Below are 44,213 nucleotides of genomic sequence, written 5' to 3'. Positions count from 1 at the left end.
AGTGATATTTATAAAGCGTTGATTATAAGATTAGGCACGTATTGAAAATCCGCGCTATCGAATATTGGGAGGAAATATTGCGGATTGCAAATTTGAGCTATCGGGTGAGCTTGCTTCTACTGCGGTAAATATTCTTCTACCAGAAGTTTTAAACCCGTAGTTGCTTTTTCTTTGATTACTAATAGATTGATTCCCTCCTCAACTGATGGGTTTGGATCGATGTAAACGGTATCTGATTCGAAAGGAACTGCCAATAAAAGTGCGGCCGCTGGATGAACAATCATTGAGCTTCCAATAATGATGAACAAATCTGCATTTTGAGTAATTTCAATTGCCTTTTTAATTTTCGTAACTTCTTCTCCAAACCATACGACATGCGGACGTAATTGGCTTCCATCTTCCGCTACATCGCCAACTTTTAATGAATCTTTATAGTCGTAAATTAAATTTTCATTAATGGAGCTTCTCGATTTTGTGAGTTCACCATGTAAATGTAAAATGTTGGAAGAACCAGCTCTTTCATGCAAATCATCAATATTTTGAGTGATTATGGTCACTTCATATTTCTCTTCTAATTTGGCAATTAAATTATGAGCTTCGTTGGGGATTGCAATCTCTAATTCTTTTCTTCGTGCATTATAGAAATCTAAAACTAGTTGTGGGTTTTTGGCAAAGCCTTCTGGAGATGCAATTTCTTCTATGTTGTGATTTTCCCACATTCCCGATTGTCCTCTAAACGTGCCTAGTCCGCTTTCTTGACTTATTCCGGCACCGGTGAAGAATACTAAATGGTGTTTTTTTGAGTTCATTTATAATTGGTTTTTTTATCAAACTACCCACTCATGGCCTATTGAAAAACTTTATACAATAGTATGAAAACTAGATAAATAGTTGACACTGTTTTTTGTTACTAATAGGATTTTTTTAACAATTTTGCATCGAACGCAGTTTCTAAAAATGACTTGAATTGCGTTTTAAAGATAATGTTATTTTTTAAATTTTTTACTCAAATAGTATGTTATAAGGAAAATAATAGTTGATGCCTTAATACATTTCAAATCCCACACCCCAAAAAGAAGCCTAAAGATTTTACCTTAGCCCTGATGCTGGAATTGTTTGAGCTCTCCCGATTTTTCATCGGGAAGCGAGTTCCTGCAGCAGGAATATGCCCCGATAGCTATCGGGGTGAAACAGCCCAAGCGGTTTACTCCAAATAAATAAACTACAAACGAAACCGATTGAGTTGATAAGATTGCAAATTTTCTTAAAAGGATTGATAAAGTTGTAATATATTTGCAATTATCAATGATTAACACACAATTAAAACTATAGTAAAATGAGCATTATCATAAAAATTCATGCCCGACAAATTTTAGATTCAAGAGGAAATCCAACGATTGAGGTGGATGTAATTACGGAAAACGGCGTTTTAGGTCGTGCTGCAGTGCCAAGTGGTGCTTCGACAGGCGAACATGAAGCGGTGGAATTGAGAGACGGCGGAAAAGCGTTTATGGGTAAAGGTGTTTTGAAAGCTGTGGAAAACGTGAACCGTACTATTGCTGAGGAATTGTTGGGGACATCTGTGTTTGAACAAAACTTGATTGACCAAAGAATGATTGAGCTTGATGCGACTCCAAATAAACAAAACTTGGGTGCGAATGCTATTTTGGGTGTTTCGCTTGCTGTTGCTAAAGCGGCGGCTAATGAGTTGGGATTGCCATTGTACCGTTATATTGGTGGTGTTTCGGCAAATACGCTTCCGGTTCCGATGATGAATATCATTAACGGTGGAAGTCACTCTGATGCTCCAATTGCGTTTCAGGAGTTTATGATTATTCCGGTGAAAGCGCAAAACTTTACACACGCGATGCAAATGGGTACGGAGATTTTTCACCATTTGAAAAAAGAATTACACGATAGAGGTTTGAGTACGGCGGTAGGTGATGAAGGTGGTTTTGCACCAAACTTGGCTGGAGGAACGGAAGATGCAATTGAAACGATTCAGAAAGCGGTTGAAAAAGCAGGTTATAAATTTGGCGACGAAATTATGATTGCTTTGGATTGTGCAGCTTCGGAATTTTATGTGAACGGAACTTACGATTATAAAAAGTTTGAAGGTGAAAACGGAAAAATTCGTTCAAGCAAAGAACAAGCGGAATACTTGGCTGAATTAGCTGCGAAATATCCTATTATTTCTATTGAAGATGGAATGCAGGAAGACGACTGGGACGGTTGGAAATACTTGACGGACTTAATAGGAGATAAAGTACAATTAGTGGGTGATGATTTATTTGTTACTAACGTAACGCGTTTGAAAACGGGTATTGACAAAGGAATTGCAAATTCGATTTTAGTGAAGGTAAACCAAATTGGTACTTTAACAGAAACGATTGCAGCGGTAAATATGGCTCATAATGCGGGTTACACTTCTGTAATGAGTCACCGTTCTGGAGAAACAGAAGACAATACCATTGCTGATTTAGCTGTGGCGTTGAATTGTGGTCAAATTAAAACGGGTTCGGCTTCTCGTTCGGATAGAATGGCGAAGTACAATCAGTTGTTGCGTATTGAGGAAGAACTAGGCGATGTTGCTTATTTTCCTGGTGTGAAAGCGTTTAAGGTGAAATAGTTTTTTGCCACTGATTAATTAGATTACAACGATTTTTTAAAATTACCCTTTTAGAGTTTTATGCTTTGAAAGGGTATTTTTTTTGCAGTTGGTTTTTTTTCGCAAATTCCATAAATTTTTTTTTGAACCATTAAGATAGTAAGGGCCATTCAGGCTTACTTTTCTTAATACCTTAATGGTTTAAATTTTTTAGATAGATTTTTTAACTGCAAATTTCACAAATTTTATTTTTTGAAGAATCAAATTCTAATTCAAATCCATCAAATACTCATTTACTCTTAATTAACTGATACAAAAAGCTATTTTTGTTTGTATCTAATAAACGATTATGAATATAATTAGAAATTTAAGTATCGGTATCGCTTTGTTGTTTTTTGCTAATGCTTTTTCGCAAGAAAAGTTGGTGGATAGTTTGCAAATTGAATTGAAAAACAGCAAGGATGATATTCAAACAGCGACGGTTTTAAATCAATTGGCATCAGCTTATCAAGATTTCAATCCCGCATTATTGAAGGAATATGCTCAAAAAGCTTTAGTGGTTTCTCGTAAAATCGATTTTGCTCTAGCTGAAGGAACAGCATTGCTTAACCTTGGAAACGCCGGGATTATTTCTGGAAACTATGCTGAAGCTTTGCAGCATTTTCAAGATGCTCAAATTGTTTTTGAAAGAGAATTGCAAGGACAGCCTTCTAATGAGTTGGAATTAAAAAATGGATTGGCACGAGCCTACGGAAGTATGGGAATTGTATTTTCGGAACAAAATAGTTATGCGAAAGCGTTACAAAATCATTTGAAAGCCGTTGCTTTATACCAAGAAACCAATCAAGAATTGAAGGTGGCTCAGGTGTGTAATAATATTGGAGTGGTGTATCAATCCCAAAATCAAGATTTCAAAGCGTTGGATTATTTCTTGAAATGCTTTAAAATTCAAGAGAAAAACAAACTTTCTTACAGTGGAATTACGGCTACGAATATTGGGAAGGTTTATTTCAAACAAGCCAACTATCAGGAGGCATTGAAGTATTACCAACTGGCTCAAAAAAGGTTTGAAACCTTTCCTGATGCAAGAGGTGAGGGCGAATTGCAAACCAACTTGGGAAGGTACCATCAGCAACAAAACAATAAAGCAGAAGCTGTTTTGTCCTTTGAAAGGGCCTTATTTGAGTTTCAGAAGATTGATGATAAGTTTGGTTCGACGGATGCTTATTATTACTTGGGTGAATTTTATTTGGCACAAAAGGAGTATCAACCGGCACTTGTAAACATTCAGAAAGCATTGGCTAATGCCAAAGAATTAGCGTTGTTGGAATCTATTCAAAATTCGGAATTGACATTGAGCACAATTTACGAGCAATTGGGTCAAACCGCGGCATCCTTGGAGCACTTGAAATTATACGGAATTGCCAAAGACAGTTTGCAAAAACAAGAGGATGTTCGCCAAATCGTGCAAGCGGAAATGAATTTTGAGTTTGATAAAAAACAAGCGCTTTTGCAAAAAGAACAAGACAAAAAAGAAATTGTTTTTGAGGAAGAACGTAAACGGCATCAGATGCAAATTTTCTTCAGTATTCTGTTTGTGATTCTGGTTTTTGGAATTGTATTTCTAATTTACAACCGTATGCAACTCAAGAAAACTTTGACACTTCAAAAAGAACTAGCGGAATACGAACAGAAAGCGTTGCATTTGCAGATGAATCCGCATTTTGTGTTCAATTGTTTGGGTTCGATTTCGAGTTTTATTGTGCAAAATGGAACCGATTCGGCGATAAAGTATTTGGCGAAGTTTTCAAAACTAATGCGACTGACGTTAGAATATTCGAAAGAAGCGTTAATCCCGATTGACAAAGAAATAGAGAGTTTGCAGAATTATTTGGAACTGGAACAACTGCGTTTTAACCAAGTTTTTGATTTTACGATAACCAAAAGTGCGGCAATTGAAGATGATTTGGCTTTGCCACCGTTATTATTACAGCCTTTTGTGGAAAATGCCATTATTCACGGACTGATTCCGAAGCAAGAGAAAGGAACGATTGCTATTTCATTTGAATTGGAAGGCGAAAATTTATTGTGTACCATTATTGATAACGGTGTTGGCTTGGAAGCTTCACAGAAATTAAAAGAACAATCGGTTTCGATTCATAAATCAATGGCGTTGGATATTACTAAAAAGCGATTGGAAATGATGGAAAGTGCGACTCAGAAAAAGTCATTTGTGACTATTGACGAAGTTGTTGATGAAAATGGTGTGGTGAAAGGAACGAAGGTAGTGTTGCATTTGCCGGTTCAATATTTATAGGAAGTTGTCAGTTGACAGTTGACTGTTTTCAGTTTTGAGCAACTTGGAGGAATAGGATAGAAAGATAGAAGGACGAAAAGATAGAAAGATTCAAAGATAGAAGGACAAAAAGATAGAGAGATAAATAAATTTAAAATTTAATATACCGGTTTCGGTTCCCCTCATTTGGAGGGGTTAGGGGAGGATTATGATAAAAGTACTATTAATAGACGACGATGCGAATTTGCGACAAGGAATGAAAGTTTTGTTGGAACGATATGCATCGGATATTGAAATAATTGGTGAAGCAGATAGTGTGAAAACCGGGACAATCGCGATGGAGAAATTACTTCCGCAAGTGGTTTTTCTGGATATTCAACTCAATGACGGGACCGGTTTTGACATCTTGGAACGTGTGACTAAAAGTCAAGGAAAATTGAGTTCGCATATTGTTTTTATAACCGCTCACGAACAATATGCTATAAAAGCCTTCCGGTTTAGTGCGTTGGATTTTTTGTTAAAACCCGTTGACCCAGAAGAATTGCAGAAAGTGGTGGAGAAAATTAAAGCGGTTTTGAATCAAAAGGAAAACTTTGAACACATCGATTTGCTTTTGGAAAACATCAGAAAGAAAGTCGATAATTTTAAACGAATTGCACTTTCAACCAGTGAAGGAATTCACCTGTTTGAAATCAGCGATATTATTCGTTGTGAAAGTGAAGATAATTACACGAAGTTTTATATCAAAAATCACAAACCAATTTTGATTTCAAAAACCTTAAAAGAATACGAGGAATTATTAGCAGAACATGGTTTTGAACGGATTCATCAGTCGCATTTGATTAATTTGGCGTATTTGAAATCCTATATAAAGAAAGACGGCGGTTATGTGATTATGAGTGACAATAGTAACTTGCCGATTTCGCAAAGGAAGAAGGAACGGTTGCAGGAGTTGTTGAAGAATTTATAGAAATTTTTGTCATTCTGAACTTGTTTCAGAATCTCAATAAAAACGTCGAATTCTAATTGAAAACCATTACATACTCAATTGCTATTTATAAATTAAAATATTGGATTTATTTTTACTGAACTTACAAACTAAAATACATTATTATGAAAAAATATTATTTACTACTGTTATTTGTTACCTCTTGGATGAATGGGCAAGTAATAAGTTTCACCGATGTGAATTTCAAAAATAAATTATTAGCTTCTTCCACTTCTACAACAAATGTTATTGCAAAAAATTTTATGAATCTGGCAATTAAGATTGATGCTAATAATAATGGTGAGATTGAGCAAACTGAGGCTTCTGCTGTGTTCTATTTATCGGTTCAGAGTTCCAACATTCAAAACTTAGAAGGTTTACAATTTTTTACAAATTTAAGAACCCTTTATTGTAATAATAATCCATTGATCACTAGTTTGAACACCGCCAGTTTAGTTAATTTAGAAAATCTTAACGCATCAAATTGTAGCTTGAATAATGTGAACGTAAATTCATCAACTAATCTTAAAATATTACTTTTAAACAGTAATCAACTCACAACATTAAATGTTGCAAATTTGTCAAATCTTCAAGAGTTATCTTTTTCTTACAACAATATTAATTCTATAAATTTAACGGGATTTTCATCTTTAACCCATTTAGTTTTTTATGATAATTTATTGACTTCTTTAAATACTACCGATCTTAGTAGTCTAAAATATTTAGCTTGTAGCGGAAATTTACTTTCAGAACTTAATGTTACTAATCTTGTAAATTTAGAATTCCTATATTTTGGAAATCCTGGATTAAGCCCTGTCTATGTTAATAATCTTATAAATCTTAATTCTTTAATTTTTAGAGGAGGTGGTCTACAAACTACTTTGGATATTAGTAATCTTGTAAATTTAACAAATGTTGACATTCGTGACACTAATTTAATTGAATTAGATGCATCTAACAATCCTAATATATCGTTTTTTAAAATTATTGACGATTCTACGATTGAATATGTAAATTTAAAGAATGGTAATGCAGGAATTAATGTAAGTACATCTGGTTGTCCAAACTTAGAAGCAATTTGTATTAATCAAGAGAATGTGAATTCATTATACAGTTCATTAGCGGACATTGGTATTATGAATATAGTTATCACTTCTTACTGCTCATTTAATCCAGGCGGAAATTACAACACAATTACTGGTTCAATGCTATTTGATGAAAATAACAACGGATGTGATGCTGCTGATTTACCACAACCCAATATTAAAATCAATATTAACGACGGAACAAATCAAGGAGCAACATTTACAAGTAATTCTGGAAATTATAGTTTCTTCACACAGACGGGAAGTTTTGATATAACTCCAAATGTAGAAAATCCAAGTTATTTTAATTTTTCGCCAACTACTGCAACAATTCCTTTTGTAAATAATGACAACAATGCTGTAACTCAAAACTTCTGCATCACACCAAACGGCATTCATCCTGATTTAGAAGTTGTAATTGTCCCAATCATTCCTGCACGACCTGGTTTTGATGCTGTTTATAAAATTGTGTATAAGAATAAAGGAAATCAAACGGTAGATGGCTATGTTAATTTTGCATTTAATGGTGCTGTGTTGGATTATGTTTCAGCATCGGTCGTGCCAACAGATGTTTTAGCTACAACTATGAATTGGACGGTACCAAATATTGCACCATTTCAAGTTGGAACCATTTTAGTGACTTTTAATGTCAATTCTCCTCAAGAAACTCCAGCAGTAAATATTAATGATATTCTAGTTTTTGATGCATTTATAGATGTAAATACAGATGAAACTTGGGATGATAATGCGTTTGTGTTAAATCAAACCGTTGTAGGATCGTATGATCCAAACGACATCACCTGTTTGGAAGGAAATGCATTGGGTACGACAGAAATGGGCGAAATTTTACATTACAACATCCGTTTTGAAAATACAGGAACTTCTTCAGCTGAAAATATTGTAGTGAAAAATGAAATTGACCTAACGCAATATAATATTCAGTCGCTACAAGTTATGGAAAGTTCGCATCCTATGACGGTACGTGTTACTGGAAATATTGCTGAATTCATTTTTCAAAGTATTGATTTAGATACTGGAGGTCACGGAAATATTTTGTTAAAATTAAAATCAAACGCAACACTTTCTGACGATCTTGTGATTAATTCTGCGGATATTTTCTTCGACTATAATTTTCCAATTATTACCAATGACGAGCAAACTGTCTTTGCCGATTTATCAAAAAATGATTTCAATAAAGATGTTTCGATTATAGTGTATCCAAATCCTGCAGAAAATGTGATTTACATCAAATCTGAAAGTACAATTCACTCAATCCAGATGTACGATGCGCAAGGGAGAATGATACAGGCCAAATTAAGCAGCAATGTTAGCGAAGTTGTTAACTTGACAAATTATTCTTCTGGACTTTATTTCATAACAGTTAAAACAGAAAAGGGAATTAAAACACAAAAAATCATTAAAAAGTAGTAATTTTTAGTTTTGTTATTTTTAGAACCACAACATTCATGTTGTGGTTTTTTTATAATGAGATTGGTCAAATTACTTTTATAAAAGAATTAACGATTGTAAGATGAAATATGCTTTTTAATTTGTGTTAATTTTCTTAAGTTTGTTAGATTATAATTTCTCACCGAAAACAGAAACAGAAACATGTCAAAAACAGCAATAGTAGAATTAGAAGGCAAAAAATACGAATTTCCATTAATTGAAGGAAGCGAAAACGAAATTGCCATTGATATTAGTAAATTAAGAGATTTAAGTGGTGCGATCACTATGGATCCTGGATATAAAAATTCAGGCGTTTGTAAAAGTGATATTACTTTCTTAGATGGTGAAGAAGGAATTTTACGTTACCGAGGATATTCAATTGAGGAATTAGCCGACAAGGGAAATTTCCTTGAAGTTTCTTACTTAGTTATTTTTGGTGAATTGCCAACAAAGGAACAACTTGCTAAATTTCAAAATGATATTAATAAATACACTTTAGTAAATGAGGAAATGAAAGACATCATTGATGGCTTTCCTAGAACGGCTCATCCAATGGGTGTTTTATCTTGTATGACAGGTGCATTAACTGCTTTCAATCCAAAAGTAGTGAATGTAGAGAATGAGAAAGAGATGTATGATGCTGTATGTAAGACCATGGGTAAATTTATGGTTATTGCTACTTGGACGTACCGTAAATCAGCAGGTTTTCCATTAAATTACTATGACAATACTAAAGGTTATGTAGAGAATTTCTTACATTTGATGTTTGAATTGCCAACAGGACCTTATTCAGCAAATCCAGTTGTTGTAGATGCATTGGATAAGTTATTCATCTTGCATGCCGATCACGAACAAAACTGTTCTACATCAACTGTAAGGATGGTAGGTTCTTCCCATGCAGGTTTATTTGCATCCATTTCTGCAGGAGTTTCTGCACTTTGGGGACCACTTCACGGTGGTGCAAATCAAGCGGTTTTGGAAATGTTAGAAGCGATCCAGAAAGACGGTGGAGATGCAGACAAGTACTTAGCAAAAGCAAAAGATAAAGATGATCCATTCCGTTTGATGGGCTTTGGACACAGAGTATACAAAAACTTTGACCCAAGAGCACGAATCATCAAAAAAGCAGCAGATGAAGTTTTGAGAGAATTGGGCGTTGATGATCCAATCTTACAAATCGCTAAAAAATTAGAAGAAGCAGCTTTAGTAGACGACTATTTCGTTTCTAGAAAATTATATCCAAACGTAGATTTCTATTCAGGAATCATCTACAGAGCTTTGGGAATTCCAACGGATATGTTTACCGTATTGTTCGCAATTGGACGTTTACCAGGTTGGATCGCTCAGTGGAAAGAAATGCGTATCAACAAAGAGCCAATTGGAAGACCACGTCAAATTTATACAGGTCATCCCTTGCGTTCATTTGTGGAAATGGAAAAAAGATAATACTTACTTTTTTTATAATTAAGCCTTTCGAAAGAGAGGCTTTTTTTGTGTCAAAATTATAATTTTAAAACAGTCCACTTTTAAGTAAGAATTTGAACCATTAAGGAATTAAAAAAATGTAGGATTCATGAAACGTAATCCTTTAATGGTTTAGCGTAAGTTCAATTATTTTTTCACGAAATAATGTTGCGCGTTACCTCGTATATTTAACACTAATAATCAAACAAAAATAGCAAAGGTAAAGTGCTTTTTCTATATTTGTCATTCGCATAAAACGAAATCATATGTTACAATTAAATGTAAAAAACGAAACGTCAAGATTAAAAGCAGTAGTCTTAGGAAGTGCTACAAATAACGGCCCAACACCAACGGCTGAAGAAGCTTACGATCCCAAATCACTTGAATATATTTTGGCAGGAACATATCCTACTGAAGAAGATATGGTGAAGGAGATGGAAGCTTTTAATCAAGTTTTTCAGAAATACGATGTAAAAGTTTTTCGTCCAGAAATGATTGAAGAATACAATCAGATTTTCACGAGAGACATCGGGTTTGTAATTGATGATATGTTCATCAAAGCCAATATTCTTCCGGATCGCGATCGCGAATTGGATGCGATTAATTACGTGATTGATCAAATGGACCCAACAAAAGTAGTTCGTCCACCAGAAGAAGTGCATATTGAAGGTGGCGATGTAATGCTTTGGAACGACTATATTTTCATTGGTACATATAAAGGAAGCGATTATGCAGATTATAAAACGGCAAGAACCAATAAAGAAGGGGTGGAGTACATCCGAAATCTTTTTCCAAACAAAATTGTGAAGGAATTTGATTTGGTAAAATCCAAAATTGAAGCCAGAGATAATGCTTTACACTTGGATTGTTGCTTTCAGCCTGTTGGGAAAAACAAAGGAATTATTTACAAAAGTGGTTTCCGTGAAGAAGCCGATTATATGTATCTCGTGAAGCTTTTTGGCAAAGAGAACCTTTTTCACATAACAAGAGACGAAATGTACTTCATGAATTCCAATGTGTTTTCTATTTCAGAAGATGTAGTGGTTTCCGAGAAAAATTTCGCTCGACTGAATACTTGGCTAAGAGATAACGGTTTTACTGTAGAAGAAATTCCTTATGCAGAGATTTCAAAGCAAGAAGGATTGTTGAGGTGTTCTACTTTGCCGTTGATTAGAGAATAGAGGAAGTTGTAGGTTCTATGTTGTAAGTTCTAAGTTTTGTGCGTTATGTTTGTGGAACTATTTTTTAAGAATATAGTAATATGAAAAGTTATAAGGATTTAGACGTTTATAATTTATGACTAGAATTATTCTATATTTCTCATGCTTGTACTCTGAAATTGCCAAAGTATGAAATGTACGAACTAGGCAGTCAATTGAGAAGGTCTGCAGATTCTGTGCCAACTAATATTGTCGAAGGATATGGCAGAAAAAGATATAAAGCTGATTTTATTAAATTTCTTACTTATTCATGGGCAAGTTGCCTAGAATCTGTCTTTCATATAGAAAAAATAGCAAAATTATATCCAGAAGTTATTGAAGATCCAGATGTATTAATAAGTCGCTACAACGAATTAAGTGCTAAAATTTTTAACTTTATAAAATATGTAGAAGAAAACTGGAAAACGTAACATCCAATTTTTTAACCTACAACTTACAACTTAGAACAAAAAATCATGAGACAAACTACAAATTCCATATTAATGATTCGTCCGGTAGCATTCCGAATGAACGAACAAACGGCGGTAAATAACTATTACCAAAAAGTACTTGACGGACTTTTACCAGCAACGGTAAATGCAAAAGCGCAAGAAGAATTTGACACTTTTGTAGAAAAATTACGAAATGTTGGTGTTGATGTAACTGTAGTCGATGATACTTTAGATCCTGATACACCCGATTCCATATTCCCTAACAATTGGATTTCGTTTCATCAAAATGCGGAAGTAGTTTTATATCCTATGTTTGCTGAAAACCGCAGGGCTGAACGTCGCGAAGATATTCTAGAGATTTTAGAAGAAAAAGGTTTTCAAATTGAAAGCATCAACGATTATACGGAAGCGGAAGAAGACGGTTTCTTTTTAGAAGGAACAGGAAGTTTGCTTTTAGACCGTAAGAATCAAAAAGCCTATTGTGCTTTATCGCCAAGAGCTGATGAAGAATTATTCATTGAATTCTGTGAAGATTATGATTTAGCACCTATTATTTTTGAAGCGTTTCAAACCGTTAATGGTGAACGAAAACTGATTTATCATACGAATGTTATCATGACTCTGGGCGAAACTTTTGCGGTAATTTGTGCAGATTGCATCGACGATAAGAAAGAACGCAAAATGGTTTTGGACAATCTGAAGGAAGATCAAAAGGAAGTGATTTTAATCACCGAAGACCAAGTCAATAACTTTGCTGGAAACATGTTGGAAGTAAAAGGAACAGATGACAAACGGTATTTGGTCATGAGTAATTCGGCTTTCCAAAGTTTGACAAAAAAGCAAATCACGCAATTAGAAAAACACGCTGAAATTTTAAGTTCAAGTTTGGATACTATTGAAGCTTGTGGAGGAGGAAGTGCACGATGCATGATGGCGGAGATATTTTTGCCTAAGAAATAAAATAAAATTACAATACAAAAAATCCCAAATTCCAAAGCATAACGTTTGGAATTTGGGATTTTATTTTTCAGCTCCTGTCCGGAACCGTCTATATGCTATGCTCTATATTCTATATTCTATTATCTATTATCTCAATTCTATACTCTGCACTCTAATTTCCAATCTTCACCTCAAAAAAGCACTCTTTCATAAATATATCCACCTTTTGTAGATCCATAAACGGATTTCCAGTCTTTATCAAAACCTTCGCTCCACATTCGTATGGATGTACTGTTGAGAACGATTCCTGAAGACGAATAGTGCGTTTTAGGATTGGCAACTTCTACACAATTTATTCCTGTATGCCCAGAAAAAGTACCGTCTGGACTTCTATTTATTAAAATACTACAACCGGGTTTTAATTCAATATCGGATTCAGTTAGATAAGAATACGCATTTTTTGCTTGCCAATCCTCTTGCCAATCCTGCATGTTTTTTAGTGTATAAACTTCCTTACTTATCCCATTGTGCTTCTGCACTAATTTATAAATTTCAACTGAAAAAGGGTGATTTTGTCTTTCATACAGGGCTTGTTCTACGATAAAATAAGTGCCTCTATCTTTCCAAATTGGAGTAATTTTTAGTGATCTGTTTTCATAAAAATCATTTTCGGTTGCTTGTTTGGATGAAGTAAAATGACCTTCAAATTGAGTAGCTAACGCTATCAACTCCTGACTTGCTTTTTGAGTAGCTGAACAGCTAGTAAAAATGGAAATAACGATAAAACTTAAGATGAAATACCTCATAATTACTTCGCTTTCTTTGGATTAGCTATATTTCGAATCATGCCATCAAATAGAAAATAATGAAACGGCAACATCGCATACCAGTACAAACGTCCAAAAATTCCCTTGGGTCTGAACGTAGCAATTTGGTGCAAGACATCATTCTCGTCAATTCTAAATTCCAGCCATGCTTCTCCCGGAAGTCGCATTTCTGCAAAGAGGAGTAAGCGTCTTTCTTTTGGATCCGCCAATAATACACGCCAAAAATCTAAAGCGTCGCCATTATCCAGATGAGTAGGATGTGTTCTGCCACGTCGCAAACCAACGCCACCAAACATTTTATCCATCAGTCCACGGGTTTTCCAAAGCCAGTTGCCATAATACCAACCACTTTCGCCACCAATGGCAAAAACACGAGCGAGTGCTCCCTCAGGATCGGAAACGGCCATTGATTTTTCATCTTTTAAACAACCGTATTTGGGAACTTCAATATATCCTTTTAAATCAGTACCAAAGTAGCTGCTGGACAAACTGTCTTTCCAAGAGGAAATCACTAAATTTTGCTCTATTTTCTTGAATGCCAAATTAATGGATTCCACATAACTGATTGGAGTCAGCCCTAAAATCTCTTTTTGCAATCGCTGGTCCCTACAGACCACCTCCATGCTCATGGAATCGACTAGGTTCACCGCTAATTTGTAGGAAGTGGAAGTCACAAAATACAACCAATACGACGAGAGTTTGGGTGACATAATTGGCAAAACGTAAATCGATAATTTGATCTTTCGCACTTCTGCATAATTGAGCAGCATTTCTTTATAAGTCAAAATATCAGAACCTCCAATATCAAACGATTGTTTGTAACAATCTTCACGACCGATTACGCCTAATAAGCACTTCATAACATCGCGGATGGCAATGGGTTGCGATTTGGTAAGTACCCATTTTGGCGTTACCATCACAGGTAGTTTTTCACACAAATCCCGAATTATCTCAAACGAGGAACTTCCAGACCCCACAATAATTGCCGCACGTAACGCCGTAAGGGAAAAAGGTCCTTCGGATAAGATTTGCTCTACATCACTTCTGGATTGCAAGTGTTTCGAAAGCTTTTCCTCATTTACAATTCCAGTCAAATACACCACTTGTTTGACACCGATTGCCTCCATGTACGTATTGAAATTGTGAGCAGATTTGGCTTCCATCACATCAAAATCATCTGTGGAAGCACTCATGGAATGGATCAAATAATAGACAGTATCAAAATCCGTGGGTAGGTTTTCAAGATTAATTTCATTTAAAAAATCGACTTCCCAAATTTTGACTTTCGCTAAAGTTATTTCGTCAAGGCCCAAACGGTTTTTATTCCGTACACAACATGTTACTTCATGTCCTTCCTGCAATAATTCGGGAAGAAGTCGTTTTCCCACATAGCCATTGGCACCCGTAAGTAATATTTTCATGTGTGTCTCTATTTTGAATTATTGCATAAAATTAGTTTGTATAATGCTCACTACAGCACTTACGATATATTGAATACCAATTGCAATCACAATAAATCCTACAATTCTGGAAATAGCAACGATTCCCGAAGCACCCAATATTTTTGATAAGTAATGCGCACTTTTTAAGATGAGAAAGATGCTCAAACAAACCGTCATAATGGCAAGTGTGGCAATGATTATTTCCGAAGTGCCGTTGTTTTCTTGATAAAAAGCAATCAATAAAGATATGGAACCAGGTCCAGCAAGCATTGGGATCGCTAAAGGTGTTAAGGCAATGTCGTTTCTTTTCTGGACGTCATTTTCTGCTTTTTTATTAATACCTCTCTTTTTACTGAATTTTCCAGAAAGTAAAGAAAATCCGGAACTCACAATGATCAATCCACCACCAATGCGCAAAGCGTCGATGCTGATTCCGAAGAAATCCAAAACATATTGACCTACAAAAAAGGAGATGATTAAAATTAGAAACACGTTAATTGCCGTCCAAAGTGAAATGCGAGAACGCTCTTTTTTATCATCATCTTGGGTAAGTCCCACAAAAATGGGAACGGTTCCAATTGGATTGATAACTGAAAATAAGGCGGCGAAAATGTAGATAAATAATTCCATTGTTTTTTACGGCAAAAGTAGTTTTAGCAAACGTGTCAAAGGTAAAGTTAGGAATAATAAATTGTATATATTTGTTTAAATCCAAAACAATGCAGAAAATTATCATTTCCCTTTTTTGCTCAATGCTTTTTTTGACTTCTTTCGCTTGCTTTGCGCAAATGGTTACAGGCGTAGTTTTTGACCAAAAAACACAAACCACTTTGCCTGGAGCAACTGTTTATCAGGATGGTACCACAAATGTTACCGTAACCGATTTTGATGGCGCTTTTAGGCTCAATTCAAAAGGTTCTGAAAGTTCTTTAATGATAACATATATTGGATACCATACTAAAAAAGTGGATCAGCCATTGCAATACGTAGGAAAACAGATGAAACTTTATCTGAATGAACAATCCATTTCCCTTGATGAGGTGGAAGTAGGCGGTATTCAAATTTTTTCGCGCAAGCAAATGCTCAAAGCGTTTCGCGAACAGTTTTTAGGAACTTCAACCTCAGCCTTGCGTTGTAAAATTATAAATGAAGACGATTTACTATTGAAATACAATCCGACCAAGAAGACATTAACCGCCACCACACGACAGCCGCTCCAAATTATCAATAATTATTTGGATTACGAAATAAGCTTTGACTTAGTTGAACTGGTTGTAACCTATACTACTGCAGAAAGCTTGAACGCTCATGCTATTGCCAACAGTTATTTTTCAGGATCGACATTTTATGTGGACAAAGCTAAAAATGAATCGGTACATAAAAAACGTCTTGAAACCTTTTATGGCTCAAGAGCCCATTTTATACAAGCATTGGCGTATGGTAAACTGGAAGAAGAACAATGGGAAATCTACGTAAATAAGCTTAAAATACAACCAGAAGAATATTTTGAAGTTACCGATACACTGCATTATAAAAAAATAAAATTGATAAAAAAGCCCGAGCGATTGGTTTTGCTTAGTGCCAGCGAAGGAGGAGTGCCGCATGCCAATCTTTTTGCCACGCAAGGAAAAGTAGATTCCACCGCTATGGTTCGAAAACCCACTTACTTCACGCCTTATTACCACAGGCAAAAGCAATCTTTAATGGAATTTCTGAATCCAGTAATCTACGTAGATCCCAACGGAAACTATACCCCTATTTATGGCGTTGTTTTTGGTGGTGCATTGGGAGCGTTAAAAGCAGGCGATTTACTGCCTATTGAATACTTTCAAACGAGTAAAGAAATGCAAAATGCACAAAAAGGTAAGTGAAAAATTGTATTTTTGCACCAATATAAAACGCTGTTTCGATTGCAATGTGCATTGCATCCTTTTATAAATATTAAAACTATTATGAAAAATAAAAAAACACTAGTTCTCGGAGCTTCCGAAAATAAAGAACGATATTCCAATATGGCCATTCTTAAACTGATAAGTAAGGACCAATCTGTTGTAGCCATTGGACAAAGAGTAGGAGAAGTTGCCGGTATAAAAATCCAGACCAAACAAGTGCCGTTTACAAATATTGATACCGTAACATTGTATCTAAACTCCACGAGACAAAGAGATTATTACAATTACATCATCAGCTTGGAACCAAAACGTGTCATTTTCAATCCTGGAACAGAAAATCCTGAATTTTACCAATTGTTGAAATCGAACAATATTAAAGTAGAAGTGGCGTGTACGTTAGTGTTGTTGAGCACAAATCAGTATTAAGAAAACGCATAAAAATAGGTTCCTATAAAATGGAATAGAATCAATTTGATAATTTATAAAGCGCCACCCATTTAGTAAAGTAAATGCGATGGCGCTTTTTAAGGCTTCAATTCGTACAATTGCTTGTGTTTTTTTCCTCTAAAGAGATAGCGTAAAGATGTTTTTGGAAGACTCAAATTTCTCCATTTGCATCTGAAAATAATAAGCACAAAGTAGTAATTGGCTTACTTCTGTTTACAGATATCATTTCAGAAATGTAGTGGCTTTTCCTGCATTTTAAATACTTTTTTTAAAAATTGGAGCCGCTGTAATTACAGGTCACCTTGAATCAGATAGGTCTGTTTTCTGAAAATTAATACTAATGAAAGCAAACTTCTGCATTATACTTCTCTTATCGGTCTGTTATTTTGGCTTTAGCCAAAGCAAGATGCAACTAAATGTTTCTAAAAATAGAAAAGCAACAGTCGGAGAGAAGTCAACCATTCAAAACCTTCCTGCTCATTTAACGGTTGCTCAGTTTATCCTCAATAAGTCAATTAGAAATAACGAAATAAATAAGGGAGATAAAATCTTATTTAATTTTGAAAATTTCCAAGACAAAGAAGGAATAGTTACGTACAAAAGTACGGATGTAAACAATGTAACTTCGTACATCTGTAAGTTTAAGGAGTATCAATTTGCCCAAGCTTTTATTTCGGTTGGCAAGGATGAATATTTAATTTCTATTGATATTCCAGAGCTGAATAGAAAACTGGGTACTTATAGTGCTAAAAACAGGCAAGAGTATTATTTAGTCGAGTTAGATACATCCAATTTAGATGAATTGCAATGCAAGAACGCAGTACTTAAAGTGCAGCAGGACGAACATTTGATGGAAGATAAAAAAATACCACTGCACGATAAAGTTCCAAATAAAAACAAGAGTGTTCCAAAAGAAAAGGTTCCAGAACAGCGATTACTGAACGCGGGATTAGGTTGCAACAGTTTAGGGGAAGATGATAATGTAACATTTAAAGTGCTGATCGTGTATACTCCAGCAGCTTTAACATTTGCAGGTTCTCAAGCTGGAATGAATAATTTGATTGCACAATCAATAACCAGAGCTAATAATGCCTCGATCAATTCTAATCTAGGAATGGATTTTATATTGGCACATTCTGAAGCAGTAATGTACGAAAAAGCCAGTGTTGCAGATGGTGGATCATCAACTGATTTATACCGATTTAGAAATAAAACCGATAATTTCATGGACAATGTCCATGCGCTTAGAGATACGTATGCAGCTGATTTTGTACACTTATTCTCTTTTATTAGTGACACAGGTGGTTTAGGATATATTTTAAATACAAAGTACGGTCAAGATAATTTGGGTTTTGCGTTAACGCGCGTACAACAATTGGAAAATACAGATACGTTTATTCATGAACTGGGTCATAACATGGGCGCCAGTCACGCCAGTGGTCAAAATACACAGCAAGGTCCAACCCAATGGACAAACTGGCCTGAAAATACGTGGAGTGCCGGTTGGCGTTTTCTGGGAAATGCCAATAAATATTATTGTTCTTTAATGGCCTATGAAAGTGGAACGTATTGGCCAGATGGAATAGGATCTGTTAGAATTTCCTTTTTCTCTAGCCCACTATTTACGCATCAAGACCAGACAATTGGAAATCAAGTTAGTGCCGATAATGCAAGAAGCCTGAAGGCAATGAAACAAATTGTGAGTAAGTACAGAGATGAGAACACGTTACAATATTGTTCCGCATCGGGTAGTAATGCGTCTACGCTAAATCTTGCGATCACAAATATCAACCTGAACGGTCTGACAAATCCCTCTGTTTGGAAGTCTTTTAGTGATTTTTCGTACAAGAGTACCTGTCTTATAAAGGGCCAGACTTATCCTTTGACGGTTAACGTAGGCGGAGTTTTTAATGGAGCAAAATTGTGGGTCTGGGTAGATTGGAACAATGATTTGGATTTTGATGATCCAGATGAATTGATACTTAATTCGATAACGGGAGAAAATTTGCAATACAATGTAAATATAATTCCTCCTCCTTCCGCTTTTATAGGCCCAGTTCGGATGCGGATACGTTATGAAAGCGAAACCTCAAGTCCAGCAACATCACCGTGCGGAATAGCACTCTTTGGAGAAGTAGAGGATTATACTATTTTTGTCCAAGAAGCAATAACAGTACAAGATACAGATGGTGATGGCGTTGCCGATCATTCAGATTTAGACAGCGACAATGACGGCATTTTAGACAGCGTTGAAATGACTGGTGGCATAATTGAAATCGATACGGATGGTGATGGAATTCCCAACCACTTAGATTTAGATGCCGACAACGATGGGATTCCAGACAATGTTGAAGCTCAAAGTACGGTAGACTATCTTCCGCCAGCAAATGACACACCGGCCACTTACCTTGATAATAATGGAGTAAATTCTGCTTATATAGCCAAAATAATCACACCAGTGGACAGCGATGGTGATGGCATACCCGATTATTTGGATACCGACAGCGATAACGATGGAATAAGTGATTTAATGGAGAGTTTTGATCCACCTCCAGCAGGAAGCACAGGCGTAAACGGCTTGATGGCTGATGCTGAAACAGCCGACGATTATACGGATGTCAATGGTCGAGCCTATGATGCAACTGGTTTTACGTTGCTCGATACAGACCACGATGCAGCCAATGGAGCAGATTTTGATTATCGAGATATCGCAGAGACACAACCTTTGTCAGGCACTCAGATTATAAGTTCATTTATAAGTTCTATTCTTGTTCCTGCTACATCAGCTGCATATTTAACTATTAGTGCTGTAAATTTAGGTGTAGTTATAACCAGAGTAAATGGCGCGTCGTCCGTTAGTGATCCAGTCGAAGGAATGATCATTTACGACACTTCAGACCATACGTTTAAAGTGAATACTACTGGAACTGCTGCAGGATGGAGGGCTTTTGAAAATTAAAGTGCGATAAGTCAAAAGGATTAAAGATGAAATCATGAAAAATACAATTACAACTTCTTTTCTAATAATGTGCTGCTTAAATGCTTTGGCACAAGGCGGAATAGCAATAGGTAAAACCACCGTAGACGGCAGCGCCATACTAGATTTCGGAACCGAAGTTCGGGGAATTGTAATTACACCAATACTCAATGCAGCTACAATGAAGGCAAGTCCGGGCACGATTGCTTTTGATGGATCTACGGGTAGTTTTAGGTATTTTGGTAACTCCGAAGATTGGAGTGCTGTAATTCCAGGTGGAGCTACCGGTGGAGTGCAATCAGGAACAGACCTCAACCGAATATTTATCGGTACTACAAGTTCCAGTGCAAAAGGCGTTATTGTCTTTGGAACTGATCATGGAGAAACCAGAGCGGTAGTCTTACCCAAATTGGCCAATGGAAACCTCCGTTTTAACAATCCAGTGGCGGGTTTAATGTATTATGATACGGTCTTAAAAGGCGTGATGGTTTATAACGGTAATAAATGGACCCGATTTTAAAAGGAACTCCTGTCGCAGTGCTGATGATTAAACCTTCGTAGTAACCGCTTTTTGAACTTTAAGAAAAACTGCTGACCGACTTGGAAATAGAATGACCAAAGCTGGCAACAGATCAAAAAATAAAGGACTAACTTTTAAAAGCTAGTCCTTCATCATTTCCATTTATTTGAGTTTTAGTAATTTAAATTCACGCCAAATCCAATACCCATATCGCTATCGTAATGTGTCGTAATACCCATATTTTTTCCTACAATATATTTAAAACCACCCATGTATTCTTTATCGGTATTCACCATAAAAGACATGCGTAAACGAGGAGAAACAGGAATATCTTCCCGCATCAGTTGCAATCTGACATTTCCATCGTGGTAAGCTTCGGCTTGAAAAATAACCAACATCGGCAACGTGTAAGCAAATCCCAAACTGGCCTGAATCCGTTTGTCTTTCGTGCTTTTTTGACCAAATACATTTTCTTCTACAGCTCCATTTTCTAACTTTCTGTACCTTACGTCAAATCCAACAAAAGGCATAAACCACTGATTCCTGCCAATGTATCGTCCAATATGCGTTTCAGATTCATAACCATGAGCATCATGATACCCCAAACGCCATTCGGTTCCAAAACTCCAACGTGCGTTTTGAAGCATTGCTTGACCGTCATTTCCGTTGGTAGCAAAATCATTTTCGACCATAAAATGAAACGGATTACTTTCTGCTTGTAGCTTTTGATACGCTTTTTCTTTGTTGGGTAAAAAAGGATTGGGCTTTGAATCTTCATAACTAAATACGCGATTCATGCCCGCCATCATGTGGTATAAAATGTGACAATGAAAAAACCAATCGCCATCTGCATTGGCTGCAAATTCGATCACATCGGTTTCCATAGGCATAATATCCAACACATTTTTCAGTGGAGCAAAATCCCCTTGTCCATTTAAAATTCGAAAATCATGACCGTGCAAATGCATCGGATGACGCATCATCGAATTATTATACAAAGTAATCCGCACGATTTCACCTTTCTTAATCAAGATTTTATCCACTTCAGAAAGCACTTTATTGTCCATACTCCAAACATAACGGTTCATGTTTCCGGTAAGTTCAAAACGCAATTCCTTGACCGGAGCGTTTTTTGGAAGCGTTGTTACAGTTGGCGATTTCAGCATTGAATAATTTAATGTTATTAAATCAGATTGCATAGGACTCATCGTGTGGTTTGAATGATCTGTAGCCTCTTTTTTCTTATCTTCTTTCACTGTTGTAACGGATTTAGGAGCAGAATTCATGGCATGACTTGAATGATTCATTTGTGGCATTTTTCCATCTTTCATATGCATTGAAGAATTTGAAATTTCTGGATACATCACCGTATTCATATCCATTTTTTGAAACGACATATCCATTCCCATACCGTTCATCGTTCCGTCCATGTTCATCATGCCATTCATCATTTTCATACCTTCAAAGTAATTCAACTTTGGCATAGGGCTCACAAGTTGTTTAATGCCTTCGCCAATATAAATCGAAGCCGATTTGGTTCGGTCTTCAGGAGTGACTAAAAATTCATACGAAGTACGTTCCGCGGGAATCGTAACCACCACATCATACGTTTCAGAAACGCCAATGATCAACCGATCCACCTCAACAGGTTCCACGTCATTTCCATCATTCGCAACAACAGTAATTTTTCCGCCGGCAAAGTTCAACCAGAAATAGGAGGAAGCGCCAGCATTGGCAATACGTAATCGCACTTTATCGCCCGCTTTAAATTGAGAAAGTTGACTTTCGTTTTTACCGTTGATTAAGAATTTATCATAATAAATATCGCTGACATCCATTGCCAACATTCGTTTCCACTCATTGGTTAATTTAGTTTTAAAATGTCCTTTGCCAATCGCTTCCGTATAACTTTGCGTGGTTCCTTTTTTGATTGCAAACCAATCGGAAGCATTATGCAACATTCTGTGGACGTTCTTAGGATTGTAATTCGTCCATTCACTCAAAATAATCGGAACTTGTGGAAGGTCATCAATTCCGATTCGAAAAGTAGCATCGTCTGCTTTCTTTTTCAAAATTAAGGATCCGTACATCCCAATTTGCTCTTGCATTCCAGAGTGCGAATGGTACCAATGTGTTCCACTTTGAATTATCGGAAACCGATACGTAAATGTTTCTCCTGGTGCAATCGGATTCTGCGTAAGGAAGGGCACTCCATCAAATTCATTTGGTAAATAAAGCCCGTGCCAATGCATCGACGTACCTTCTTTCAATTCATTATGAACCACAATTTCTGCAATGTCACCTTCTGTAAAAGTCAAAGTCGGCATCGGAATTTGACCGTTGACGGCAATCGCTCTTTTTTCTGTTCCAGCATAATTGACAAGAGTATCACGAACGTACAAATCGTAATGAACCACCTTTTGAGCATAATTTACGGAAGTAAATCCCATTAAGATTATAAATGCTATCAGTAATTTATTTTTCATTTTCTAATCTTTTAATCATTGCTTTCATTTGTTCTATTTCTTTTCTTTGAGCTTTAATTATTTCGTCTGCTAATTTCCGAACTGCAACGTCGCTGATGTCAGCTCTTTCGCTTGTTAAAATTGCAATCGAGTGGTGCGGTATCATTCCTTTTAACCACAAAACATCACCAATAATTGGTTTTTGTGCGCGGACAAGAAATAATGCGGAACTAAATAACACAAGACTTCCGAGTAAAATCGCTGTGTTTTTCTTCTTGTTTTTATACATTCCCAACATAAACAAAAGCATAATTACCGCCATTGTTGAAATTCCCAATGAGACCATATAAAAGCGGGTCATGCTGAAATAAACGTGGTCAATGGAATAGGTATTAAAATACATCGTGACGTACATTGCAACAAATGATAATCCCAGCATCAAGAAGAAAGTACTGTAAGGATTGTTTTTTTTATGTGAATCTGAATGTTCCATATTATATGTTTTTTTAGGTTAAATTTTAATAGTTCTTAACCGCAACGCATTTGCAATAACGGAAACGGAGCTGAAACTCATTGCCAAAGCGGCAATCATAGGCGATAACAAAATTCCAAAATAGGGAAATAAAATTCCAGCAGCAATTGGTATTCCAACGGTATTGTAGATAAACGCGAAAAATAAGTTTTGCTTGATATTTTTCATCACAGCATGACTTAAATTTTTTGCTTTTACAATACCTTGTAAATCGCCTTTTACCAAAGTGATTTTGGCACTTTCAATAGCTACATCGGTTCCCGTTCCCATGGCAATTCCAATGTCGGCTTGCGCCAAAGCAGGAGCATCGTTTATGCCGTCGCCAGCCATTGCAACTATTTTCCCTTGCGATTGTAAGTTTTTAATATAAGCTAATTTGTCTTGCGGTAAAAAACCCGCTTTGAAATCGGTTAAGTTTAATTCAGCGGCAACTGCTTTAGCTGTATTTTCATTGTCACCCGTGATCATAATGACTTCAATACCCTGTCTTTTTAATTCCGATATGGCGTCAATACTTGTTTTCTTAATCGCATCGGTAATGGTTATAAATCCAACAACCTTCGTTTCAATTGCAATGTAAGAAACCGTTTTTCCCAACTGCTGTTCAGCAATAACTTCCTTTTCAATCGCCGAAAAATCAGCAACGCCTCCTTGTTCCATTAAGCTTTTGTTTCCAAGCAGAATGAGCTCGTTATCAATTTTTCCTTGGACACCTTTTCCTGTAACGGAATTGAAGTCGGCGACTTTAGAAAATGCAACATCTTTAGCTTTAGCAAAACGAACTACGGCAGTTGCCAAAGGATGTTCGCTACTTTGATTGAGCGAGGCTATTTTTCCCAAAACGTTGTTTTCGTCGCCATCTTTCACCACAATTTTTTCTACAGATGGTTTTCCTTCCGTAATCGTTCCTGTCTTATCTGTAATCAAAACGTCAATCCGGTCCATTTTTTCGATGGCTTCAGCGTTTTTAATCAAGACGCCTAATTTTGCTCCTTTTCCAACGCCAACCATAACGGACATTGGTGTTGCCAAACCTAAAGCACACGGGCAAGCGATAATCAACACCGCGATTGCATTGACAAATCCGTAAACCAATTTCGGTTCAGGACCAAACTGCCACCACACTATAAAAGTGACAACCGAAATTAAAACCACGACAGGAACAAAAAATTTGGCCACTTTATCAACCAGATTCTGAATAGGTGCTCGAGAACGACTGGCATCGCTAACCATCTGCACAATTTGCGATAGTAAAGTATCAGAACCTACTTTTTCGGCAACCATTAAAAATGATTTTGTACCGTTAATTGTTCCAGCACTTACTGTATCTTTTGAGTTCTTATCCACGGGTATCGGCTCTCCCGTAATCATAGATTCATCAATCGTACTGGTCCCTTCGGTAATCTTTCCATCAACAGGAATCTTCTCTCCCGGTTTTACTCGTAAAATATCATCTTTTTTGATGCTGTGAATTGAGATGATTTTTTCTACACCATCAACAACTAAAGTAGCTTCTTTTGGTGCCAATTTCAATAACTCTTTAATAGCGCCACTGGTTCTACTATGCGCTTTTGCTTCTAACAATTGCCCTAATAAAACCAAAGTCAGCACTACAGCTGTAGCTTCAAAATACAAGTGAACTGTTCCATTTTCAGTTCGAAATTGAGGTGGAAATACGTCGGGAAACAACATACCTACAATACTAAAAAGAAAGGCAACTCCCGTTCCAATACCAATTAAGGTAAACATATTCAAATTCCAATTCACAATGGATTTATAGGCTCTTTCAAAAAACATCCAACAAGCATAAAATACTACAGGCAGCGTAAACGCGAACTGAACCCAATTCCAATACTTCAATTCCATTAATTGATACAAAGGATTATTGGGAATCATATCCGACATCGAAATAATGAAGATTGGTATACTAAACAACATCGCAACTTTCATTCTGTGCCAAAGCGTCGCATAGGTTTTGTTTTCTTCCGAATCCACCGGTTCCATCGGCAGTAAATCCATTCCACAAATCGGACAACTTCCAGGTTCGTTCTCGACGATTTCGGGATGCATCGGACACGTATATTGCCTCACTTGATTCGAAGTGGGCGCTTTGACCAAGTCCATTCCGCAAACCGGGCAATCGCCTGCTTTATCATAGGTTTTATCGCCTTCGCAATGCATTGGACAGTAGTAAGTTCCCCTCCCTATATTGTTTTTTGAATTACTAGATGTATTGTCTTTATTTTCTGTGGAACAACAAATTTTTGTCTTTGTTTCCGCAGCATTTGGTAAAGAAATTTGATAGGTACTCGCTTTTCCACCTAAAGCTTTTTGCAAGGTTTCTAGTTCCACATGTTGAGCCATTGTAATAAGTGCCTCGTGCTTTTCTTTGGAAACGACTACATGAGTGACGAATTCAACTTTAGATAAATCTTTTTGAACTTTGGCTTCACAACCGGAACAGGTCATTCCCTTAACTGTATATGTATGTGTCATTTTTTCGTAATTTATTAGCACGTCAAAAGTGCTATTTAGTATTTGCTTTTTTGCATCCTAACTTCTCACTGTGTAAAACGATAGACGCTCTATTTTTTCACATTAAAAAAAGTGTAATATAAATTCAGATAAACGCCGTCAGGTGCAGAACGAACCATGGAGCTCAACAATTCTTTTCGGTAAGCCACATCCAAACGCGCTTGACTGTTGAAAATAAATTGAACCACAGGAACAACATCGATATAGGATTTTCCATTTTCATTAATGGTTTGACCTACAAATTCGAGCATCAAATTGATGTTAGTTTGTTTTAAACTGGTGTACTTTTTAGGGTAAATCAGTTGACCAAATGACAGCGTGTAATTTGTAGCATGGTCTCCGAGTTGATGCGGAAAAGTATGATTCGGTTCGTTATCAAAGACTTTTTCAAAACTAACCGTCGAACTAACCGCCAATTTTTTAATCAATTTTGTAGCCACAAGGCCCGTTTCAAAACCAGAATTGCGTCCCATAATCTCAAGTTGTTCTTGACGAATGGACCCATTATTAAAACTATACCGACCAAAAGCTGCCATCCGAAAGTGACTGTTCAAATCGTCTTCCGAGTAAAAGCGATATTTAGCCATAAAACTACCGCCTTCTGCCTGTAAACCTTTGTCCCGATTACTTAAGAAGGCAGTAGCGCGAAACATCAAATTCCTATTAAGGCCATAAGTGACTTCGGGCATCATACTGTAGATATATTCTGAATTTATAGTTCTTTCGAAAGCCGACTGTAGCACATTCACGCCAACAGAATTGGCAGGAACATTACTTGCGGGATCGGTCATCAGAAACAATTCCTGACCGATGCTTTTTTGGAAAAACAAGAAACTGATTGCTATTAAAAAGTGCTTCATCAGTCAGTGATTTTTACATGGAAATCAGCTTCATTACTGGTGTTGTATGTCGTACTATTTTTATACGACTTCGACAATTTTTTGAACGTTTTGTCGGTCACATAACCTTTGTCTAAAACCTGCACTTCAATAGGTCTCGCTGATTTTGTTTTACCATCAAGCACCACGTATGGTTTTTGAGCAATCGTTTTTGGCTCTACAGTTAAGACCAGTGAACCAATAAAGAATCCTGCTTTTTCAACATTTTCTTTAAAAAAGTCGGGATTCACATTGTTGTTTGCTTTTAAAGTAACTGTAAAAGTGTTGCTGTTCAAATCAATTTCAACATTTTCAACTTCAGCTAGTGATTTCAACTGTTTGTTGATCGCATTGGAACACATGGAACACGTTAATCCCGTTGCTTGAATTTCTGCTTTAGCAATTTGTGCTTGACTTGATATTGAAATTAAAGCCATTAAGAGTACTAATACACTGTATTTAGGATTGAATGTTTTCATTTTTATTTCTTTTTATATGTGATGAGGTTATTTTTACCTGCTAATTTTAATTCTGAATAATCGATTTAATTATTCAATCGTTTCTACCGTTTTACCGCAACTCAACATCATCGAACCGTAGTATGGATTTTTTACCGCACTTTCTTTACTCAACCAGTTGGCGCCTTTTCCGTCATTTGCCATTGGACAATGCTGAACATAAATAGGAGTTTCCATTTTTGAAATGGCCATCAATTGGTACATATTTTCAGAAAGTGTGATGAAGTAATTGCGCTGTTTTGCAATGTCATTTGCTTTAGCAATTGCATCAGTATCTGATTTTAGATTGCTCATGACTTTCATCCAAACGATGTGAACATTACTTTCCAATGTTTCCATTTTAACCACATTAATGACATTCAATAATTGTTTGGCTTTCGCCGAAGCTAATTTGGAATCCGAAGCTACTAATGTGTTTTTTAACTCAAAATAAGTTTCAAAAACGGCTTCCATTGGTCCTAATACAACCCAATTTTCGGCAGTGACTTCTACAGTAACGTCAGATGCGGAAGTGTTTACGGGATGATTTGCATCTTCCTCCACAGGAATATTCGCATCGCGATCGTATTGGCAGCAGCCGTGTAAATTGGCATACACGTCGTCAGGAGCTAGAAATGCAGTGCTGTCGTATCCGGCAAGTGCAATGCGTTTCAGGATTTCATCTTGATTTGTTTTGGTGGCATCGTAAGTAAGCGTTGCCATTTTAGTGTCTTTGTTCCAATCTACTGAAGCCACTTTTTTTAGATTTCCAGCTTTTTCGATGTTGGTTTCGCACATGCCACAATTGCCGTAAATTTTCACCGTTTCGGTTTTGGCATTTTTAATTTGTGCAAAGCTAGGTGTGATAGACAGCAACAGTACGACTGCCACAGCTATATTTGAAATTGAATTTTTCATAATAGGTATTTTTTGCAAACAGATAAGAGATTTTCTGAATGCGATTTTTGATAATAAATGTTGAGTAAAAAACAACGAAATGGAATTATTGTGCAAGTGAAAACGGGCAAATAATTGATGGTACGTTGATTAAAAGAAACAGCAATCGCTGAAAAATGGACGCAATTTATGCTGTCAAGAATTGAATTAGCCTATTTTAGGAATAAGCCATAATGATGAAAAACCAGCAGAAATAAAGGTTTTAGAATCGTAAAATAATTGTTTTTCAGTTGAAAAATCAAAAGAATTAGTGTTAGACGTACTAGCGTCTAAAAAAGCAATAACAGAAATCACAGATGCTGTAGTGCACGTGGAATTGCCACATTTTCCTTCGCAACCTCCTTTGTGTTCTTTTTGAGAAGATTTGTCTTTGCAACACTTTTTAGGAGTGGTTTCAGACGAAACCGATTTCGAACAACATTTCATTTCTGTTTGAGTTCCACGCGCAAACATCGCATTAGGCAGTAAAAACAGGCCTAATGTCAACATAATAAGATATGTGCGAAACATTTTTTGCATAAAGCAAAGATATATAATTCATTTTATAAAAGCCTGCGCTTTAACCTTTTTTATGACTGAGCAGCAGTTGGAGAGACAGAGAGATAGAAAGACAGAAGGGTAAAGAGATAGAAAGTAAAGCGGAAAAGATCTTTGACTCGTTTAAACTTTCACGAACAATCTAAAACTTTAAACTTTAAACTTTAAACTTTTTTTCATCGGCAGACATTACCATAAACACATAACCTACAACCCATGAACCACAACCAACAACCTATAAACATAAACGCATAATCTACAACCTATAACCTCCAATCTCCCAACTTCCTCCCCATCGGCAGACATTACCATAAACCTACAACCCATAACCCATAACCCATAACCTATAACCTATAACCTATAACCTATAACCCATAACCCACAACCCACAACCCACAACCTAAAACTTACAACCCATAACCCATAACCTATAACCCATAACCCACAACCCATAATCCATAACCTACAACCCACAACCCATAACCTATAACCTATAACCCATAACCTATAACCTCCAACCTACCTATACTTCAAATTCACACTAATAATATTAGAATTTAAATTCGTACTTCGATCATAATGACCGTAGCGTACTTCTAACGTGTTGAGGTGTTTGACTCCGAAAACGCCGTTTAAGGGTGTGAATTTAATTCCCGCACCGAAAAAGTGACTGTTGAATGTAGACAAGTCATAATTGCTGGTATAAAATTCAGAAGCGGCAGTGTGCTCTTCGTAACCTTTAAAATAGGTGGTACCTTGCTGACTGTAGTAACGATAGAACGGACTGATCGACATAAAAGGAGAGATTTTAACGGGTACTTCTAGATCAAAAGTATGTGCGGTCAAATCCCAATTGTCCGAATAGTAGCGGTAATAACCTCTTACAATCACGTTATCTCCCAAGAAATAACTCCCTCGTACGGAAACCGGAATCTTAAAACGGCTGTCAGGCAAATTTTCTTGATGCACCGTTCCGTCTGTAAAATATACGCGGTGGAAGGGCAAACTTAAATAGCCATTTTGTTGCACCAAATCAACCATGAATTGAACTTGGAAATTCTTATTGATGATTTGTGAATAACCTAAAGAACCTGCAAATGTGTTTCGACCTTCCGTGCCATTTGAGTCCGAACTGGAGCGCAATTCAGTGGGCAAAATCAGTTTCACTTGATCTAGATACGTCTGGAATTTTGCAGTAAATTCTCCGTTTCTATTTTTAGTTTGTTTGGCAAACCCAATCGTGCCGCCAAAAGACTGGTAGTCGTACTCCAAAGAGGAGGACAATCCAAAAGATAAGGTTTGACCTTTTGCTTCATTTTCACGCGCATAAGTCACAGACGGATAAAAGCGATTATCAGCGGACGATGCGGACGAATTGGCTTGCAAATCAATCATGTCAGAAGAAGCGGAACTGTAATGATCAATGCCGACTTCCAAATCCCAATTGTGCTTAATTCCCGCTTTATCGTATTTAATCAACCGAACGTCAAGCGTGTTGGAAATATCCGTTAATTTTTCAGTTCCAATTCCGCCAGTCACAGAAGAATTATTTCCGTCTTGTCGATAATAACTCGAAACCAAATTGATTTCATCTACTTTCAACTTCGTACTTTTGTAAGCAGAGGAATCTTTAGGGGTAACTTGAGCGGAAAGTTGGAGTAATCCAAGGAGCGCCAATCCAGTAATAAGTATTCGTTTCATCTTTTCTGTTTCAAATTAATTGCAACCACATCCACCACCTGTTTTTCCGCCATTTGCTCCAGAAGCACCTTCGCGGTAGGTTTGAAAACTATTCTCTGTTTTCTGTATTTTTCGGTTGGACAAGATCATTTCCGAATCGTTAATTTTACTTTTTTGATACGGTTTGACCGCTTCGCAAGAGGTAAAGGTGAGTCCTAAAAGAAATAAGGATACTCCGATGACGCTATTTTTTAAAATGTTTTTCATGAGAGGTGAATGTTTTTTGAAGTGTAAATGGTATTAAAATCGTCAATGATGATGCAGTATAAGTCGGGCAGTTGGTCCACTAAATACAAGCCGTTTTCAATTCCCATAACAGCAATTGGTGTGGCCATTGCATCGGCAAATTCAGCATTGTTGCTAATGACCGTTACGCTTTTAATTCCTGTAATCGGTAACCCCGTTTTTGGGTCAATAGTGTGCGAATATTTTTTACCTTTGATGGTGACAAATTTTTCATAATTCCCAGAAGTAGCAATGGCTTTATTGGAAATTTCCAAATAAGAAAAAGCATTTTCAGGAAGGTTGGGATTGGCAATTCCTATAGTCCACGGTTTTCCGTTGGGTTGAAATCCCCAGGCGGTCAAGTCGCCACTCGCATTGATAATACCATTTTGGACGCCGTTATTTAGTAACAGTTTTTTTGCCATTTCAGCAGCATATCCTTTTCCAATACCACCAAATCCGATGCGCATTCCTTTTTCTTTTAGAAAAACAGTTTGGTTTTCAGAGTTCAAAATGATGTTCGTGTAATCGATCAAATGAACCATTTTTAAGGCTTCTTCTGTACTCGGAAGTGTCGTCATGGTTTTGTCAAAATTCCAAAGACTTTTATCAATACTCCCGTAAGAAATATCAAATGCACCTTGCGTAATCTTAGAAATGTGCAAACTCCTATGTATCAAATCAAAAACTTCTCGGTCTACTTTTACAGGCTGAATTCCAGCATTTTCATTGATCAATGCAGTCTGACTATTAGAATTATAAGTGGTAAAAAGCGCTTCAATGCGTTGGATTTCTGTTATGGCAATTTGAATCTGCGTTTCCGCAAAATCAGGATCGCTACTCACCACTGTGATGGTGAACCTGTTACCCATTAATTGAAGTGAAGTTGAAAACTTTTGCATACCGCTTTACTTGTTTGCCTGACAGAACGTTTGAATTTCTGCAATCCACTGTTCAACCGAAACTTTTGGTTTTCCATCCCAAGACGTTACAACTTTTCCATCCGAAGTGAGCAACAACGTAAGCGGAAAAACGCCATTTGGGTTGTAAAGTTCCGCCAGCGCTTCATTACGTTTGAGTTGTTCCGTAGCGGGACTATTTTTCTTTCTTCGCGGAAAATCAGCATTGACCAGAATTAAATTTTCATTGGCAAAGGCAGTAAACGCTTCGGATTCCAAGAATTCTTTACGAAGACCGATGCAAGGCACGCACCAATCCGAACCCGAAAAATTAAGTAGAATCAATTCATTCTTTTCTTTCGCTAACACTTTTGCATGCTCAAAACTAGGTTCCCATTGAATTGGGATTATAAAAAAGAGGAGAAGGACTAACGCTTTCATATGCAGTAGATTTTGTAATTAATTTCTAGTACAAAGAACGCAATATAACTGATTTGTGGTGTAATTATATGCTTAAGAGTTGCTTAATATATGAGTTATAGTAATTAGAGAATGCTTAGAATTCATTCAAGGTGCAAATGGTAACTCAAAAGAGGTAAATAGTTAGAAACGACGTTTCCCCAAGCGCATTCATCTGAAATACAATCATGTAATTCAAACACATTCCACTCCAATGCTCAAAACCGACAACCGACAACCGACAACCGACAACTTACAACCGACAACATAAAACCTACAACTCTAAAAACAACAACAATCCCAAAAACATCACTCGTCTAGTTCAAAAAAGATTCACATTCCACTCCAATGCTCAAAACCGACAACCGACAACCGACAACTTACAACCGACAACATAAAACCGACAACTCTAAAACCAACAACAATCCCAAAAATATAAATCATCTAGTTCAAAAAAGAATCACATTCCACTCCAATGCTCAAAACCGACAACCGACAACCGACAACATAAAACCCACAACCGAAAAAAAACCCTTAAAACCTCGTACCCTCCACTGCAGGCTTTGAAATCAACAACAACCCCAAGAAGGTCAATCCACCATTGATGATAATCAATTCTTCGGCAAATTGATAGTTGCCAAACAATTCAGCAGAATACGTGCTCATTAAAAAAGTAATGGCTGGAGCCAAAATGCAGACCAATGGCACCCAATTGTTTTTTACGGTTTTGGTTTTTACAAAAAGTCCAAAAGCATAAAGTCCGAGAAGTGGACCGTAAGTAAATGCCGCGATTTTAAATATTAAACTCACCACCGAGTCGCTGTTCATCCAAAAAATAACCATGATAACACCAAACATCAACAGTGAAAATCCAATGTGTACCAAATGTCTGGTGCGAACAGCTTTTCCATTGTCAGGTTCGGTTTGTTTGTCCATGTGCAAGAAATCTACACAAAAGGAAGTAGTCAAAGCGGTTAATGCCGAATCTGTTGTAGCAAAAGTAGCTGCGGTAAGACCCAATAAAAACACAATCGCTGGAATTAAAGTGAGATGATTGAATGCAATTTCGGGAAACAACAAGTCGGTTCTAGGTTGTCCAGTCACGGCATCCAGCGGTATGGAAATCCCGTTTTTCTCTGCATAAATGTAAAGCAATGCACCCACACTCAAGAAAAACAAGTTGATCAAAACGAAAATTCCTGTAAAAACGTACATGTTTTTCTGTGCTTCGCCAATGGTCGCACAGCTCAAATTTTTCTGCATCAAATCTTGATCGAGGCCGACCATGGCAAGAGTTACAAAAATACCACCTAGAATTTGCTTGACAAAAAAGTTACTTTTCAATGCGTCTTCATAGAAAAAGATTTTAGAATAGCTACTACTTTTCACTGCGTCAAAAGCTTCGAAAAACGAATAATCTAAACTAGAGCAAATGAAATAAATCGTAAAAATAACCGAAGAAACTAAGAATAACGTTTGCAACGTATCCGTGATGATAATTGTTTTAAGTCCGCCTCTGTAAGTATAAGAAAATATAAGTGCCAAAGAACCCAATACGGTAAACCAAAATGGCACGCCAAAAGCATCAAATACATAACGTTGCAAAACCAAAACCACGAGATACAATCGGGCTGCAGAACCAATGGTGCGACTAATTAAGAAAATCGTAGCAGCGGTTTTATAAGAAACAGTACCCAAACGCTTTTCGATATACCCGTAAATGGAAGTCAAATTCATCCGGTAATACAAAGGCAGCAATACGCTTGCAATCAATAAAAAGCCGATGGCATTTCCCAATACAAATTGGAAATATTTAAACTGAACATCAGGCGACCCCACTTGCCCCGGAACAGAAATAAAAGTAACGCCGGATAAGGCCGTCCCAATCATCCCAAAAGCCACAAGATACCATTTGGCATTTTTATTAGCACTAAAGAACGCCGCATTACCGCCATCTTTCTTGCTCACAAAGTGCGATATCAAAAATAATACACCAAAATAAACAGCAATCAAAGTAAGAATAAAAGTCGGAGTCATGCAGCAGTTGAATTTAACCGCCAAAGTAGCTAAAAATTTTCAAAGTGCAAATACCAAAACCCACAACCTCCAACCTAATAACCTCCCACCTCCCACCTATAACCTACAACTCCCAACTTTTAACCTCCCACCTAATAACTTACAACCTATAACCTACAACTCTCAACTTTTAACCTCCAACCTAATAACCTAATAACCTATAACCTACAACCTCCAACTTACAACCCACAACCGATAACCTATAACCTACAACTTACAACTTACAACCCACAACCCCTACCTCCAACTCTCAACTTTTAACCTCCCACCTAATAACCTATAACCTCCAACTTACAACCCACAACCGATAACCGATAACCGATAACCTCCAACCTCCCAACTTCCACCTCCCAACTTCCATCCAAAAACTAAACACTTTTTCCTTACCTTTGTCCTCTATGGAATTTTCATCAAAACTTTTAGAAAAAGCAGTCAATGAAATGGCTCAATTGCCTGGAATTGGCAAGCGAACGGCGTTGCGTTTAGTGTTACATTTATTAAAACAACCCGAAGAACGCACTGGTTTTTTAACGCAAGCCTTGAGTCAGATGCGTACGGATATCAAATTATGCGACAATTGCCACAATATTTCAGATGAAATCATTTGTGAAATTTGTGCCAATCCAAGCCGCAACCATCAATTGATATGTGTCGTAGAAGACGTTCGTGATGTAATGGCAATTGAAAACACCGGACAGTTCAAAGGAATTTACCACGTTTTAGGGGGCAAAATCTCGCCCATCGATGGAGTGGGACCAAGTCAATTGAAAATTACGTCGCTGATAGAAAAAGTAAATTCAGGCGCGGTAAACGAAATGATTTTAGCGCTAAGCTCTACAATGGAAGGCGATACAACCAATTTTTATATTTTCAAGCAAATTAAAAATCCGGGTTTGACCATTTCCACTATTGCACGAGGAATTGCCGTGGGAGATGAACTTGAATATGCAGATGAAGTAACCTTAGGTAGAAGTATTGTACATCGCGTTCCGTTTGAAAATGCATTTAAAAACAATTAATTAATGCCGTCAAATTTCATAGTTCTAAATGAAAAGTTATATTTGTTCTATAAATAGTTTCAAATGAGATTGGAAAGGATCGGAATACTTTGCATAATTGCTGTAATGCTTACTTCGTGTGTATCTCGAAAACAATTGATTTATCTGCAAGACACCAGTCAAGGGGCTGAAAAAATGCTAAAACCGGTACTGACTCCAGAATACCGTTTGCAAACCAACGACATCATTTCCTTAAATATAAAAGCCATCGACCCAGCGTTAGTGGCTATTTTTAATCCAAGCAACACGCTAGGCGCTTCGAACGGAAATCAATTGCGAAGAGAACAAGACACCTATTACGACGGCTTTACGGTAGACAGCCACGGGAACATCCGTATTCCTATAATTGGAGAAATCAACATTATGGGTTTTACGCTGGACGAGGTGCGATTGAAAATTGAAAAAGAATTGCTGGAAAATTATTTTAATAAGGAAGCAAATATATTTGTGACGGTAAAAATGGCAGGATTGCGATTTACCATTAACGGCGAAATTGGTGCGCCAGGAACCAAAACGATGTACCAAGAACGCGTAACAGTATTGGAAGCAATTGCAAACGCGGGAGACATAACCATTATTGGCGATCGAAAAAATGTAACCATCATCAGGCAATATCCGTACGGAACGGAAATGCATGACATTGATTTGACAGACAGAAAAGCAATGGAGTCGCCGTTCTATTATTTGCAACCCAACGATTACATATACGTCAAGCCACTTGCGCAGAAATCGTGGGGAACGGGAACTACAGGAATCCAATCTTTGGGAACGATTGTCACACTTTTAAGTTTGGCAACCACCACTTATTTGTTGTTAACCCGTTAATACATCCTTATGTTTGACACCAAAGATTTTACACTTTCAGAACATTCAAGCACTTTTGATTTTAAAGGTTTTTTAGTCAAAACAGGAAGCTATTGGAAACTTTTTTTGGTGAGTTGGCTGCTTGCTTTTACAATAGCGTACCAAATCAATATCCGAAAAGAAAAAATATACCAGCTTTCCAATACCATTTCCGTCAAGGAGGAAACCAATCCCTTTTTTACGGCCAATACCAGTTTAGTGTTCAATTGGGGCGGCACTTCGGACAAAGTTCAAACCGTTTCCACAATGTTACGTTCGCGCTCACACAATGAGGAAGTCATCAGCCGACTGCAATTTTACATCAATTACCTCGAGCAAGGAGAGTATAATTTGGTAGACGCGTACGGATCAGTTCCTTTTCAGCTAAATCTGAATGAAGAATACGATCAGCTGACCGGACAATTGATGGAAATTCAATTTTTGACTGCCAATACATTCCAATTGTCGATTCCTTTCGAAGACGAACGGGTAAACCTTTTCAATTACAAAGAAAAAAAAGACAGCCACTTAAAAGTGAAGCCAGCGCTTTTTCAACAAAAATATAAAGTAGGCGAAGAGATAAAATTGCCGTTTCTAAACTGCAGTATTCAGTTAAAAGAGACTTCGGAAAGCTACATTGAAAAGCAGTATTTTATAAGATTGGATGGCTTTGACCAAACGGTGGCGCGGTACCAAAATGTTGAAGCGCAACCTATTTCTGCAGGAAGCTCCATTTTGACACTATCGATGCAAGGGACCAATAAAGCCAAAATAGTGGATTACCTGAATACGACTGTGGAGGTTTTGAGCGACAACCAGTTGGCTGCCAAAAATCAATTTGCGACCAATACCATCAAGTTCATTGACGATACGATGTTGCAAATGGAGCAACAACTCAAAGATTCTGGAGATGAATTAAAAGCGTTCCGTCAAGGAAAAGATGTAATACAATTGGAAAATGGTGGAGCGGATGTGTCCACTAAGTTAAGTGCGTTTGAACTACAGCAAGACGCCATTCAAAGGAAAATAGCGTATTACAATACGTTAAAAGCATATCTGATAAATAGTAAGGATTTTTCAACATTACCAGCGCCATCCGTTGCAGGTATTGAAGACCCTAATATTACGGTCAATGTGTCAAAATTAATCAGTCTTTCAGTGCAAAGAGCAGAACGGCGGTATGCAGTTAAGAGTGATAAAATGTTTCAGGATTTTGACAGCCAGATGCAGGCCATTAAGGAAGTGTTGCTGGTCAATATAGCTGCTGCGAAAGTAACGCTACAGTACGACTTGAACATGGTGACGGCCAAAATGAAGCAAGCGCAAAATGCATTGCAGGTGTTGCCTGAAAACCAGCAAGAGCTTTTTAAAATCCAGCGAAAATACAATTTGAGCGACAACATCTACAGCTCGTTTTTATCAAAACGCAACGAAGCAGAAATTGTAAAGGCAGCCAATGTATCGGACATCAAATTCATTGATACGGCAAAAGATACCGGAGGTGGAATTATAGGTCCAAAAACGGGAGTCAACTATATTTTAGCATTTTTTGTAGGAGTGCTTGTCCCGTTTTTATACATCCTTATCGTATTTCTGCTGAACAATACCATCCAGTACCGCGAAGATCTGGAGAAAATCACTCAAATCCCTATACTGGGTGTCATCGGTAAAAACCAAGGCGAAAGTAATCTCGCCGTTTTTGAACGTTCAAAATCCGCATTGGCCGAATCGTTCAGGGCAATCCGGTCTTCGTTGCAATTTTTATACAAGAAGCAAAATGTAACGGGTGCCAAAATTTTAATGATTACCTCATCCGTTTCTGGCGAAGGAAAAACATTTTGTTCCATCAACATTGCAACCGTTTTTGCGCTAAGCGAAAAAAAGACGGTTATCGTAGGCTTGGATTTGAGAAAGCCCAAATTATTTGAGGATTTTAAAGGAACCAATGCAGTTGGAGTGGTAAATTATTTAATTGGAACCCACACACTTGAGGAAGTGACGCAGGCAACATTTATCCCTCACCTGGATTTAATTACTGCGGGACCGCTGCCACCCAACCCTGGCGAATTATTAATGAGCGACCGTCTTCACGAATTGATGGAACGACTAAAAGAAAAGTACGATTACATCATTCTCGATACACCTCCGATCGGATTGGTTTCGGACGCGATGGAATTGTCAAATTTTGCAGACGTAGTCCTATATATTGTACGGCAGAATTACACCACAAAAGGGATGATCGGGCAATTAAACATACGACAAAAGAGAGGCGAACTGAAAAACGTAAGCGTAGTGCTAAATGCGTTTGACAACAACCAAAAATACGGGTACCATTACGGATACGGCGCGTATGGGAACGGTTACCACGACGAAGAAATCGAGAAAAAGAGCCTGTGGCAAAAACGGTTCAGGAAAAAATAATCGCTACTAGTTAATCTGTTATAGTGATGTCGGTTAAAAAATGATGGCTTCGTTTGAGAAAAAATAATAGTAATTCGAGCAACATTGTGTAAGTTTTAAGAAAAACAGAGCCTTTAAAGATGAATAATAATATCTTTGCAAGATAAGGCAGTATTAAATTTTTTATAATAATAGTAATAAAGAAGAATGAGAATAAAATCAATTTGTTGTATCGGTGCAGGTTACGTTGGTGGTCCTACTATGGCAATTATTGCGGCGAAATGCCCACATATTAAGGTAACGGTAGTTGATACAAATGAATCTCGTATTGCAGGTTGGAACGATGTAGATGTAAGTAAAATTCCCATATTTGAACCAGGATTAAGTGCCGTCGTTGCAGAAGCACGTGGACGAAATTTATTTTTTTCCACAAACGTAGACCAGGCCATCGAGGAAGCGGATATGATTTTTATTTCAGTGAATACACCAACCAAAACCTATGGTTTAGGTAAAGGAATGGCTGCAGACTTGAAATATATTGAATTGTGTGCCCGTCAGATTGCAGCAGTTGCCAAGACTGATAAAATTGTTGTTGAAAAATCAACACTACCAGTACGAACAGCAGAGGCAATTAAAAATATTTTACACAATACCGGAAACGGAGTGCAATTTCAGATACTATCGAATCCTGAATTTTTGGCCGAAGGTACAGCTGTTAGCGATTTATTAAATCCTGATCGCGTCTTAATAGGAGGTGATAGTAGTGCAGAAGGGCAAGAGGCTGTAAATGCTTTAGTTGAAATCTATGCAAATTGGGTGCCGAATAATCAAATCCTTACCACTAATTTATGGAGTTCAGAGTTGTCCAAATTAACCGCAAATGCATTCTTAGCACAACGAGTTTCATCGATCAATGCGATGTCGGAGTTGTGTGAAAAAACGGGAGCAGACATCAGCGAAGTGGCACGTGCTATTGGGATGGACAGTCGTATTGGGTCAAAATTCCTCAAGGCATCGGTAGGTTTTGGTGGTTCTTGTTTTCAGAAAGACATTTTAAATTTAGTATATATTGCTAAATCCTATGGCTTGCATGAAGTAGCAGATTATTGGGAACAAGTGATTATTATGAACGACCATCAAAAAAGGCGTTTTGCTACAACAATTGTGAGTACATTGTACAATACGGTTTCAGCTAAGAAAATTGCATTTTTGGGATGGGCATTCAAAAAAGATACAAATGATACAAGGGAATCCGCAGCAATATATGTAGCTGATTATTTATTAAATGAACAAGCAAATATACAGGTTTTTGATCCGCAAGTTAAAGACGCCCAGATTCAGAATGATCTGAACTATTTAGGAAGCCGGTCAGAAAGTGAAAATCGGTCAGGAATTAGTTGTGCGGAAGATGCGTATCAAGCATGTCAAGGAGCACATGCAATTGCAGTTTTAACAGAATGGGATGAATTTAAAGAGTACGATTGGCAAAAAATATACGATAGTATGCAAAAACCAGCTTTCGTATTTGATGGAAGAAATGTTTTAAATGCAGAAAAAATGCGTAAAATCGGATTTATTTTTCAAGCGGTTGGAACTGGAAAATAAATGCAATACGCTATAAAAGAGTAGTTTATTTCTAAGTTGTAAATTACGAGCAAAAACGTATAAAGAAAATAGTGATCAATTTTAAATTAATTTATTGTTAAGTAGGAAAAGTGGGAAACCTCTCTAAAATGGATCACCGCCGACCGAAAAAAGATTGAAAGTATAAAAGATGAGAAAGATATTAGTAACTGGAGGAGCGGGATTTATAGGATCGCATGTAGTGCGTAGGTTTGTTAAAAATTATCCATCATACCACATATATAATTTAGATTCCTTAACATACGCTGGTAATTTGGATAATATTCAAGATATAATTGACGCTCCTAATTATACGTTCATTGAAGCGGACATTGTTGATGATGTTGTTATCAATGCACTTTTTATAAAACACAAGTTTGACAGTGTGATTCATCTAGCGGCTGAATCGCATGTAGATCGATCCATTAAAGATCCTATTGCATTTGTAAAAACCAATGTAATTGGTACTTTAAATCTACTAAATTCCTTTAAGGCATTATGGCAAGGAAACTGGAATAATAAAATGTTCTATCACATAAGTACGGATGAGGTATATGGTACTTTAGGTGCTGAAGGATTGTTTACAGAGACTACGCCTTATGATCCAAATTCTCCCTATTCTGCTTCAAAGGCAAGTTCGGACCATTTTGTACGTGCCTTTGGAGAAACGTATGGCATGCCGTATATCGTTAGTAATTGTTCAAATAATTACGGTCCCAATCAATTTCCGGAGAAATTAATACCTCTTTTTATTCAAAACTGTATCGAAAATAAACCTTTGCCTGTTTATGGTGATGGTAAATATACTAGAGACTGGCTTTTTGTAGAAGATCATGCGAGAGCGATTGATTTAATATTTCACGAAGGGAAAACGAATGAGACGTTCAATATTGGAGGATTCAATGAGTGGCAAAACATTGATTTAATCCGGTTACTTTGTGATATAATGGATAAGAAGCTGGGTCGCATAGCAGGTGCGTCTGCAGAATTAATTACTTATGTTACAGATCGTCCTGGTCACGATTTAAGATATGCCATTGATGCAACTAAAATAGAAAAAGAACTTGGATGGACACCTTCGGTTACTTTTGAACAAGGATTAGATCTAACAATCGATTGGTATTTAAATAATGAAGAATGGTTAGAACGTATAAGTAGTGGAGCATATAGAGTTACTCGTAAAGAATAATATTAAAAGCGCTATACTTTTAGGCATATATAAAAGTTTAAATTGATGTAATTTAGTGGTGTACAATGTCATTTGCTACTGACACTTATTTAGAGCCAGTCACAAAATTTTATACTTAATACAATATTATAATGAAAATAGGAATCACATTTAGCGCTTTCGATCTGCTGCATGCAGGCCATATTAAAATGTTAGAAGAAGCAAAAAGACAATGCGACTTTTTAATTGTCGGCTTGCAAACGGATCCCACACTAGACCGTCCTGATAAAAATAGACCTACTCAAACAGTAGTAGAGCGTTACATACAACTAAAAGGTTGCCGATTTGTAGATGAAATTGTTCCTTATGCCACTGAGCAGGATCTAGAAGATATTTTAAGATCGTTTAAAATTGATGTACGTATCATTGGTGATGAGTACAGCGAAAAACAATTTACAGGCCGTGAGTACTGTGAATCAAAAGGGATCGAATTTTATTTTAATACACGCGATCACCGTTTTTCAAGCTCTAGTCTTCGTAAAGAAGTAGCAGATAAAGAAATGAAAAAGATAGGATAGAAGTTAGGAAATAGTAGAAAGAGAAAAGAAAATAGAGAAAAGAGTAGAGAAGGATAATATAAAAAGACCAAAAATCTCCCAACTTCAACCTCCCATCTCTCAATTTCCTACCTCCCATTTCCCATCCCAAAACACAACAAACAAAAAATGCAACAAATAGAAAACAAAATTATTTTAGTAACTGGCGGAGCAGGATTTATAGGTTCTAATTTATGCGAACATTTATTGCAGTACAACAATAAAGTCGTGTGCTTGGATAATTTTGCGACAGGTAAAACAAGCAACATCCAGCATTTATTAGCAAACCCAAATTTCACGCTAATAGTAGGAGACATTAGGAACCTCAGCGATTGCCACAAAGCAGCGCAAGGAGTCGATTACATCCTACACCAAGCAGCGCTAGGCTCTGTGCCACGTTCCATCGTGGACCCAATTACAAGTAATGAGGTTAATATTTCTGGTTTTTTAAACATGTTAGTGGCCGCGAGAGATGCCAAAGTAAAGAAAATGGTGTATGCGGCATCGTCTTCTACGTACGGTGATTCAGAGAACCTACCAAAAGTAGAAGAAATCATTGGAAAGCCTTTATCGCCTTATGCCATTACAAAATACGTAAACGAATTATACGCAGATATTTTTCAGCATACCTACGGATTGAACACCATTGGTCTACGCTATTTTAATGTCTTCGGACGCAAGCAAGACCCCGATGGAGCGTATGCAGCAGTAATTCCAAAGTTTGTAATGCAATTAATGAAGCACGAAAGTCCAGTAATTAATGGAGATGGAAATTACTCACGTGATTTTACATACATAGACAATGTAATTCAAATGAATGTCCGTGCGCTACTTGCAGAAAACGAAGAAGCGATGAATACAGTATACAATACTGCCTTCGGCGATCGTACAACTTTAAACGACCTAATGGCATCGTTAAAAATGTATTTAGCAGAATACGATCCAAAAATTGGAGCCATCGAAACCGTGTACGGGCCCAACAGAGTAGGAGACATTCCACATTCTTTAGCAAGCATCGAAAAGGCAAAAAGCCTATTGGGATATAATCCAGAGTTTTCAATGCAGCAAGGGTTAAAGGAAGCTGTAGCTTGGTATTGGGAAAATCTAAGATAGTGGTCAGTTTTATAGTGAGTAGTAATTAATGCTTGATTTAGTTCTAATCATAAAAATTAAAAAAGATAGGTGGTAATTTTTAAAAAGATAGAATCCATTAATCATAAGTTCAGATTTATCACCCTGCAAGGGCCGGGGCATTAAACAAGTTGCTAACGATTACGGTCGTATTTACTATTTTTTATTTTAAACTATAAACATTGAAATAATCAAAGGAAGACAATATTTTAACCTGACCCGAGGCGGACCCGAACTGAATGAAGCTAATCTTGAAACCTGAAACAAAAATAATAACATCGGAAGAAAATTCATAAATTCTAAATCAAAATGTTAAACTGGTACGCGCTTTATACCAAACCCAGAAAAGAACAAAAAGTAGCACAGCAATTGGAACAGTTGGGCTTTACGGTCTATTTACCGTTGAAGACCGAAGTGCGCCAATGGAGTGATAGAAAAAAAACTATAGTAACGCCATTGTTTACATCGTATGTTTTTATTCAAATTGAAGAAGCAAAAAGGACAGAGGTTTTTATAATTGATGGAGTTTTGAATTATGTATTTTGGCTTGGCAAGCCTGCAGTGATAAGGAATGGAGAGATGCAAATGATGCAAAATCAAATTGGTAAACCCAATACAGCACTAGTTGTAACGACCTTACAACCAGGAGAACAATTATATTTAAAGGAAGGAATATTTAAAGGGCAAGAAGCTACAGTGGAATATGTTTCAAACCAAAAAACGCACTTGTACCTGCTAAGTTTAGGTATTAAGCTAATAATAAGCAGCAGAGAGGTTTAGGGATTTTTCTTGTTCTGTTGGGTTTGTTTTAAAACTCTATACGTTAAAAACAAGTTAAAAAAAATACCGCTTTCTCTTGGCATTCGTCCTTCGTTTGGTTTATTTTTGCATTTGAAAGGCTATCATTATAGGATAGCAGCACCCCGTGGTCTGTTGTACAAGTAGAATTTTATAACGCAGACCTTTTGAGAGTTACAGATATATAATAACATATTGTGATCCCCTGATG

Annotated in this window: 36 protein-coding genes; 20 read left to right on the top strand and 16 right to left on the bottom strand. The window is 36.9% G+C overall.

Features of this window, described 5'->3' with window-relative positions:
* Positions 1 to 116 precede the first annotated feature (116 nt).
* Positions 117 to 809, bottom strand: a complete 693-nt coding sequence (locus H602_RS0112975) for a Sir2 family NAD-dependent protein deacetylase (RefSeq protein ID WP_026978388.1) — start codon at positions 807 to 809, stop codon at positions 117 to 119.
* 527 nt (positions 810 to 1,336) lie between these two features.
* Between H602_RS0112975 and eno the strand changes: the two genes are divergently transcribed.
* The 8 genes from eno (at position 1,337) to ctlX (ending at position 12,501) form a co-directional block, all read left to right on the top strand.
* A complete protein-coding gene (gene eno / locus H602_RS0112970) occupies positions 1,337 to 2,629 on the top strand; it encodes a phosphopyruvate hydratase (protein WP_026978387.1) in 1,293 nt (430 codons plus the stop codon).
* Positions 2,630 to 2,957: 328 nt separating this feature from the next.
* Positions 2,958 to 4,925 carry a tetratricopeptide repeat protein gene (locus H602_RS0112965; protein ID WP_026978386.1) on the top strand — a complete coding sequence of 656 codons (1,968 nt, stop codon included), beginning with the start codon at positions 2,958 to 2,960 and terminating at the stop codon, positions 4,923 to 4,925.
* Positions 4,926 to 5,112: 187 nt separating this feature from the next.
* Entirely contained in the window at positions 5,113 to 5,874 is a 762-nt protein-coding gene (locus H602_RS0112960) for a LytR/AlgR family response regulator transcription factor (protein WP_026978385.1), read from the top strand.
* Between the two features lie 143 nt (positions 5,875 to 6,017).
* Positions 6,018 to 8,405, top strand: coding sequence for a DUF7619 domain-containing protein (locus H602_RS0112955; protein WP_051224503.1), 2,388 nt, complete (start codon positions 6,018 to 6,020; stop codon positions 8,403 to 8,405).
* A gap of 183 nt (positions 8,406 to 8,588) precedes the next feature.
* On the top strand, positions 8,589 to 9,872 hold the full coding sequence (locus H602_RS0112950; RefSeq protein WP_026978383.1) for a citrate synthase: 1,284 nt from the start codon (positions 8,589 to 8,591) through the stop codon (positions 9,870 to 9,872).
* Between the two features lie 284 nt (positions 9,873 to 10,156).
* A complete protein-coding gene (locus H602_RS0112945) occupies positions 10,157 to 11,071 on the top strand; it encodes a dimethylarginine dimethylaminohydrolase family protein (protein WP_026978382.1) in 915 nt (304 codons plus the stop codon).
* A gap of 134 nt (positions 11,072 to 11,205) precedes the next feature.
* The gene (locus H602_RS20230; RefSeq protein WP_342663502.1) at positions 11,206 to 11,520 is read left to right on the top strand and encodes a four helix bundle protein; all 315 of its coding nucleotides are present in this window, start codon (positions 11,206 to 11,208) and stop codon (positions 11,518 to 11,520) included.
* Positions 11,521 to 11,565: 45 nt separating this feature from the next.
* The gene (gene ctlX / locus H602_RS0112935; protein ID WP_026978381.1) at positions 11,566 to 12,501 is read left to right on the top strand and encodes a citrulline utilization hydrolase CtlX; all 936 of its coding nucleotides are present in this window, start codon (positions 11,566 to 11,568) and stop codon (positions 12,499 to 12,501) included.
* 170 nt (positions 12,502 to 12,671) lie between these two features.
* Here ctlX and H602_RS0112930 read toward each other — a convergent pair whose 3' ends face one another.
* The 3 genes from H602_RS0112930 to H602_RS0112920 are packed head-to-tail and all read right to left on the bottom strand — an operon-like array spanning position 12,672 to position 15,379.
* Positions 12,672 to 13,286, bottom strand: a complete 615-nt coding sequence (locus tag H602_RS0112930; protein WP_026978380.1) for a chromophore lyase CpcT/CpeT — start codon at positions 13,284 to 13,286, stop codon at positions 12,672 to 12,674.
* A 2-nt stretch (positions 13,287 to 13,288) separates the two neighbouring features.
* A complete protein-coding gene (locus tag H602_RS0112925) occupies positions 13,289 to 14,728 on the bottom strand; it encodes an SDR family oxidoreductase (protein ID WP_026978379.1) in 1,440 nt (479 codons plus the stop codon).
* 18 nt (positions 14,729 to 14,746) lie between these two features.
* Entirely contained in the window at positions 14,747 to 15,379 is a 633-nt protein-coding gene (locus tag H602_RS0112920) for a MarC family NAAT transporter (RefSeq protein WP_026978378.1), read from the bottom strand.
* Positions 15,380 to 15,468: 89 nt separating this feature from the next.
* Between H602_RS0112920 and H602_RS0112915 the strand changes: the two genes are divergently transcribed.
* The 4 genes from H602_RS0112915 to H602_RS0112900 all read left to right on the top strand — a co-directional run bounded on the left by H602_RS0112915 (position 15,469) and on the right by H602_RS0112900 (position 20,585).
* On the top strand, positions 15,469 to 16,620 hold the full coding sequence (locus tag H602_RS0112915) for a carboxypeptidase-like regulatory domain-containing protein (protein ID WP_084404256.1): 1,152 nt from the start codon (positions 15,469 to 15,471) through the stop codon (positions 16,618 to 16,620).
* 81 nt (positions 16,621 to 16,701) lie between these two features.
* A complete protein-coding gene (locus H602_RS0112910; RefSeq protein WP_026978376.1) occupies positions 16,702 to 17,067 on the top strand; it encodes a CoA-binding protein in 366 nt (121 codons plus the stop codon).
* A 361-nt stretch (positions 17,068 to 17,428) separates the two neighbouring features.
* Positions 17,429 to 20,047, top strand: coding sequence for a GEVED domain-containing protein (locus tag H602_RS0112905; protein WP_084404255.1), 2,619 nt, complete (start codon positions 17,429 to 17,431; stop codon positions 20,045 to 20,047).
* Between the two features lie 34 nt (positions 20,048 to 20,081).
* Positions 20,082 to 20,585, top strand: a complete 504-nt coding sequence (locus tag H602_RS0112900; protein WP_157505059.1) for a hypothetical protein — start codon at positions 20,082 to 20,084, stop codon at positions 20,583 to 20,585.
* A 173-nt stretch (positions 20,586 to 20,758) separates the two neighbouring features.
* Here H602_RS0112900 and H602_RS0112895 read toward each other — a convergent pair whose 3' ends face one another.
* The 12 genes from H602_RS0112895 to H602_RS0112840 form a co-directional block, all read right to left on the bottom strand.
* The gene (locus H602_RS0112895; protein ID WP_026978373.1) at positions 20,759 to 23,071 is read right to left on the bottom strand and encodes a multicopper oxidase domain-containing protein; all 2,313 of its coding nucleotides are present in this window, start codon (positions 23,069 to 23,071) and stop codon (positions 20,759 to 20,761) included.
* The gene (locus tag H602_RS0112890) at positions 23,061 to 23,543 is read right to left on the bottom strand and encodes a DUF305 domain-containing protein (RefSeq protein ID WP_026978372.1); all 483 of its coding nucleotides are present in this window, start codon (positions 23,541 to 23,543) and stop codon (positions 23,061 to 23,063) included. Before H602_RS0112890 ends, H602_RS0112895 begins: the two co-directional genes overlap by 11 nt.
* A gap of 18 nt (positions 23,544 to 23,561) precedes the next feature.
* Positions 23,562 to 26,078 (bottom strand): heavy metal translocating P-type ATPase, encoded by a 2,517-nt coding sequence (locus tag H602_RS0112885; protein WP_026978371.1) that lies wholly within the window; start codon positions 26,076 to 26,078, stop codon positions 23,562 to 23,564.
* Between the two features lie 89 nt (positions 26,079 to 26,167).
* Positions 26,168 to 26,977, bottom strand: a complete 810-nt coding sequence (locus tag H602_RS0112880) for a hypothetical protein (RefSeq protein WP_026978370.1) — start codon at positions 26,975 to 26,977, stop codon at positions 26,168 to 26,170.
* Positions 26,977 to 27,474, bottom strand: coding sequence for a heavy-metal-associated domain-containing protein (locus H602_RS0112875; RefSeq protein WP_026978369.1), 498 nt, complete (start codon positions 27,472 to 27,474; stop codon positions 26,977 to 26,979). Before H602_RS0112875 ends, H602_RS0112880 begins: the two co-directional genes overlap by 1 nt.
* A gap of 69 nt (positions 27,475 to 27,543) precedes the next feature.
* Positions 27,544 to 28,410: a DUF3347 domain-containing protein gene (locus tag H602_RS0112870; RefSeq protein WP_035759596.1), complete on the bottom strand. Its 867-nt coding sequence runs from the start codon at positions 28,408 to 28,410 to the stop codon at positions 27,544 to 27,546.
* 186 nt (positions 28,411 to 28,596) lie between these two features.
* On the bottom strand, positions 28,597 to 28,938 hold the full coding sequence (locus H602_RS0112865; protein WP_026978367.1) for a hypothetical protein: 342 nt from the start codon (positions 28,936 to 28,938) through the stop codon (positions 28,597 to 28,599).
* Between the two features lie 567 nt (positions 28,939 to 29,505).
* The gene (locus H602_RS0112860) at positions 29,506 to 30,687 is read right to left on the bottom strand and encodes a DUF3570 domain-containing protein (RefSeq protein ID WP_026978366.1); all 1,182 of its coding nucleotides are present in this window, start codon (positions 30,685 to 30,687) and stop codon (positions 29,506 to 29,508) included.
* A gap of 15 nt (positions 30,688 to 30,702) precedes the next feature.
* Positions 30,703 to 30,933, bottom strand: coding sequence for a DUF4266 domain-containing protein (locus H602_RS0112855; protein ID WP_026978365.1), 231 nt, complete (start codon positions 30,931 to 30,933; stop codon positions 30,703 to 30,705).
* Positions 30,930 to 31,853, bottom strand: coding sequence for an FAD:protein FMN transferase (locus H602_RS0112850; protein WP_026978364.1), 924 nt, complete (start codon positions 31,851 to 31,853; stop codon positions 30,930 to 30,932). Before H602_RS0112850 ends, H602_RS0112855 begins: the two co-directional genes overlap by 4 nt.
* A gap of 6 nt (positions 31,854 to 31,859) precedes the next feature.
* Positions 31,860 to 32,291 carry a thioredoxin family protein gene (locus tag H602_RS0112845; RefSeq protein ID WP_026978363.1) on the bottom strand — a complete coding sequence of 144 codons (432 nt, stop codon included), beginning with the start codon at positions 32,289 to 32,291 and terminating at the stop codon, positions 31,860 to 31,862.
* 552 nt (positions 32,292 to 32,843) lie between these two features.
* A complete protein-coding gene (locus H602_RS0112840; RefSeq protein ID WP_026978362.1) occupies positions 32,844 to 34,346 on the bottom strand; it encodes a sodium:solute symporter in 1,503 nt (500 codons plus the stop codon).
* Positions 34,347 to 34,783: 437 nt separating this feature from the next.
* Here H602_RS0112840 and recR point away from each other — a divergent pair, with 437 nt between their 5' ends.
* The 8 genes from recR (at position 34,784) to H602_RS0112800 (ending at position 43,984) form a co-directional block, all read left to right on the top strand.
* Positions 34,784 to 35,404, top strand: coding sequence for a recombination mediator RecR (gene recR / locus H602_RS0112835; protein WP_026978361.1), 621 nt, complete (start codon positions 34,784 to 34,786; stop codon positions 35,402 to 35,404).
* A 63-nt stretch (positions 35,405 to 35,467) separates the two neighbouring features.
* Positions 35,468 to 36,268, top strand: a complete 801-nt coding sequence (locus tag H602_RS0112830) for a polysaccharide biosynthesis/export family protein (RefSeq protein ID WP_026978360.1) — start codon at positions 35,468 to 35,470, stop codon at positions 36,266 to 36,268.
* A gap of 9 nt (positions 36,269 to 36,277) precedes the next feature.
* The gene (locus H602_RS0112825; RefSeq protein WP_026978359.1) at positions 36,278 to 38,707 is read left to right on the top strand and encodes a polysaccharide biosynthesis tyrosine autokinase; all 2,430 of its coding nucleotides are present in this window, start codon (positions 36,278 to 36,280) and stop codon (positions 38,705 to 38,707) included.
* Between the two features lie 186 nt (positions 38,708 to 38,893).
* Positions 38,894 to 40,291 carry a UDP-glucose 6-dehydrogenase gene (locus H602_RS0112820; RefSeq protein ID WP_026978358.1) on the top strand — a complete coding sequence of 466 codons (1,398 nt, stop codon included), beginning with the start codon at positions 38,894 to 38,896 and terminating at the stop codon, positions 40,289 to 40,291.
* Between the two features lie 169 nt (positions 40,292 to 40,460).
* Positions 40,461 to 41,498, top strand: a complete 1,038-nt coding sequence (gene rfbB, locus H602_RS0112815; protein WP_026978357.1) for a dTDP-glucose 4,6-dehydratase — start codon at positions 40,461 to 40,463, stop codon at positions 41,496 to 41,498.
* A 131-nt stretch (positions 41,499 to 41,629) separates the two neighbouring features.
* A complete protein-coding gene (locus H602_RS0112810; protein ID WP_026978356.1) occupies positions 41,630 to 42,055 on the top strand; it encodes an adenylyltransferase/cytidyltransferase family protein in 426 nt (141 codons plus the stop codon).
* A 147-nt stretch (positions 42,056 to 42,202) separates the two neighbouring features.
* Complete coding sequence (locus H602_RS0112805) at positions 42,203 to 43,186, top strand: SDR family oxidoreductase (protein WP_026978355.1); 984 nt, start codon at positions 42,203 to 42,205, stop codon at positions 43,184 to 43,186.
* Positions 43,187 to 43,513: 327 nt separating this feature from the next.
* Positions 43,514 to 43,984 (top strand): UpxY family transcription antiterminator, encoded by a 471-nt coding sequence (locus tag H602_RS0112800; protein WP_035759594.1) that lies wholly within the window; start codon positions 43,514 to 43,516, stop codon positions 43,982 to 43,984.
* Positions 43,985 to 44,213 lie beyond the last annotated feature (229 nt).

It is taken from the genome of Flavobacterium tegetincola DSM 22377, assembly GCF_000425485.1.
Taxonomy (GTDB): Bacteria; Bacteroidota; Bacteroidia; order Flavobacteriales; family Flavobacteriaceae; genus Flavobacterium; species Flavobacterium tegetincola.
The sequence above is the reverse complement of the archived record's forward strand: the minus strand, read 5'-3'. Positions and strand labels throughout refer to the sequence as shown.

What these genes read in the sequence shown, in the direction of transcription:
- H602_RS0112840 (WP_026978362.1), bottom strand. Translation starts at nt 34,346, where the DNA reads ATGACTCCGACTTTTATTCTTACTTTGATTGCTGTTTATTTTGGTGTA.
- eno (WP_026978387.1), top strand. Translation starts at nt 1,337, where the DNA reads ATGAGCATTATCATAAAAATTCATGCCCGACAAATTTTAGATTCAAGA.
- H602_RS0112830 (WP_026978360.1), top strand. Translation starts at nt 35,468, where the DNA reads ATGAGATTGGAAAGGATCGGAATACTTTGCATAATTGCTGTAATGCTT.
- H602_RS0112900 (WP_157505059.1), top strand. Translation starts at nt 20,082, where the DNA reads ATGAAAAATACAATTACAACTTCTTTTCTAATAATGTGCTGCTTAAAT.
- H602_RS0112855 (WP_026978365.1), bottom strand. Translation starts at nt 30,933, where the DNA reads ATGAAAAACATTTTAAAAAATAGCGTCATCGGAGTATCCTTATTTCTT.
- H602_RS0112850 (WP_026978364.1), bottom strand. Translation starts at nt 31,853, where the DNA reads ATGCAAAAGTTTTCAACTTCACTTCAATTAATGGGTAACAGGTTCACC.
- H602_RS0112800 (WP_035759594.1), top strand. Translation starts at nt 43,514, where the DNA reads ATGTTAAACTGGTACGCGCTTTATACCAAACCCAGAAAAGAACAAAAA.
- H602_RS0112890 (WP_026978372.1), bottom strand. Translation starts at nt 23,543, where the DNA reads ATGGAACATTCAGATTCACATAAAAAAAACAATCCTTACAGTACTTTC.
- H602_RS0112915 (WP_084404256.1), top strand. Translation starts at nt 15,469, where the DNA reads ATGCAGAAAATTATCATTTCCCTTTTTTGCTCAATGCTTTTTTTGACT.
- H602_RS0112945 (WP_026978382.1), top strand. Translation starts at nt 10,157, where the DNA reads ATGTTACAATTAAATGTAAAAAACGAAACGTCAAGATTAAAAGCAGTA.
- H602_RS0112920 (WP_026978378.1), bottom strand. Translation starts at nt 15,379, where the DNA reads ATGGAATTATTTATCTACATTTTCGCCGCCTTATTTTCAGTTATCAAT.
- ctlX (WP_026978381.1), top strand. Translation starts at nt 11,566, where the DNA reads ATGAGACAAACTACAAATTCCATATTAATGATTCGTCCGGTAGCATTC.
- H602_RS0112880 (WP_026978370.1), bottom strand. Translation starts at nt 26,977, where the DNA reads ATGAAGCACTTTTTAATAGCAATCAGTTTCTTGTTTTTCCAAAAAAGC.
- H602_RS0112810 (WP_026978356.1), top strand. Translation starts at nt 41,630, where the DNA reads ATGAAAATAGGAATCACATTTAGCGCTTTCGATCTGCTGCATGCAGGC.
- H602_RS0112875 (WP_026978369.1), bottom strand. Translation starts at nt 27,474, where the DNA reads ATGAAAACATTCAATCCTAAATACAGTGTATTAGTACTCTTAATGGCT.
- H602_RS0112885 (WP_026978371.1), bottom strand. Translation starts at nt 26,078, where the DNA reads ATGACACATACATATACAGTTAAGGGAATGACCTGTTCCGGTTGTGAA.
- recR (WP_026978361.1), top strand. Translation starts at nt 34,784, where the DNA reads ATGGAATTTTCATCAAAACTTTTAGAAAAAGCAGTCAATGAAATGGCT.
- H602_RS0112845 (WP_026978363.1), bottom strand. Translation starts at nt 32,291, where the DNA reads ATGAAAGCGTTAGTCCTTCTCCTCTTTTTTATAATCCCAATTCAATGG.
- H602_RS0112910 (WP_026978376.1), top strand. Translation starts at nt 16,702, where the DNA reads ATGAAAAATAAAAAAACACTAGTTCTCGGAGCTTCCGAAAATAAAGAA.
- H602_RS0112930 (WP_026978380.1), bottom strand. Translation starts at nt 13,286, where the DNA reads ATGAGGTATTTCATCTTAAGTTTTATCGTTATTTCCATTTTTACTAGC.
- H602_RS0112825 (WP_026978359.1), top strand. Translation starts at nt 36,278, where the DNA reads ATGTTTGACACCAAAGATTTTACACTTTCAGAACATTCAAGCACTTTT.
- H602_RS0112925 (WP_026978379.1), bottom strand. Translation starts at nt 14,728, where the DNA reads ATGAAAATATTACTTACGGGTGCCAATGGCTATGTGGGAAAACGACTT.
- H602_RS0112960 (WP_026978385.1), top strand. Translation starts at nt 5,113, where the DNA reads ATGATAAAAGTACTATTAATAGACGACGATGCGAATTTGCGACAAGGA.
- H602_RS0112860 (WP_026978366.1), bottom strand. Translation starts at nt 30,687, where the DNA reads ATGAAACGAATACTTATTACTGGATTGGCGCTCCTTGGATTACTCCAA.
- H602_RS0112905 (WP_084404255.1), top strand. Translation starts at nt 17,429, where the DNA reads ATGAAAGCAAACTTCTGCATTATACTTCTCTTATCGGTCTGTTATTTT.
- H602_RS0112865 (WP_026978367.1), bottom strand. Translation starts at nt 28,938, where the DNA reads ATGTTGACATTAGGCCTGTTTTTACTGCCTAATGCGATGTTTGCGCGT.
- H602_RS0112870 (WP_035759596.1), bottom strand. Translation starts at nt 28,410, where the DNA reads ATGAAAAATTCAATTTCAAATATAGCTGTGGCAGTCGTACTGTTGCTG.
- H602_RS0112955 (WP_051224503.1), top strand. Translation starts at nt 6,018, where the DNA reads ATGAAAAAATATTATTTACTACTGTTATTTGTTACCTCTTGGATGAAT.
- rfbB (WP_026978357.1), top strand. Translation starts at nt 40,461, where the DNA reads ATGAGAAAGATATTAGTAACTGGAGGAGCGGGATTTATAGGATCGCAT.
- H602_RS0112895 (WP_026978373.1), bottom strand. Translation starts at nt 23,071, where the DNA reads ATGAAAAATAAATTACTGATAGCATTTATAATCTTAATGGGATTTACT.
- H602_RS0112975 (WP_026978388.1), bottom strand. Translation starts at nt 809, where the DNA reads ATGAACTCAAAAAAACACCATTTAGTATTCTTCACCGGTGCCGGAATA.
- H602_RS0112965 (WP_026978386.1), top strand. Translation starts at nt 2,958, where the DNA reads ATGAATATAATTAGAAATTTAAGTATCGGTATCGCTTTGTTGTTTTTT.
- H602_RS0112805 (WP_026978355.1), top strand. Translation starts at nt 42,203, where the DNA reads ATGCAACAAATAGAAAACAAAATTATTTTAGTAACTGGCGGAGCAGGA.
- H602_RS0112950 (WP_026978383.1), top strand. Translation starts at nt 8,589, where the DNA reads ATGTCAAAAACAGCAATAGTAGAATTAGAAGGCAAAAAATACGAATTT.
- H602_RS0112820 (WP_026978358.1), top strand. Translation starts at nt 38,894, where the DNA reads ATGAGAATAAAATCAATTTGTTGTATCGGTGCAGGTTACGTTGGTGGT.